Annotated in this window: 36 protein-coding genes and 5 pseudogenes (2 of these 41 running past the window's edge); 19 read left to right on the top strand and 22 right to left on the bottom strand. The window is 71.5% G+C overall.

Features of this window, described 5'->3' with window-relative positions; all coding sequences use genetic code 11:
• Positions 1 to 623: the 3' portion of an MBL fold metallo-hydrolase gene (locus DRB89_RS15435; RefSeq protein ID WP_112452838.1), read on the top strand. Its footprint begins 133 nt before the window's first position; only the last 623 of its 756 coding nucleotides appear in the window; the start codon falls outside the window, past its left edge; the stop codon is at positions 621 to 623.
• 51 nt (positions 624 to 674) lie between these two features.
• Here the strand turns inward: DRB89_RS15435 and DRB89_RS15430 are convergent, their stop codons facing one another.
• The 6 genes from DRB89_RS15430 to DRB89_RS15405 all read right to left on the bottom strand — a co-directional run bounded on the left by DRB89_RS15430 (position 675) and on the right by DRB89_RS15405 (position 6,450).
• Complete coding sequence (locus DRB89_RS15430) at positions 675 to 1,397, bottom strand: type I-E CRISPR-associated protein Cas6/Cse3/CasE (protein WP_112452839.1); 723 nt, start codon at positions 1,395 to 1,397, stop codon at positions 675 to 677.
• Complete coding sequence (gene cas5e / locus DRB89_RS15425) at positions 1,394 to 2,245, bottom strand: type I-E CRISPR-associated protein Cas5/CasD (protein WP_112452840.1); 852 nt, start codon at positions 2,243 to 2,245, stop codon at positions 1,394 to 1,396. The genes DRB89_RS15430 and cas5e overlap by 4 nt, the downstream gene beginning before the upstream one ends.
• Complete coding sequence (locus tag DRB89_RS15420) at positions 2,242 to 3,726, bottom strand: type I-E CRISPR-associated protein Cas7/Cse4/CasC (RefSeq protein WP_112463303.1); 1,485 nt, start codon at positions 3,724 to 3,726, stop codon at positions 2,242 to 2,244. Before DRB89_RS15420 ends, cas5e begins: the two co-directional genes overlap by 4 nt.
• The gene (casB, locus tag DRB89_RS15415) at positions 3,723 to 4,352 is read right to left on the bottom strand and encodes a type I-E CRISPR-associated protein Cse2/CasB (protein ID WP_112452713.1); all 630 of its coding nucleotides are present in this window, start codon (positions 4,350 to 4,352) and stop codon (positions 3,723 to 3,725) included. The genes DRB89_RS15420 and casB overlap by 4 nt, the downstream gene beginning before the upstream one ends.
• Positions 4,349 to 5,968, bottom strand: a complete 1,620-nt coding sequence (locus DRB89_RS15410; RefSeq protein ID WP_239516160.1) for a type I-E CRISPR-associated protein Cse1/CasA — start codon at positions 5,966 to 5,968, stop codon at positions 4,349 to 4,351. Before DRB89_RS15410 ends, casB begins: the two co-directional genes overlap by 4 nt.
• Positions 5,969 to 6,267: 299 nt before the next feature.
• Positions 6,268 to 6,450 (bottom strand): hypothetical protein, encoded by a 183-nt coding sequence (locus tag DRB89_RS15405; RefSeq protein WP_112452712.1) that lies wholly within the window; start codon positions 6,448 to 6,450, stop codon positions 6,268 to 6,270.
• A 197-nt stretch (positions 6,451 to 6,647) separates the two neighbouring features.
• Here DRB89_RS15405 and DRB89_RS42940 point away from each other — a divergent pair, with 197 nt between their 5' ends.
• Positions 6,648 to 10,571: a hypothetical protein gene (locus DRB89_RS42940; protein WP_162688593.1), complete on the top strand. Its 3,924-nt coding sequence runs from the start codon at positions 6,648 to 6,650 to the stop codon at positions 10,569 to 10,571.
• Between the two features lie 62 nt (positions 10,572 to 10,633).
• Here the strand turns inward: DRB89_RS42940 and DRB89_RS15395 are convergent, their stop codons facing one another.
• The 5 genes and pseudogenes from DRB89_RS15395 to DRB89_RS15380 form a co-directional block, all read right to left on the bottom strand.
• Positions 10,634 to 11,440 carry a hypothetical protein gene (locus DRB89_RS15395; RefSeq protein WP_204357859.1) on the bottom strand — a complete coding sequence of 269 codons (807 nt, stop codon included), beginning with the start codon at positions 11,438 to 11,440 and terminating at the stop codon, positions 10,634 to 10,636.
• A gap of 578 nt (positions 11,441 to 12,018) precedes the next feature.
• Positions 12,019 to 12,534: a hypothetical protein gene (locus DRB89_RS15390; protein ID WP_112451516.1), complete on the bottom strand. Its 516-nt coding sequence runs from the start codon at positions 12,532 to 12,534 to the stop codon at positions 12,019 to 12,021.
• 14 nt (positions 12,535 to 12,548) lie between these two features.
• On the bottom strand, positions 12,549 to 14,411 hold the full coding sequence (locus DRB89_RS44535) for an amidase domain-containing protein (RefSeq protein ID WP_239516796.1): 1,863 nt from the start codon (positions 14,409 to 14,411) through the stop codon (positions 12,549 to 12,551).
• A 306-nt stretch (positions 14,412 to 14,717) separates the two neighbouring features.
• Positions 14,718 to 16,505, bottom strand: a pseudogene (locus tag DRB89_RS44530) (DNRLRE domain-containing protein); the annotation flags it as partial.
• Positions 16,506 to 16,817: 312 nt separating this feature from the next.
• Positions 16,818 to 18,091: pseudogene (locus DRB89_RS15380) on the bottom strand (APC family permease).
• A 300-nt stretch (positions 18,092 to 18,391) separates the two neighbouring features.
• On the opposite strand from DRB89_RS15380, the gene DRB89_RS15375 reads away from it, so the two are divergent.
• The 3 genes from DRB89_RS15375 to DRB89_RS15370 are packed head-to-tail and all read left to right on the top strand — an operon-like array spanning position 18,392 to position 19,404.
• A complete protein-coding gene (locus tag DRB89_RS15375) occupies positions 18,392 to 18,694 on the top strand; it encodes a MarR family transcriptional regulator (protein WP_162688591.1) in 303 nt (100 codons plus the stop codon).
• 30 nt (positions 18,695 to 18,724) lie between these two features.
• A complete protein-coding gene (locus DRB89_RS46335) occupies positions 18,725 to 18,940 on the top strand; it encodes an SDR family NAD(P)-dependent oxidoreductase (RefSeq protein WP_343234625.1) in 216 nt (71 codons plus the stop codon).
• Positions 18,904 to 19,404 carry an SDR family NAD(P)-dependent oxidoreductase gene (locus DRB89_RS15370; protein WP_343234847.1) on the top strand — a complete coding sequence of 167 codons (501 nt, stop codon included), beginning with the start codon at positions 18,904 to 18,906 and terminating at the stop codon, positions 19,402 to 19,404. The genes DRB89_RS46335 and DRB89_RS15370 overlap by 37 nt, the downstream gene beginning before the upstream one ends.
• Before the next feature lie 305 nt (positions 19,405 to 19,709).
• Here DRB89_RS15370 and DRB89_RS45970 read toward each other — a convergent pair whose 3' ends face one another.
• Together DRB89_RS45970 and DRB89_RS15355 are read right to left on the bottom strand one after the other, a co-directional pair.
• Positions 19,710 to 20,075, bottom strand: a complete 366-nt coding sequence (locus DRB89_RS45970) for a hypothetical protein (protein WP_275435582.1) — start codon at positions 20,073 to 20,075, stop codon at positions 19,710 to 19,712.
• A 191-nt stretch (positions 20,076 to 20,266) separates the two neighbouring features.
• A pseudogene (locus tag DRB89_RS15355) lies at positions 20,267 to 21,154 on the bottom strand (serine/threonine-protein kinase); the annotation flags it as partial.
• A 455-nt stretch (positions 21,155 to 21,609) separates the two neighbouring features.
• On the opposite strand from DRB89_RS15355, the gene DRB89_RS15350 reads away from it, so the two are divergent.
• The 6 genes from DRB89_RS15350 (at position 21,610) to DRB89_RS15325 (ending at position 30,554) form a co-directional block, all read left to right on the top strand.
• Positions 21,610 to 22,749: a DUF11 domain-containing protein gene (locus DRB89_RS15350; protein WP_162688590.1), complete on the top strand. Its 1,140-nt coding sequence runs from the start codon at positions 21,610 to 21,612 to the stop codon at positions 22,747 to 22,749.
• An 80-nt stretch (positions 22,750 to 22,829) separates the two neighbouring features.
• Positions 22,830 to 24,962 (top strand): DUF11 domain-containing protein, encoded by a 2,133-nt coding sequence (locus DRB89_RS15345; protein ID WP_112448396.1) that lies wholly within the window; start codon positions 22,830 to 22,832, stop codon positions 24,960 to 24,962.
• Positions 24,963 to 25,051: 89 nt separating this feature from the next.
• The gene (locus tag DRB89_RS15340; RefSeq protein ID WP_112448397.1) at positions 25,052 to 27,142 is read left to right on the top strand and encodes a DUF11 domain-containing protein; all 2,091 of its coding nucleotides are present in this window, start codon (positions 25,052 to 25,054) and stop codon (positions 27,140 to 27,142) included.
• Between the two features lie 181 nt (positions 27,143 to 27,323).
• On the top strand, positions 27,324 to 27,824 hold the full coding sequence (locus DRB89_RS15335; protein ID WP_112448398.1) for a hypothetical protein: 501 nt from the start codon (positions 27,324 to 27,326) through the stop codon (positions 27,822 to 27,824).
• 122 nt (positions 27,825 to 27,946) lie between these two features.
• Complete coding sequence (locus DRB89_RS15330; RefSeq protein ID WP_112448400.1) at positions 27,947 to 28,396, top strand: hypothetical protein; 450 nt, start codon at positions 27,947 to 27,949, stop codon at positions 28,394 to 28,396.
• Positions 28,397 to 28,601: 205 nt separating this feature from the next.
• Complete coding sequence (locus DRB89_RS15325; RefSeq protein WP_239516159.1) at positions 28,602 to 30,554, top strand: NAD-binding lipoprotein; 1,953 nt, start codon at positions 28,602 to 28,604, stop codon at positions 30,552 to 30,554.
• Positions 30,555 to 30,560: 6 nt separating this feature from the next.
• On the opposite strand, the gene DRB89_RS15320 is transcribed toward DRB89_RS15325, so the two are convergent.
• Both DRB89_RS15320 and DRB89_RS15315 read right to left on the bottom strand, forming a co-directional pair.
• Complete coding sequence (locus tag DRB89_RS15320; RefSeq protein WP_204358013.1) at positions 30,561 to 32,498, bottom strand: NAD(P)/FAD-dependent oxidoreductase; 1,938 nt, start codon at positions 32,496 to 32,498, stop codon at positions 30,561 to 30,563.
• Positions 32,499 to 32,679: 181 nt separating this feature from the next.
• Positions 32,680 to 33,336 (bottom strand): annotated as a pseudogene (locus tag DRB89_RS15315) (thymidine kinase).
• A 104-nt stretch (positions 33,337 to 33,440) separates the two neighbouring features.
• Between DRB89_RS15315 and DRB89_RS15310 the strand changes: the two are divergent.
• Entirely contained in the window at positions 33,441 to 35,180 is a 1,740-nt protein-coding gene (locus DRB89_RS15310; RefSeq protein ID WP_239516158.1) for a translation initiation factor 2, read from the top strand.
• Here DRB89_RS15310 and DRB89_RS15305 read toward each other — a convergent pair.
• The gene (locus DRB89_RS15305) at positions 35,168 to 37,261 is read right to left on the bottom strand and encodes an NB-ARC domain-containing protein (RefSeq protein ID WP_112448403.1); all 2,094 of its coding nucleotides are present in this window, start codon (positions 37,259 to 37,261) and stop codon (positions 35,168 to 35,170) included. The two genes, DRB89_RS15310 and DRB89_RS15305, sit on opposite strands and share 13 nt — an antisense overlap.
• Before the next feature lie 352 nt (positions 37,262 to 37,613).
• Between DRB89_RS15305 and DRB89_RS46330 the strand changes: the two genes are divergently transcribed.
• Complete coding sequence (locus DRB89_RS46330) at positions 37,614 to 37,874, top strand: hypothetical protein (protein ID WP_343234515.1); 261 nt, start codon at positions 37,614 to 37,616, stop codon at positions 37,872 to 37,874.
• 150 nt (positions 37,875 to 38,024) lie between these two features.
• On the top strand, positions 38,025 to 41,777 hold the full coding sequence (locus DRB89_RS15295) for a hypothetical protein (protein WP_162688589.1): 3,753 nt from the start codon (positions 38,025 to 38,027) through the stop codon (positions 41,775 to 41,777).
• 385 nt (positions 41,778 to 42,162) lie between these two features.
• On the opposite strand, the gene DRB89_RS15290 is transcribed toward DRB89_RS15295, so the two are convergent.
• Positions 42,163 to 42,762, bottom strand: coding sequence for a thymidine kinase (locus tag DRB89_RS15290; protein WP_112448405.1), 600 nt, complete (start codon positions 42,760 to 42,762; stop codon positions 42,163 to 42,165).
• A gap of 45 nt (positions 42,763 to 42,807) precedes the next feature.
• Here DRB89_RS15290 and DRB89_RS15285 point away from each other — a divergent pair, with 45 nt between their 5' ends.
• On the top strand, positions 42,808 to 44,496 hold the full coding sequence (locus DRB89_RS15285) for a recombinase family protein (RefSeq protein ID WP_112448406.1): 1,689 nt from the start codon (positions 42,808 to 42,810) through the stop codon (positions 44,494 to 44,496).
• A gap of 742 nt (positions 44,497 to 45,238) precedes the next feature.
• On the opposite strand, the pseudogene DRB89_RS44520 reads toward DRB89_RS15285, so the two are convergent.
• A pseudogene (locus DRB89_RS44520) lies at positions 45,239 to 45,460 on the bottom strand (helix-turn-helix transcriptional regulator); the annotation flags it as partial.
• A gap of 605 nt (positions 45,461 to 46,065) precedes the next feature.
• Here DRB89_RS44520 and DRB89_RS15275 point away from each other — a divergent pair.
• From DRB89_RS15275 to DRB89_RS15260, 4 genes are all read left to right on the top strand, one after another.
• Positions 46,066 to 46,986 (top strand): hypothetical protein, encoded by a 921-nt coding sequence (locus tag DRB89_RS15275; RefSeq protein ID WP_112448407.1) that lies wholly within the window; start codon positions 46,066 to 46,068, stop codon positions 46,984 to 46,986.
• Complete coding sequence (locus DRB89_RS15270; RefSeq protein WP_112448408.1) at positions 46,983 to 47,681, top strand: ATP-binding protein; 699 nt, start codon at positions 46,983 to 46,985, stop codon at positions 47,679 to 47,681. Before DRB89_RS15275 ends, DRB89_RS15270 begins: the two co-directional genes overlap by 4 nt.
• 849 nt (positions 47,682 to 48,530) lie before the next feature.
• Positions 48,531 to 49,091, top strand: a complete 561-nt coding sequence (mobC, locus tag DRB89_RS15265; protein WP_112448409.1) for a plasmid mobilization relaxosome protein MobC — start codon at positions 48,531 to 48,533, stop codon at positions 49,089 to 49,091.
• Positions 49,088 to 50,740 (top strand): mobilization protein, encoded by a 1,653-nt coding sequence (locus DRB89_RS15260; RefSeq protein ID WP_112463301.1) that lies wholly within the window; start codon positions 49,088 to 49,090, stop codon positions 50,738 to 50,740. The genes mobC and DRB89_RS15260 overlap by 4 nt, the downstream gene beginning before the upstream one ends.
• A 96-nt stretch (positions 50,741 to 50,836) precedes the next feature.
• Here the strand turns inward: DRB89_RS15260 and DRB89_RS15255 are convergent, their stop codons facing one another.
• From DRB89_RS15255 to DRB89_RS15240, 4 genes are all read right to left on the bottom strand, one after another.
• On the bottom strand, positions 50,837 to 51,577 hold the full coding sequence (locus tag DRB89_RS15255; protein ID WP_112449824.1) for an NPP1 family protein: 741 nt from the start codon (positions 51,575 to 51,577) through the stop codon (positions 50,837 to 50,839).
• A gap of 176 nt (positions 51,578 to 51,753) precedes the next feature.
• Positions 51,754 to 53,049, bottom strand: coding sequence for a serine hydrolase domain-containing protein (locus DRB89_RS15250; protein ID WP_239516157.1), 1,296 nt, complete (start codon positions 53,047 to 53,049; stop codon positions 51,754 to 51,756).
• A gap of 49 nt (positions 53,050 to 53,098) precedes the next feature.
• Positions 53,099 to 53,953 (bottom strand): NlpC/P60 family protein, encoded by an 855-nt coding sequence (locus DRB89_RS15245; RefSeq protein ID WP_112449825.1) that lies wholly within the window; start codon positions 53,951 to 53,953, stop codon positions 53,099 to 53,101.
• A gap of 181 nt (positions 53,954 to 54,134) precedes the next feature.
• Positions 54,135 to 57,671: the 3' portion of a WD40 repeat domain-containing protein gene (locus DRB89_RS15240; RefSeq protein WP_112463300.1), read on the bottom strand. 537 nt of this gene lie beyond the right edge of the window; the window shows 3,537 of its 4,074 coding nt (coding positions 538–4,074); the start codon falls outside the window, past its right edge; its stop codon occupies positions 54,135 to 54,137.

Genomic DNA, 57,671 nt, shown 5'->3' with positions numbered 1-57,671 from the left:
TCACCGAGCACGGAGTGGACCCCCGCGAGGTCTCACTGATCGTCATCACCCACGGGCACATAGACCACTTCGGGTCCGCCGCCGCATTGCACCGCCTCACCGGCGCACCCGTCGCCGGCCACGTCGCGGACCTCGGGCCGTACCGCACCGGCCGGGTTCGCGAACCGTACCTGCCCACCGGCCCGATGGGCCGCATCATGGACCGGAGCAAAGACCTGCACGCGCGGGCCGAACCCCTCGAACCCGATGTGCTGATCCGCGGTGAGACTCCCCTGGAGGACTTCGGGATCGCAGCGCGCATCATGCCCACCCCCGGCCACACGGCCGGATCGGTCTCCGTCCTCACCGACGACGGAGACCTCATCGCCGGCGACCTGGTGGCCAACTCCTTCATGGGGCTCATCCCGGGCAAGCCGGCCAATCCCCCCTTCCACGACGACCCGCGGCAGAACCTCACCAGCCTTCGCGAAATGCTTGCCCTCAACCCCACCCGACTCCACGTCGGCCACGGCGCCCCGCTGGAACCCGACCGTGTCCGGCGCTGGGCCGACCGAGAGCACGGCCGCCTGTCCCGACTCGAAGCGGCCGGCCGGATCGCCACCCGCGCCGAGGACACGATGTGACCATCCGGCACGGGCACCGGAGGCCGAGGTCTCGTGCTCGGGGCCCCGATTTCAGCGGGTCAGGATGAGGCCGCAGCTGTAGGCGCGGGCGTGGCCGAGGCCTTGGGAGAGGGTTTCCACCAGGGCTTTCGGGTCGGTGACCGTGAGGGAGCCGCGGATTTCCGCGCGGGCGATGCGCAAGCCCTTGTGCGGGGCCGGGCTCGAGACCGTCGGCAGCATGCGGACGCCGAGGGCCGCCGGGTCGGCCGTGGCGCCGATGCGGACCAGGCCGCCTTCTGCCGTGGCGGGTTCGCCCTCCGCCTGGAGGCGGCGCAGGAACCAGTTCTTCACGTGCTCCGGATTGCTGTGCGGGACCCTGGCGCCGCGGGCCTTCTCCGAGACCGGCCGGCCCGACGGCTTGCTGCGGGTCGGGTTGATGACCGTACGGAAGCCGAGGACTTCGCCGGCCCGTACGGTGCGGTCGACCGTGAGGGTGTGCGGCGCCGAGGTGAGCGCGGCGCGCGGGACGCGGCTCCAGTCGCCCGGCACGCGGGACTGCACGACCAGGACGAGGGCCGCCGCCTTGAGGTCCACCGACCACGTGGACAGGACGCCCATCTGGGAGCGGGCGTCGGGGTCGCCGTCCTCGACCCAGCCGCGGAATCCGCTCATGACGGTGCGGTGCATCTCCTGCGCGTCGACGAGGGACTTGGCGACGTAGGGGTGGGTGGCGTCCAGGGTCAGGACGGAGTGGGTGGCGACGAAGCGGGCCGCCGTGACGCGTGTGGTGTTCAAGGGATGATGTCCCATTCGGTGGCGGTCGGGGCGATGGTGACGCGCGTACGGGTCTCCCAGCGCATGGAGTGGACCCGCCGCGCGGGGTCGAAGCTGACCGGCTGGTCGTTGACGGGGGAAGACCCGGGAGCTCCGGCGGGGGACTCGAGCCACGCCCAGGGGCGCCGCCGCGGTTCCGGGTCCGGGTCCGCACCCGGGCCGGGCAGGAGCCGCTTGGCGGCGAAGGCCTCGGCGAGGGTGCCCGGGAGGATGCCGGCGGCCAGGGTGCCCGAGGGCGGGCAGGACTTGCGGCCCAGCCACAGCAGTTGCTTCGGGTGCTCCAGGGCTTGGGCGAGCTCCGCGAGGAGGCTCCGGTCCTCGTGCTGGAGACCGGCGACGAAGGCGGCGTCCGACAGGTACCAGCGCTCGGTGATCAGCGCCGAACGGGCGAGCTCCGCGGAGACCAGGGCCCCGGAGACCGGATCGGCGGCGATCCTCTTGGGCGCCCCGTACCAGCCGGCCAGCTCGTGGTGGCCGAAGCCGGGGCCGGTGGCCGCCTCCATGCTCGCGGAGACGGCGGCCGCGCGCCGGTGGTCGGTGATGACGTCGCGCGGGCGCAGCGGATACCGGCCGGCGCCGACGGAGTGGTAGTCCCGTACGGGGGTCCCCGGATGGTCGGCGCGGACGCCGAAGACGAGTTCGGCCAGGTCGTCCACGGGGTCGGTGCGGTCGCGGCCGAGGGCCGCGGCGCACAGGCCGATGACGGCCGACTTGGTGGGCCGGCTGTGGGTGTCGCGGCGCGAGAAGCGGGAGACCGCTCCCCAGGACTGGAGGGGGGCGGCGAGGCGGACGAGGAGGACGTGCGTCATGTCGGAAGCCCCTCCCCCGTCAGCTCCCCTGTGTGCTCCCCCGTCAGCTCCTCCGTCGGGTCCTCCGTCGGGTCCTCCGGCGGCACGTCCTGTGTCAGACCCCCGACCGATGTCACCGGGGTCGCGCCGAGCTCCGGCAGCCCGGCGAGCAGGCCGTCGATCTGGGGGTCGTACGTGAGGAGGCGCCCGGCCCTGATGTCCTCGCGGCGGCCGCTGACGAAGACGTGGTGGGCCAGCAGCCGCCGCACCGCGGCGGGTCCGGCCGGGCCCGCGCCGCCCCTGCCCCCCGGGTTCTCGTCGACGGGCCGCTGGAAGGCGGCGGCGTAGCTGTACGGACGGTCGCCCTCGAAGGCGAGCACGAGGGCGGGCAGCGAACCGGTGGAGGCGGTGGAGTTGCGCTTCGCCTCGGGGAAGGCGTCGACGAAGGCGTTGACGAACTCCTCCTCGGCCGCGGCGGAGGCGTCCTCGGCCTCCTCTACGGTCATCCCGGCGGCCTGGAGGTTCCTGCGCAGCCGGACGCGGTCGAGCACGGCGTGCCGGTAGAAAGTGCCGGAGATCAGGGACTGGTAGCCGGTCATGCCGGCCCCGGAGTCGTCGGCCGCGTCGAGGAAGTCCAGGGCGGTCGGGGCCTTGAGGGCGTTCCTCTTGCGGTCGAGCTTGGCGTCGTCGGCGGCGGCGTAGAAGTCGTCGACCTGCTCGGCCTCGTGGACGGTGAAGGCGTGGCTGCTCTGGACGGCGCCGTCGACGTTGGGGGAATCGGCGATCTCCGCGAGGAAGCGGCCGTAGAGGGCGATGTCGATGGCGTCGCGCGGGGCGAGGGCGGTGAGGACCGCGGCGCGGGTCCCGGGCGGGAGGGAGGGGAGCGGCTTCGCGTCGGATGCCGTGCCCTCGTTGTCGGGGGCGGTTTCGGCCGGCTGTCGCGCTCCCTTCCTGGGCTTCGCGCCGGTGGCCGCCTGCGCCGCCCCGTACTCGGTGGTCCAGGCGCGGAGGTCCTCGGACCGTCCGGCGATGTGGGCGGCGATACGGGAGCCGGCGTCGGCGGGAGCGAAGAGGAGCACCTTGGTCAGGTTGGCGACGGTCTTCTTGGCGGGGTCGCCGAACTTCAGCCCCGTCGCCTCGATGACGGCGCGGGCGGTCCGGACCGCCTCCTCCCGGTCCCAGCCGTGCTCGGCGGCCAACGCGCGGGCCGTGATCAGAGCCCACTCGCGGGTACGGATGCCCGTACTGCGGCCGGCCAGTGCGCCGACGCCCGCGTTGGCGCGGTCCCGGGCGTGGACCCGCTCGGCGCGGCGGCGGGCCTGGCTCGTGATCATGTGGCGCTCGGCGCCGCCGTAGACGATCGACTTGGGCGAGCCGTTCTCGTCGCGCACGGGGAGCACGGCGACGAGGGTCTCCAGGAGGTGGAGGGAGAGGAACGGGCTGCCGGTGAAGGAGCCGGCGTCGGTATCGGTATCGGCGTCGGCGTCGGCGTTGCTGGTCATGTGGTGGTGCCCTTCGGGATGGTCTGGATCGGCTGGCTGGCGTCGCTCGTGTCGCGCGTGTCGCTCGGCTTCGGGGTGCGGGCCGCGTGCCGCGTCGCGGGCGCGTGGAAGTCCACGGCCCAGTGGTAGGAGATCCGCGCCTTGCGGTCGTGCCACCGGGTGAGGTCGTCGGCGAGCTGCGCCCACGAGGGCGGCGGCTGGTCGCAGGCCCGCAACCGGGCCACCGCGTGCTGGAGGTGGCGCCACGGGATCCGGCGGCTCGGGACGATCCGGTCGACCAGCCGGGCCGCGCCCGGGTCGTCGGGGCCGCGTCCGACGCCGCCGCCGATCCGGCGGGCGGCGTCGCCGAGGCTGCCGAACCCGTAAGCGGGCTTCGACCTGCCCTGGTGGTAGATCGCGAACAGGAAGGCCACCTGCTCGTACACCTCGCGCTGCTCGGGGTGGAACCAGCCGGCCCGGATGTGGGCGTTCGTCCGTACGCGCGGCCGCCGCAGATCGGCGAGTTGCCCGTACTCCCGGTTGCGCACGAGGGTGGCGAGCCAGGCCGTGAGCCGCTCGCCGGGGGCCTTGTCCTGCTGCTCCTGCCATGCCCGGTCGGGCTCGGCGGCTCCCGTCTCGGTGCTCATGCGGTGTTCCCTCGCAGTTCGGCCGGGGCCTCGGGGCGGGCCAGTTCGTCGTCGAAGCGCCGTAGGGCAGCCGCGTGGGCCTGGGCTCCGCGAGAGTTCCTCGGCAGGGAGTCGAGGCATTCGGTGAGGAACCTGCGGGCGGCGCCGGAGAGGGTGGAGGCGTACTCGCGGAGGGACTCGGGGACGTCCTCGCCGGCGGCGGTGTCGTCCAGCAGGAGGTTGAACGGCTCCTCCGCCGCGGCCCAGTGCTTGGCCCTGACGTCGAACCGGGCGATCTGGCCGGCCTTGTCGGCCGGCTTGGGGTTCGGGTAGGCGATCCCCCAGGCCGCGTACGCCGCCCTCCCCAGGCTCGTCGCGATGTGCTCGGCGATCAGCGAGCCGCGCTCCGAGGCCCGGTGCAGCCTCGCCCCCAGACCGGGGGCGAAGGGGAAGACCCCGGACACCCACGTGACGGCCGTGGTCTGCTTGGCGACGAGCCCCACCGCCCACAGGCTGATCGCGCGCGCGGGCGGACGGCCGGGGAACGGCGGGGAGTCGGGTCCGGGGAAGAGCGCGAGGCGTCCGTACAGGTCCATGCCCTTGTTCACGAAGCCGGGCAGGCCGGCCCTCGCGACGGCGGCGTACAGCGCGTGGGCGTCGCGCCACACCGCGCGGGACGCCGATGCCCACAGCGGCTTCTTCGTACCGACCGAGGTGAGGGCGTACACGGCGTCCTGGAGGTGCAGGGACGGCTGGAGGTCGAGCAGCTCGCCCGCGGCCATCAGCACCCGGTCGACGCAGTCGCCCTGGGGCGTCGGGCGCATCAGGACGGACCGGCCGAGGTAGCTGTGGAGGTCCGCGGGACCGCTCACCGGGCGGCCGTCCGGCTTGGTCCGGAAGCCCCGGCGTTGCTGCGTGCCCGTCGTCCAGGACCGGTTGAACTCGCCGGGGAGGCCGGCCGTCGGCACCAGGTTGAGGCGGAGGGTCTCGCCGAGGGTGGCGCCGAGGGCGACGACCCGGATGCGGCTGCTGAGGCGGCCGGCGGCGAGGTTGGTGAGGGTCGGCCCGAGCGTCTCCTTGCCGGAGATCCGGGCGCGTCCGGGGACTCCGTACACGTGCTGCGAGAGCATCGCGCGGAACGCCTCGGCCACGGGCAGCGGCGCCGGGTGTTCGAGGTGGTGGTGGTCGAAGAACTGGTTGTAGTCGCCCGCGTGCTCGATGACCAGCTGGGCGGGCCCGGCCCCGCGCTGGTCGAGGAAGGGCGCGAGGAGGGAGTTCTGGCCGAGCGGCTCGGTGGGGTGGAAGAGGTCCCAGGCCTCCCCGTCGGGGCGGTTCGCGAGCCAGACGGCGGCCTGGCCGAGCGGGTGCTTCTCCTCCACCCAATCGCGCCATTGGGCGGGGGTGGCCGGGTGGGTCTTCGACGCGTAGCAGAGGGCCAGCAGGTATTCGAGGAGAGCGACGGTCTCGCCGGGCGTGGCCCCGGTCAAGGACAGCAGGTCGTCGGCCTGTTCGAGGAGGCCGACGAGGCTCAGCTCGACCCGCTCGCCCTTCAGTGTCAGTGCCTCGGCGCATGCTTGCCACCGGGGGTCCCACTGGGGGCGTATCACCCCGCGGGGAGGGGTGCGTAATTCAGCCAAGGTGCATCGTTCGCTCTCTGCTCATAACCATTCCTTGCTGGAATGAGGCAGGAACGTAGCACGCGGGCAGGGAGGGACACGACGGGTTTCGGGAACATCAACTCCCTTGCGTGCGCCTGGTGTTGGCTCGCGGGGAGGTGGGTCGTCGGCGTCCCCGCGTGTGCGGGGAGGAGCATGCGCTCTGCTCGTAACCAGGTTCATCCCCGCAGGTGCGGGGCGGCGTACCGGCGCCGAGGGTAGCCGCCCTTCGAACGGGAACACCAGGGCACGTCAAGCACTGCCCGCCCGTAGGACCGGGCTCAGCGCGGTCCGCGCCGCCGCATGAGGATGGTCAGCGTCGCCCGGGCATCGCGGCGGCGCTCCGGGCTGCGGGAGAGGACCGAGGACGCGGCGACCGTGACCACGGCGGCGGTGTAGGCGAGGCCGGTGACGGCGGTCAGCACGGCGGCGTCGTGGAGTACGGACGGCAGGACGGACAGCATGGCGGATCCCCTCGGACGGTGTCCGGCGGTCTCTCCCGCCGGACTGCGGTGCCACAGGTATGCATCAGCCGGGGGGCTTCCGGCGATGTCCGGACGGTCGGCGGGACGGTAAGCGGCCTGGTGAACCGGGGTGCGGCGGTGTTTCCGGTGAAGTGCTCTGCAGAAGACGGAGAGCGGAGGAGGTGGAGGGGATCGGCGTGCAGGCGTTCACGCGGGAGCTCGCGCGGCTGTACGAGGCCGCGGGCGGGGGGTCGGAGCTGGTCCTCAAGAACCTCGTGAGCCTGGGCGCGGAGCACGGCTTCACGGTGGCGGACTCCAGCATCAGCGGCTGGATGAAGGGCCCGACGGTTCCCACTCGGGAACCCCACGCGCGCTACGTACTGCGGTGCTTGATCCCCTTCCTGGACGAGCGTGCCGCCGCCCGGCACTCTCCGACCCACGAGAAGATCAGCGCCGCCGGATGGAGCTCGCTGCTGCGCGCCGCGCAGCGGACCCGCAAGAGCGGGCAGGGCGGCACTGGCCCGCGTATCGACGCCACCTCGCCCGGCCGTCTCCACTCCCACCCCGAGGAGGTCGAACAGACCATCCTCCCGAGGGACTTCGTCGGCCGCGAGGAGGAGCTGGACGAGCTCTCGGCCTACGCGACCGCCCCGGCCGGCCAGGGCTCCGACTACGCGTGGTGGCAGGCCGACGCGTGGGCGGGGAAGTCCGCCCTGCTCGCCTGGTTCGTGCTGCGCTGCCTCCCGGCCGGGGTCGACGTCGTCAGCCACTTCATCGCCGAGCGGCTCGGGACCAACCACCGCGAGGACTTCCTCCGGTCGGTGACGGACCAACTCGCCGCCCTCACCGGGAAGAAACTCGCGGCCGCGGGCCCCCGGCGCCCGGAGCAGTTGCACCGGCTCTACGAGGAGGCGGCGCGGGCCGGCGCCGCCCGTCACCGGACCCTGATGCTGGTCGTGGACGGCCTGGACGAGGACGCCGAGGCCGGTCCGGGCCGCCGCAGCATCGCCGCGCTGCTGCCCAAGCGGCCGCCGCCCGGGATGCGGGTCCTCGTGTCCGGGCGGCCGAACCCGTCCGTCCCCGAGGACGTCCCCGCGGACCACCCCCTGCGCGATCCCTCGGCCGTCCGCCGCCTCGCCGCGTCACCCGCCGCCCGGGTCATCCGGGACATGGCCATGCTCGATCTGCACGCCCTCCTCGACGAACCCGCCGTCGGCTGCTCCCTCCTCGGCCTGCTCACCGTGGCCCGGGGTGCGCTCAGCGGCAGGGACATGGCCGAGCTGGCCGGGGTTCGCCCGTACGACGTGGACAAGAAGCTCCGCAGCGTGGCCGGCCGCAGCATGGCTCCCGACGACGCCGACCGCCTCGCCCCGGGCGGAGGCGGGGGCGAGGGCGAGGGCGGGGCCGGGCGCGGGGGCGCCGACCCCGGTCTGCGTACGTACGTACTCGCGCACGAGGAGCTGCGCCGCGCGGCCGTGCACGCCCTCGGGGACGCCGAACTCGCCGGCTACGAGGCCAGGCTGCACGCCTGGGCCGACGGCTACCGGGACAAGGGCTGGCCGGAGGAGACGCCGGACTACCTCCTGACCGGGTACACCCGCCTGGCCCAGCACGGGGCGGACCCCAAGCGGCCGGCGGCCCTCGTCCTCGACCCGCGGCGCCAGCTCCGGCTCGTCGACCGCTCCGGCATGGACCTCGCGCTCTCGGACCTCGACCTGGCCGCGGCCGCCGCCACGGACGACACCCCGCGCAGCCTCTCCCTACGGGCGGGCGCCGCCGTATCGCGGGAGCTCCTCCTCCGGCACTCCGGGACCCTGCCGCCCTCCATGTCCCGTGCGCTCGCCCGGCTCGGAGACGCCCGCCGGGCAAGATCGCTGGCCCTCGCGTCCCCCTTCGCCTCCGCCAAGGCGGCGGCACTGGCCGACGTGGCCCGGGTACTGGCGGGCACCGGACACGAACGGGCCCCGGAGACCGCACGGGAGGCTGCGACGTGGGCACGTGCGGCAGGCCGACAGACCCGTTCCCCGGGCGGAGACCTCGACGGGACGGAGTCGGCGGCCGCTGCCCGAGCAGCTGTCGCCCTGATCGCGACACGGCAGGTGGAAGCCGGTGTGGAACTGCTCCGCGCGACGCGGGGAGTGGGCACGGAGCAGTACGAAGCACGGGCGGAGGCGGTCCGCCTCCTGCGACCGGACCACCCGGCGCCGGCGACGGAACTCCTCGACGGCATGGAGGAACAGGCAGAGGACCTGGCGGACCTGGCGGACGGCCACGGCCACGGCACCGGCTATTGCACCCGCTTCGACTACGGCTCCCGCCTCGGTGAAGACCGGGCCGCCCCGGTCCAGTTCTGGGCGATCCTGGCGGCCGCTGCCCCGGAGCGTGCGGACCGGATCCACGACGGCATCCTCGGCCATGCCCGGGCCGTGTGGGCCGGTGCGCCGACGCTCGAGAACATCGACGTCCTGGCGCTCGCGGCTTCGGCCCTGGCGGTTGCCCGCCCGGAAGAGGCCGCGGCCCTCGCCCGGACGGGCGGCCAATACCTCCGGTCGATGGTCGGCCGGGCCGGATCGGGGTCGAAGGCGGACCTCCCTTATGCCTACCTCTCCTTCGGAAGGACATTCGAGAGGCTCATGAGGGCGCTCGCCGACACCGGAGTTCCGACGGACCAGAGGCAACGGCTTTACGACGTGCTGCCCGAGCACTTCCGTGCCTGCCTGACTTCGTCCGACGCCACCCCCTTCGGTGGTGACGCGGCGACCGCGGGCGGGACGGGTTCAGGTGACGAAGCCGTCGGCCGTGCCGGCTTCGAGGACTCCGGGTCGTCCGGGTGGTGGGTGGCGGAGAAACTGGCGCGTGACGCCTTTCGGCTGGCGGAACTGGGCCGGGTCCACGAGGCGAAGCACCGTCTGGACGAGGCCCTCACCGTGCTGCGCGGGGCTTCCGGTCCCGAGGCGAGCAGTCCGCCCGCGATCTCCTGGCTGCCCGCACTGGCGGGCGCACTCGTACGGGTCGGCCGCCACGCGGACGCCGACGAACTCGCCGCCGGACTGACGCCTCCCGCCGAAGGCGCACTGGCCCTCGCCGCCGTGTCGCTGGCGTACGGGGATTCGGGGCGCGGGACGGACGCGCGGAGGCATGCCCACGAGGCGGCTCGGGCAGCGCGGGCCGCCCTGGGCACGGCCGATGACTACGCCACGGCCTATCGGGCCTCCCGCGCGTGGGCCTCCGCTGCGCAAGCGCTGGCCTGGGCAGGGGAGGGCGACGCCGCGGTGGAGCTCTTCGAGGAGGCAGAGCCCTGGAGGCGTGGACGGAAGGGCATGGGGCGCAGCGAGGCCCGGGAGGCGCGCACCGCCGTCGCCACAGGGGTCGCCGCTCACGATCCGGCCCTTGCCGCGGGCCTGGTCGACGAGGAGCGGGAGCGCCTGCTCGCCTCATGGCGGCCGCCGCGCGGATCGGCCGGCTCCCGCCTGGCCGACCTCGCCGAGCTCCTGCCCGCCGCAGCTGCGGCCGCGGCCGTATCCGTATCGGAGGAACCCTGCCTGGAGCGCCTCCACGACGCGATCCGCGGAGCCCTCGCCTACACGACCGAGCCGCCGCAGACCTGGCGGGAGGAAACCGTCCTCGTGCACGCCCTGCTGCGGATCGGATCCGGGACGGACCCGGCCCCCCAGCTGGACTGGCTGGACCGGACCATGCGGGCCCGCCACCCGGAACGCTTTCCGGCGGCCGGGCTCGCGGTGGTCCACGCGCTGCGGGGCGACACCTCCGAGGCCTGGCGGACAGCCGACCGGCTGCGGGCTCCGGAGCACCGGTCAGCCGCGTTCGCGGCCGTCGCGGGCCACCTCGCCCGTGCACCGGCCCGGGTGCCCCCTTCCCAGTACCCCGCGGATCCCGACCGGTTCACCCACGTGGTCCGCGCCCTCGCCCTCGCCCTGGCCGCCTCGCCGCACACTCCCGCGGACAAGGAGGCGGCTTCCAGGTTCGCGCGGCAGTCACTGGAGGGCGCCGACACCGACTGGCACCACGCCCTGGCGGTACTGGCAGCGCTCGCGCCGGAAGCGGTCGTACGCGTCCGGGACATCGCCTTCGCCCACCTCCGCACCGGGACTCCGGTGTGAGCTCCACGAAGCCGGCGTGCTCGGCGATCAGCGGATGGCGGGGGGCACTGCGGGTCGCCGAGTCAGTACGGCGGGGCTTCGCTGTATTCACCTGGGGCCCATTCGCCTCCCCGGGAAGCGCGTTCGGCCCTGAGCCGGGCGTAACGCTCGCGGGCCGCAACGTCGGCTACGTTCTCCAGATCGCCGGTTTCGTGACCCCATGCCTTCAGCGCGTCCAGGACTCGGTCCCGGTTGTGGCGATCAGTGCTGGTGGCCAGCAGGCGGCGGGCGTGATCGACCAGCTCGCCCCGCTGCTCGGCGAGAAGGGGGTGCTCTGCGAGGGGGATGGCGGCGACGAGGGCTGCATCGCGTGCGTCTGCGCTCTCGTGGCCGAGGAAGGGCTGGACGGCGGAGAAGAGCGCCGGCCGCAGGTTCCGGAACGCTCGCATCTCCTCGTACTCGAGGAGGAACTGATCGCCGTAGTGACGCTCGCCGAGGGCGACGCACTCGTCGTCCGCATCGTAGGCGGTGGCGCTGAGCCAGGCCAGCAGCCTCACGAGAGTCGGGCGACGCGTCGGCACAGCGGAGTCGGGGTCGAAGTCACCCGCTGTGATGTCCGGTTGGTTGAGGATGGCCGCGACGTAGAGTGCCACGGGCACGGTGGCCTCGTAGAAGGTGTTCTGGTGGGTCACTTCTTCGAGCACGTTCTTCGCGGCGTCTTCCCTGACGGCCGGATCGGGGTCGAGGAAGCGTGCCAATGCCGCCGGCAGGGATTCGCCCGTCCCGCACGCAGTGGCCAGGGACGCCCAATCCGTACCGTCGAGGAACTCTTGATGGTGCGGTAGCCCGTCGGGGCCGGGCTTTCCCGTCTGCCCGCGGTTCTTGGTCACAGGCAGAGGATATGGCGTCGCTGAGTTGGCATGCGCATGGTTGTCACGCGTACGGGCGGCGGTCTTCGCGCAGCGACGGTCAGGTCCGGACGCGCGCCCGGCCGGGGCGGTGGTGTTCGGCCCCCGCCGTACAGGTCGGGCGGATCGGCTGACACCGTCCTACGGCGGTGACGATGATGCTCGGCATGCGCAGACAGACCCCGCCGGACGCAGATGCCTGGGCCTCCGCCCCCGACCCGCTGCCGGCCTTGGCCGAACAAGAACTGGCGTTCCATCAGCGCCGCGGTGACGCCGCGCGGCGCGCGCACCGCGCGATCGAACTCGGCGCACTGGCCAGTGCGTCCGTGACGGTGGTGGAGGCAGGCCTGCACGCCCCGGCATGGGTGACGACGATCGTTGCCGGGGGTGCCCTGTTCTGCACCGGGTTCCGCCAGGTCTTCGCCCCCGGCCCCCGCTGGGTGTTGGCGGCCCAGGCCCGTGAGTCCCTGCGCCGCGCGGTCAACGATGCCACGAAGGGGCGCCGCCCACGTGGTTTCCCACGCGGGCGACGCCCCTTGCCGGGACGCGTCCGGATCAGCTCACCGTGCGGTCTTCGAGCCGAGTTCGCCGGGCTTCTTCGGCACCCACGGGTGCACGGCGGTGGCCTCCTCGGGGGCGGGCTCACCCATGGTCACGCGCCAGACGTCCTTGCCGTCCACACTGGTGGCCCGGACCTGGATCTGCTTGATCTGGCCGGTCTCGTGCAGGTAGAGCACGACCTCCTGCCGGAGCGAGCCCTCGTCGTAGAACTCCGCGGTCACCTTGCCCCGGGCTCCCTTGCCGAATGCCGCGATCCAGTTCTCGGCGGTCTTCTCGGGGACGCCCTCGTCCTCCTTGTCGGCCACCAGCGACGCCAGCTCGCCGACCTTGCCGTCGGCGATGCGCCACACCACCTGCTGGGTGATGCCCAAGGATCCCGTGGACGGGTATCCGACCACGGCGAGCGGCGGGTGGCTGCCGTAGTCACCGGCGTACGCCACGTCTTCGGCATCGTAGGCCGAGGAGCAGGCGGTCAGCATGCCGACGGCCATCGCGGAGAGGGCCACGGCCCGCAAGGCCGGTCCTGGCCTCATCGAGACCTCGGCCGGAGCGCGCCGACCTCGACGATCGGATTGGGGCCGGTGCTGTTCCGAGCCATGATCCCCTGGAGCGTGTCGTGGGCGCTGTAGCCGTGCTGGGCAACACTGACGACGCCCTGGTTGTTGCCGGTCACGACCGCCGCGTGGTTGTACACACCGTTGTCCTTCTTCCAGGTGAAGAACAGGATGTCTCCAGGGCGAAGATTGTACGCCCGGTTGACGTAGCCGGGCTGGCGGTAGCTGAACAGGTGCTGGAACAGGTTCTGGGCCCCTGACCAGGTGTGGCTGTTCTTCTTCCACGACGTCCAGGAGGTGTTCCGCCACCAGGCGCGGTCCTGCCAGTAGGCATAGTGGCGCATCTTCATGCCGCCACCGTTGTAGAGGGCCTTCGACACGAAGTTGGTGCAGTCGTTTCTGCCGTAGTCCCTCGGGATCTTGCCGGCGTTGTTCCAGGCCCAGCTTCCGGTACCCGAACCGTTGACGTAGGCGGCCGTGAGGGCGCCGGCCGGGGAGGAGCCCGGCACGGGGAACCCGTCCGCGCCCAAGAGGATGGTCTCCGCGTCACCGGTCGGCATGCCCGTGGTGTCGGCCGGTGTGGCGGCCACCTGGGTTCCCGCCGCAGCCGTGGGGGACAGCTTCTGCCCCGCCTCGCTGTCGTCGGATTCGCTCTCGAGCCTCACGGTCCCGCCCGAGACGTTGAACACGAACCGCTTGGCCCGCCGGTCCTCCGACACCTCGTCGACGCCGTTGACCCGCAGGGTCATCGTCTGGATCACAGTGCTTCGAACCAGCACGCGGTCGGTTCCGCCCGGGGCGACCATGGTGTCCGTCAGAGCTGAACTGGCACCCACGTACGACTGGCTTTGCGTTCCCAGCGCCACGAGCCCCCCGATGAGGGAGGCTTCCTGCACGTCGAGGACCGCTCCGAAGACCGCGCCGTGCGCGGACTCGGCCGCCGCCTCGGCCGTGGTGGCACTGACCCCCGTGGTGACCTTGTTGCGGGCGGTCAAGTAGGCCTGGACGTAGTCCTTGTACGGCGTGGTCCCACCGGCCACGGAGACGCCCTGAGCCAGTGCGGAACGGGACACCGGGCCGCTGCCGACGGCATTCTTCGCCGTCACCGAGACCCGGTGGGAGGTCGCGTTGTTCAGCCCGGAGAAGACGGCGCGCAGCGCCGTGCCCTCCCAGCTGCCCACCACCGTGCCGTCGCTCTTCTCGGCCTTGGCCACGTACGTGACGTCACCGGTCGCCCCGCTGTCGAGCGGGGGGTTCCAGGTGGCGAGCAGGCCGGTGTCACCCGGGGTGGTGGCGATGTCGCCGACCACGCCGGGAGCGGTCGGCGGCAGGTACTCGACCGTCAGCTGGGGACGCAGGGCGGTGTCCGCCGCCGTACCCGAGTGGTACGAGGCTCCGGCCACCGTGCCGGGGGCGGTGAGGGCCAGTCCCTCGTTGCCGCCGCGGTCGAGCCAGGACTGCACCAGCATGCCGAAGTCGACCTCGGACAGCGCGAGGTCCGAGACGTAGCTTTCGGTGCCCGCGGCCGTGAGGAGGTCCTTGCCGCTCTGCGCCGCGGTCCACGGCGTGGACAGCTCGAACGCCTCCGGCTTCTGCGCCTCACACGGCGCGGTGCAGTTGGCGCGGATCAGCGACAGCTTGGCGGAGGTGACGCGCGCCCCCTTCGGCAGCGCGGTGAGGTCCGCCTTCAGATGGGTGGCCCACAGGTGGCCGTCAGCGGCGCCGACCCGGAGCTGACCGTTCGGCGGCGTGGCGCAGCCGGGCGCGTCACAGTCGGTGGCCGTCGTCACGCCCGTGAGCGCGGTGCCCTTGATGACCAGGGACTGCGTGGCAGGCATGGGCGGCATCGGCTGGAGGCGGACGGTCAGGCTCTGCTCCGCCGACCAGGGCGAGCACCCGACGCTGTCACAGGCCCGTACGGACCAGCGGTAGCTCGCGCCGTCCGCCAGTTTGCCGTCCGGGATCTCCAGGGCGGCCCGGTTGCCGCTCTCCACCCACACGGGAGGCAGCGGAAGACCGGGGATCGGATTCCCGGCCGCGGCCTTGAGCGAGAACTCCGCGCTCACGCGGGTCTGTGCCGGGGTCGTGACGACCGCGGACAGGATCGGCGTCAGGGTCTGCTGCGCACCGGCTTGCACGTCCTGCGGGGCGTCGGGCAGCGGGCTGACGGTGAAGGTCGTCCAGTTGGACCACGGGGACCAGCTGTTGCTGTAGTGCGTTCCGTCGTACGGGGAGGTGCGGAACCGGTACGTGTGCCCGTGCTGGAGCACGCCCGCCGGTACGACGATCGAGGCGGGAGTGCCGGCCGGGACGTACGGCGACACCATCGTGTTTCCGACCTGCGCGTTCGTGGCGGCGTCGAAGATCTGGAAGGTGCCGTTGACCGTGTCGCCGTCCTTGTCCGCGAACGTGTCGCGCAGGGTCGGCGTCGTCGTGTCGACGCGCCATGCCGGGGTCTTGTCCTGGACGAACGGAGGTCCGGCCTCCTGCTTCGTCCCGGTCTGCGGACGGTAGTTGTAGGTCACCGTCAGCTTGGGCGGGTTGGAGGTGGCGTTCGCGGAGTTGACGCGCTTCCACTGCCCGACGACCGCCTCCGACGAGGCCTGCAGACCCATGCTGGACAGCGGCGCCTTCGCGGACGCCCACGTCTGCACGAGGGTGGTCACGTCGGCGTTGATCCAGCCGTCGGGTGCCGCGGCACAGCCGGGGTTGCCGCGGGTCTGGGTGGACGTGGCGTACTTGGTGGTCATGGCCGGCTGGTTCGTCCAGCGCGACGCGGTGCTCGGGGTGCCGGAGCTCCAGACCTCCCACGGCTGCGCGCTGCAGTCGACGTTGGCGGAGTGGAAGTTCCACAGGCTCAGGCTCGCGCTGGACACGAGCGCGTCCGCGATGGGCGCGGTGTTCCAGGTGATGAAGGAACGTGCGGTGCGGAACGTGCCGTTCGCGTTCTTCGTACCCGGGTTGCCGAGGTCGAGTTCGGTGTCGTTGGACCAGTCGATCGTCTCCCCCTGCTGGACGTAGGTGTCGAAGACGCTGCCCAGCGAGGAGGTGGAGGGGTCCACCGTCACGGGGTACTTGGTGGCCGGGTCCGCGAGGAACTTGGCGTCGGGCGTGACGACGAGGTCGACCGTGCCCTTGCCCTGGACCACCTTCATCGCGACGGGGACCTTGCGGGTGTGCTCACCGGAGACGGGGTCGACGGTGGAGTCCCACATCACCGGCGTCGGCATGACCGCGGTCTTGCGCGTCTTGCGGTCGGTGAACTGGACGCTGCCGTCGGCCTGCTGTTCCACCTTCAGGCCCTTGGCCGTCAGCGGCAGCGTGTACGAGTAGGTGTCGGAGGCCGGCCGCTGCTTCAGCTCGACGAACTGCTCGAAGCCGCTGCGGGTTGCCTCGACGACCACGTCACCGCCGTTCACGGCGTTGGTGTACACGGCGCGGGCCCCGTCGAGGTCGGGGGACGGCAGCGCGCCCTTCCACTTGAGGGTGATCTGCTGGTCCCCCTCGCCCAGGGTGGCCAGATCGGTGCTGGTGTAGTTCACCGCGGGCGCTGCCGCCGGGGCGGCCTTGGCCATGCGCGGGATGCTGCCCGCGGCCAGCTTCAGGCCCTGCGGATGGGCCTTGGACGCCACCGAACCGTCCGAGCCGCGCCCCAGGGTCACATCGACGCCGCGCCAGCCGCGCACCTGCTGGTCGTAGAACCGGATCGGCCCGGCGGCCACTTCGGTCGTGAGCGTGCCGTTCGGGTTCACCCACGTCGTGGCGGTCTCGGACCGCTCCGACACCGCCTCCACACGGTGGCCGGCGGTACGGGCGGCCACCCGGGCGCGCGCGATGTCGACGGCTTCGGTCACCTTGCCGGGCTTCGTCGCGGGCGTCGGCGCCGGCGCCGCACCTGCCACGTTGGAGCTCTGGATCAGTGTGGCGGTCACGATGAGTGCCGCCCCGCCCGCTATCCAGTGCGAGGTCCCCCAGGGGCCTCTCCCACGGCGGCGTGCCGTGGAGAAACGAGTAGCCATACTTCCTCGGTCTTGTCGATGGAGTATCAAAACTTGATACGAAAGGAGCAACATAGCCCCCTGACCAGGCAGTTCTGACTCGCAATCGGACAAGAGGGACACAATGCGCGCCGCAGTGACCCACTCGTGATGTGTCACTTAGCTGTCACTGGACGAGGGCCGTCTCCGCACCACCGAGACGAGGCCCGCCTCCTCGCCATCGAACAACGCGGTGACGCTCCGCGTTCAGCGGCCGGCTCGGTCGTTCCTGGTCTTGCGCAGGCCGAAGACGGCGGCGCCGAGGATGAGGCCCGCGCTGCCGGAGATGACCGTGCTCGCGGGCAGGGCGAAGGCGAGGGCCGCACAGCCGGCCAGGCCGATCACGGGGACGAGGCGGCCGGGCCGGCCTTCCTCTTCGGTGAGGGTCCAGGCGGAGGCGTTGGCGATGGCGTAGTAGGCCAGGACGCCGCAGGAGGAGAAGCCGATCGCGCCGCGTACGTCGGTGGTCGCGGCGAGCAGGGCGACGACGGCGCCGACGGCCAGTTCGGCGTGGTGGGGAACACCGAAGCGCGGGTGTACGGCGGCCAGGGTGTGCGGAAGGTGGCGGTCGCGGGCCATGGCCAGGGTGGTGCGGGAGACCCCGAGGATCAGCGCGAGCAGTGAGCCGAGTGCGGCGACGGCGCCGCCCGCGCGGACGATCGGCACCAGCCAGTCGGCGCCCGCGGCGCGTGCGGCGTCCGGCAGCAGGGCGGTGGCGTTCGCCAACCCGCCGGGGCCCAGGACGGTCAGGGCGGCGACGGCGACGAGGGCGTAGACGCCGAGGGTGACGCCGAGGGCGATCGGGATGGCGCGCGGGATGGTGCGGGCGGGGTTGCGGACTTCCTCGCCGAGGGTGGCGATGCGGGCGTAGCCGGCGAAGGCGAAGAACGACAGGCCCGCGGCTTGGAGTACCCCGCCGACGGTGGCGTCCGCGCCGATGTCCAACCGGGCGGTGTCCGAGCCGACCGAGGCCAGGGCGGTGACGACCACGGCGGCGAGCACGGCCAGGACGACCGCGACGATGACGCGGGTCAGGAGGGCGGATTCTGCACCCCGGCGTAGTTCACGGCGGTGAGCGCCACCACGGCGGCCACGGCCACCGCGTGGGCCTGCCCGGGCCAGAGATACGTGCCGACGGTGAGGGCCATCGCCGCGCAGGAGGCGGTCTTGCCGACCACGAATGCCCAGCCGGCCAGGTGGCCCCAGAAGTCGCCCAGGCGTTCGCGGCCGTAGACGTAGGTGCCGCCGGACTGCGGGTAACGGGCGGCCAGTCGCGCCGAGGACGTCGCGTTGCAGTAGGCCACGACCGCGGCCAGGGCCAGGGCGAGCAGCAGCCCGGAACCGGCGGCGTCGGCCGCCGGGCCGAGCGCCGCGAAGATCCCGGCCCCGATCATGGAGCCCAGGCCGATCACCACGGCGTCGGACACCCCCAGCCGGCGCTCCATCCCACCCGCGCCCGGCAGGGCTCTCCCCGCGCTCATCACTTGCTCGCCCTCGGACCGGCCTTCGAACCAGGCGCACCGTAGCCGACGGAGATGTCCCGCCGGGCTGCCCCGGAGCGTCGGTCGTGCTTCGATGTAATGACCTCCCGGGGGCCCGGGTCACCGGCGCTGCCCGGCGGGGGCTGCGGCCACCGGTCCCGGTATGACGGGCGGTCGTGAGATCGCGGCTGCGAACGGGCCGGTCGGTTACGCGCTCAGCAAGGCCGCCAAGCCCACCGCGCGCAACTGCAGGTCAGGGTGGGTCCGCTCGGCCTGTACCTGGGACGGGATCTCCTACTGGTGGACGTTCACCGGCATCCCGGGACCACCCGGGCGGAGCTGGTCAAGCGCCTGGGTTTCGAGCAGCCCACCATTGCCAAAGCGATCACCCGCATGGAACGGACCGGGTTCGTGGAACGCGCCGCGGACCCTGGCGACCGACGCGTGACCCGGCTGCGGCTGACCGCACAAGGCGAAGCCGTGGTCCAAGACGTCATCGACGCCTGGGCGGACGCCGACAGGGCCTCCACCACCGGACTCACCGACGCGGAGACCCGTGAGCTCACCCGGCTCCTGCACAAGATCCGCGACAAGCGTCCGTGAACGCGGTCAACGACACCACAGGGGGAACAGATGGACCTGGGATCGGCAGGCAGGGCCGTACTCGTCACCGGCGCCAGTTCGGGCCTCGGCAGAGCCACCGCGCTGGCGTTCGCGGACGAGAAGGCCCACATCGCCGTCGGCTATCACACCAACCGCCGCGCTGCCGAGGAGGTCGCCGCCCTGGCGGAAGAGCGCGGTGCCCGCGCGATCTGCGGCAACTCGACCTCGGCCGGCCCGACTCGCTGAAGGATGCGGTCGAGCACGCCCGCCGGGAGCTCGGCCCGATCAACGCCCTGGTCAACTGTGCGTTGCAGTGGCCGGGATGGCCCGACCCCGGTGAACTCTTCGAGACCGCGCCACCCGAACGGTTCACCTCATCGCTGGCCGCCAACCTGACCGGCCCCTACCTCCTCGCCCGTGCTGTCGTGGCTGACAGGCGTGCACTGCACTGGGGCCGCATCGTCAACGTCTCCACCGGCCTGGTCGAGGACGGCTTCCCCCACAGCGCCCCCTACATCGCCGCCAAGTCGGGGCCGCACGGACTGACCCGCGCCATGTCCCGCGAACCGGCCGCCGAAGGCATCCTCACCAACGTGGTCATGCCCGGCTTCACACCCGCCGACAACAGCTCCCGGCCCAGCTCCTCGAGAAGGCCGGCGGCGGCGCCGCAACCCAGAGCGTCACCCACCCCGACGATGTCGCCCGCATGATCGTCTTCCCCTGCTCCGCCGCCAACACCAACACCACCGGCGAAGCCATCAGGACCGACGGACACTTCCTCAGCCCGACCTGACAGGTGTCGTGCGCACAGTAGATGTCAGTGGCGCGCAGAGTTGTGTCAGCGGGACGGTCCGCAGCCCATGGAAGGGGCTGCGGTGCGTATGCCGGGTGCCTGAACTCCGCGGTCCGTCAGGTTGGACGGCACCGTGGCGAAACGACCCAAGACGAAGAAGAAGCGACCTTCCTTCGGCATACCGAGGGAGATCATCCTGCTGACGGGGCAAGATGTGTGGCCCTACACGTTCAGCGCTGATGACTCGGGTGGCGGATGCGGCAAGGTCCCGATGCCCGCCGACGCGGCCCTTGAGGACGTACAGACGGCGATCTTCACGCACCTTGCGGACCACACCCGCACACTCCACGGCGTTGAGATCGACGTGGAATGGTCCTCCCTGACGCCGGATGATCCGGGTGGAGCTCCGACGCCGAGGTGCGACGCGATGGTGGTGACGGACTCCTTCGCGTCGCGGCGCCGCAGGGCGACGGCGAGCACGTCGCCGTCGGCAGCCGGCGGGCGGCCGCCGTGCTTGCCGTTCGCGGCGGCGGTGTCCAGGCCGACGAGGGTCCGTTCGTGGATGAACTCCCGCTCGACCTCGGCCATCGCGGCGAACACCACGAAGAGGACCTTGCCCGCGCTGTGCGGGTCGTAGGTGCCGGCGAGGTGTGCGCGCTGTCCTTCACGTAGACCGACGGCAGCGTAAGATGGGTATAAGGGCCAGGCCGCCGCCCCCGCGATGCCCGCCGAAACCCCGGCCGCGCGGCCGGGGTTTCGGCGGGCATCGCGGGGGCGTAGTCCAGCAACAGCGCCGCGTGGCGTCCGAGTTGTGCCAGGACGGCGCCCGGCAGCCATTCCGCGGCCCGGTCCGTCGCCGTGCGCTCGGCCACCTGCCGGGGCGTGGGGCGCCTGGCCGGGTCCTTGTGCAGGCAGGCGCGCACGAGGTCGAGGAGCTCCTCCGGCACGCCGGTCAGGTCCGCCTCCTCCTCGGCCACGCGGAAGAGGTGGGCGTTGAGGCCGGTGTCCGCGGCGCCGAACAGCAGGCGTCCGGTGGCGGCGTAGACGAGGACGGCGCCGAGGCAGAAGACGTCGCTGGCGGGTGTGAGTTCGAGGCCGCGGACCTGTTCCGGCGACATGAAGCCGGGAGAGCCGATCAGCATGCCGGTGTTGGTGAGCAGGCTGTCCCCGGCGAGGCTGTCCATCGCCCGGGCGATGCCGAAGTCGATGACGCGGGGTCCGTCGACGGTGACGAGCACGTTGGACGGCTTGAGGTCACGGTGGATCAGACCCGCCTCGTGCACGGCCTGCAGGGCGAGGGCGAGGCGGTTGGCGAGGGTGTGGACCGAGTACTCGGGCAGCGGCCCGAAGTCCTTGGCGACCACGGCGTGCAGGTCGGGCCCCGGGATGTACTGGGTCGCCACCCAGGGCACGGCGGCCTCGGGGTCGGCGTCGAGCACGGCCGCCGTCCAACTCCCGCCCACCCGCCGGGCGGCGGCCACTTCACGGGCGAACCGCTTGCGGAAGTCCGGGTTGCCGGCGTACTCGGCTTGCACCACCTTCACGGCCACGGTGCGCCCACCCTCGGAGCGGCCGAGGTAGACCAGGCCCATTCCGCCGGCGCCCAGCCGGGCGATCAGGCGGTACGGGCCGATACGGGTCGGGTCTTCGGTGATCAGCTGGTCCACGACAGCAAGATAGTTCAACTATCCAAGGCTGGTGGGTCCATCACTCGAATCCGACCCCTTCGACCCCTGGCGCGATCGGCCCAGCGTACGGCCGACGGGCTGAATTCCATCACTCATTAGTCATACATGATCAACCAGACTGCACCCTTTCTCCCGATTTGTGTGAATAGCTGACCGCGCTGGTCCTCCTTGGGCGAGCCGACTTCCCCGGAGGGCAACCGATGCGACGCGTCCCGAGAAACCGGCCCGGTGCTTCGTACCGGCGCACGCCGGCCGCGCTCTGCGCGGTGGCCGCATGCGGCCTCCTCTCCCTCGCACCCTCCGCCGCGGCCGCGCCGGACCCCGGATCCACCATGTCCACCGGATCCACCGTGTCCGAGCCTGGCGGTCCCTCCGCGGCCGGCCAGCCGGCCGGGGATGCGGCCGGGGGTGCGGCCGGTAGTGCGGATCTGGCGGTGTCCGGCACGGTGCGGCCCACCGCGACCGGCGCCCGGGACAACCGGGAGAGCGCGGCCCCGGCGGTGCGGGAGACCTTCGACTACCTCGTGACGGTGACCAACCGGGGCCCGTCCTCCGCCCGGCAGGTCCGCGTCACCGACCGCCTGCCGCCCTCCTTGGAGTTCGTCTCGTCCCGGGACGGCTGCGCCCCGAGCGGCAGCACCGCGGTGTGCGGGCCGTTGGCCACCCTCGCGGCGGGCGCCTCGCACACGTGGGTGATCACCGTGCGGCTCGCGGCCGGCTACCACGGGGACGGCGCGGACATCGTCAACGAGGCGGTCGTCGACGCGGCCACCTCGGATCCGGACTCCCGGAACAACACCTCCTCCCTGACCGGCCTGAAGGTCCCGCCCAGTGCGCGGACGGCCGATCTGTCGCTGCGCAAGACGGCGCTGCTCGCGAAGGGGCGGGAGCACGTCAAGCCGGGCGAGAAGTTCACGTACCTGATCACGGTGCTCAACCAGGGCCCGGCGACGGCGCGGCGGCTCCAGGTCACCGACCGGCTGCCGGCCTCGCTGGCCCTGCTCTCCTCACCCGACGACTGCGAGATCCCGAAGGGCGGGGACCGACTGGTGGTGTGTCCGCCGCTGGAGCGGCTGGCGGCCGGGGAGAAGGCGGAGTTCCGGATCACCGTACGGGCCGCCGGCGGGGACCGGGCGGCCCAGCCACCGGCCGGCAGGTGCACGCCCATCGAGAACGTCGCACGCGTCACCTCGGCGAGTTTCGACCCCGACCTCTCGGACAACGCCAACGAGCCCGGTACGACGGGGCCGAAAGGCGGCCGCCTGTGCCTGGTGTCCGACAGGAACGAGGACCAGCACGGCCGTGAGGACGGCCACGAGGACCAGGACGACCGGGAAGACCAGGACGGACAGCACGGCCAGGACGGACAGCACGGCCAGGACGGCCAGGACGGCCACCGAGGCCAGGAGGACCACCACGGCCGCGAGGACCACCACGGCGGTCCGGACCACCACGCCGCCAAGGGCGACCTGGCCGACTCCGGCGCCGGTGTCCCGCGGTGGCTCATGTGGGCCTCGGCCGCCCTGATGGCCGGCGGAGCGATGCTGCGGACGGTCTTCCGGGCACGGGCTTGACCCCGGTCCGCCGCGCGAGCCGTGGCGGACCGGCACCGGGGGGTGCGACCGCTGAGCGAGGAGATGAGGATCGTGCCCGTATGACCCTGCCCTGGAGCACCTGGTGGCGGAGGGCCGCCGTACCGCTGCTGTGCACGGCCGCGCTGCTGCCGGCGACGACATCGGCGGCGGCCGCGGACGGCGACCGGACCGGCGACCGGACCGGCCGGCGGGCCGAAGGGCACGGCGGACCCCGTGCGCTCGCCTTCCCCCTCAACGAGACCTTCGACAGCTCCACCAACCTGGGCACCACGAGCGGCGGCGCGAGCTACCCGGGAGAGGGCTGGCTGCGCCTGACGTCCGCCGGCACCAACCAGGCCGGCACGTGGAGGATGAAGGACTCCTTCCCCTCCAGCCTCGGCATCCTGGCCGAGTTCAGCTACGCCACGTACGGCGGAACCGCCATCGAGGGCAAGCGGGGTGACGGGCTGTCGTTCTACCTGACCGACGGCGCGGCGGCCGCCGGCGCCGGCCCGTCCGGCGGCAGCCTCGGCTACGCCTGCACGGGCCCGGTGCCGTCCCGCTGCACGACCTCGGGCGTACCGGGCGCCTACCTCGGCATCGGACTGGACGAGTTCGGCAACTTTTCCTCGACCGTGGTCGGCAACGGCGGGCCGGGGGGCCAGCCCAACAAGATCGTGGTGCGCGGCGGAGGCAGCGCCTCGACGGGGTACCGCTACGCCACGGCCGCCGACGGACCGGGCAATACCGTGGAGACCGGCAGCCGCGCCAAGCAGCGCACGGCGCGCGTGTCCCTGCTGCCCAGCGGTACGAAGATGCTGCTGTCGGTGTGGTCCGACAGCGGCCCCGGCACGGCCATGGACCAGCTGATCACCGACTTCGACGTCACGGGCATCACCGGCCAGCCGGCGCTGCCCGCCACCCTCAAGGTCGGTTTCTCCGCGAGCACCGGCGGCGCGACGAACATCCACGAGATCGACGACCTCCAGATCAACGTGCCGGCCGACCTGACCATCGCGAAGACGGGCTCCCCGGCGAGCGTGCCCGCCGGCGGCGGACCGGTGACCTACACGCTGGCCGTCTCCAACAGCCAGGCCAACGAGGTCACCGGAGCCGTCGTGCGCGACACCGTGCCCGGTCTGACCAACGTGACCTGGACCTGCCGCGCCGGCACCGGCGGGACCTGCGGACGGGCGTCGGGCAGCGGGAACACCCTGGACACGACGGCCGACTTCCAGCGCGGCGGCTCCGTCACCTACACGGTCACCGGTACGGCCCCGGCGCAGCCGGCCACCCTGACGAACACGGCCACCGTGACCGCCCCGGAGGACCGCAAGGACACCAACCCGGCCGACAACAGCGCGACCGCCGCCGCCACGGTCGTGACGGCGCGCGCCGACGTGGCGGCGGAGAAGGAGGGGCTCGGCTCCGGGCCCGTGGCCCCGGGCCAGGAGTTCGAGTACCGGATCACGGCACGCAACCTGGGGCCCTCCCACACGACCGCCGTCCAGCTCTCCGACACCCTTCCCGGGCCGCTGCGGTTCGTCTCCTCCGGCGACGGGTGCACGGCCTCGGGCCAGGTGCTGTCCTGCCCGGTCCGCGATCAGCTGAACGCCGGTACCAGCACCTCGTGGACGGTGCGCGTACGGCTGGACCCGGCCTATCAGGGCGACGGCTCGGACCTCGGGAACGTCGCGTCGCTCCGGCACGCCGTCGCCGATCCGCAGCCCGCGAACAACACCAGCGCGGCCGCCGCTCCGCCCGGCGGGGTGGCGGCCGCCCGGGCCGACCTCTCGCTGACCAAGGCCGCCGAGACCCGCTCCCCCGTGGCCCCCGGGGAGACCTTCACCTACACGGTGACCGTGCGCAACGGCGGCCCGTCCGTGGCCCGGAAGGTCACGGTCGCCGACCCGCTGCCCGCGGCGCTCGCCTTCGTCTCCTCGCCCGGGGGCTGCAGCGCCGCCGGCCGGGACGTCACCTGCGGCACCGAGGCGACCCTGGACCCGGGCGGGGTCCGGTCGTGGACCTTCACCGTGCGCCTCGACCCGGCGTACACCGGTGACGGGACGGGCCTGCGCAACACGGCGACCGCCCGCGCGGACACCGCCGACGCGAACCCGCTCGACAACAGCGGCTCGGCCGGCGTGCCCGGCGGGCGCGTCCGCCCGCCGAGCTCCGACATCGAGCTCACCAAGCACGCCACCGCGGGCTGACGGGGCGCCCGCCCATCCGCCCCCTTCCCCCGAACTCCCGTACAGCGCTCTGTACGGTCCTCTCCCGCACGAAACGGAAACGATGCGCGATGACGACGACACCAGGCCGGCGCCCGGCGGTGTGGGCCCTGGCTCCGCTGCTCTGCGCCGCGGCCCTGTGGGCCGGACCGGTCCCCGCGGCCGCCGCCCTGCCCGGCGGAGGGCATACGGTCGAGGTGACGGCACAGCGTGCCAAGGCCCCCGGTGACCTGATCACCTACACCCTGACCGCGCGGAACAAGGGCCCGTCGGTGGCCCGGAAGGTCATCGCGACGGACCGGCTCCCCAACGGGATGTCCTTCGTGGGCTCCTCCGACGGCTGCACCGCCACCGGCCAGACCGTCACGTGCGGGCCCGAACCGCAGCTGGCCGCCGGGGAGACCAAGAGCTGGTCCTTCCAGGCCCGGCTGAGCCCCTCGTACCAGGGCGACGGCTCCGACCTCGGCAACAGCGCCACGGGCACGTCGGAAGCCACCGATCCCGACCCCGCCAACAACAAGCCGGATCCGGTGCTGCCTCCGGGGCCGTTCGATCCCGTCTCGGACCTGGCCACCGTCAAGACCCCGCTGGGCGCGGGGCCGACGGTCCCGGGCCAGGAGTACGAGTACGAGGTCCGCACGACCAACAAGGGGCCCTCGGACGCGCGCAACGTCGTGGTGACCGACGCCCTGCCCGACGGGCTGACGTTCGTATCCTCGGCCGGTCCGTGCGCTGCTTCCGGACGGACCGTCACCTGTGGTCCGCTGGCCCGCCTCGTGCCGGGCGCGGAGGTGAAGTGGACGTTCAAGGTGAAGCTGGACGCCGCCTACGCCGGTGACGGCAGCGACCTGCGCAACACCGCGACCTCCGCCTCCGCGTCCAAGGACCCGGAGCCCACCGACAACACCTCGCACGCCGTACTGCCCCCGGGCGGGGTGACCGCCCCGCAGGCCGACGTGTGGACGACCAAGCGGCCCGCGAACGACACCCCGATCGCACCCGGGCAGACCTTCGAGTACGTGGTGACCGCGACCAACGACGGCCCGTCCCGGGCCGTCGGCACGGCGATCACCGACAAGCTGCCCGCGCAGCTCGCCTTCGTCTCCTCCCCCGACGGCTGCTCGGACACCGACGGTACGGTCAGCTGCGGCCCGGTGGCCGTACTGGAGCCGGCGGCGTCCCGCACCTGGCGGTTCACCGTCCGCCTCGACAGCGGCTACACCGGCAACGGCTCCGACATCCGCAACACGGCGACCGCCGCCTCGCGGACCAAGGACCCCAAACCGGAGAACAACACGAGCAGCCCGGCGGGCCTGCCCGGCAGCACCGTCAACAAGCCGACCGCGGACCTGGCGGTGACCAAGGAGGCAGTCGGCACCAAGCCGCCGGTGCCGGGCGAGACCTTCGACTACCGGATCCGGGTCACCAACAACGGCCCGTCCGCCGACGCCTTCAACGTCAAGCTCTCCGACAACCTCCCCGAGGGCCTCTCGTACGTGGCGTCCTCCCCCGCCGGATGCACCGTCGCCGGACACCTGGTGTCGTGCAAGCGCACCAGCCCGCTCAAGGTCGGCGAGACGGTCGAGTACCTGCTCACCGTCAAGGTCGATCCCGCGTACGGCGGCGACGGCAGCGACCTGAAGAACACCGCCCGGGTGACGGCGGACAACATCGACCCGGCGAGCCAGAACGACAGCAGCACCGCGACCGTGCCCGGCGGGCACGTCACGGACCCCGCCGCGGACCTCGCCATCACCAAGAAGCCCGTCCAGACGGCCCCCGTGGCCCCGGGCGAGACCTTCGACTACGCCCTGACCGTCACCAACAACGGCCCCTCGCAGGCCGAGCAGATCACGGTCTCCGACACGCTGCCGACCGCGCTGAGCTTCGTCTCCGGCGACGCCACGTGCACCTCCGGACGGACCGTCACCTGCGGCCCGCTGCCGCGCCTGGCGCCCGGGGCCTCGATGACCTGGGTCATCAAGGTGAAGCTGGACCCGGAGTACACCGGCAACGGCTCCGACATCCGCAACACCGCCACCGTCGACTCGCTGACCGCCGACCCCAGGCCCGCGAACAACACGAGCGCGGCCGCCGGCCCGCCCGGCGGCACGGTCAAGGACCCGACGGCCGACTTGGAGGTGGGCAAGACGACCCCCTGACCACACGGCGCGTACGGCGCGTACGGAAGGCCGGCAGGGCACCGCGCCCCGCCGGCCTTCCGGCGTGCCGGGGAGGGACTCCGGGACGCACCTCGCGCGGACGATCACTCGGATGACGGACCGGGCGGGCGGGGCGGGCCCGGCGGCCCTTGACTGGACGGAGTCGAATCAAGGAGGCGTGATGGCAGGCGTACGCGGGCACGGGCTGGCAGGTGTGGTGATGGTGGCCCTGGCGTTGGGCGCCACGGGCTGTTCGGACGGCGACGGAGCCTCCGCCGCGGCCTCGAAGGCGGCGTCCGCCGCGGCGTCGGCGGGGGCGGTGGTGTCCTCGGCCGCCTCCGCGGCGTCGGAGGCGGTCGAGTCGGCGGCGGCCGTCGCGAAGGACAAGCTCTCCGAGGTCAAGGACGGCGTCGACGCGAAGGACGAGGTCACGCTGGGCGCGCCCGCGAAGGACGCGGACGGGCGCTCCACCGTGTCGGTCTCCGCCAGGAACTCGGACGGTTCGAAGAAGTCCTTCGCCGTGCAGGTGGACTTCAAGGACGAGAGCGGAAAGCTCCTGGACACCGTGGTGGTCACGATCTCGGACGTGGCCGCGAACGCCACCGGCGAGGGCACGGCGCGCAGCACCCACACGCTGTCGGGCACGGTCACGGCGGAGACGGGGAAGGCCCTGCGCTACTGAGCCGCGCGACGGGGAGTCGAATTCACCCGAACGGCGGCGCTCCGGTGTCCGTCCGCGCCCCCGCCGCGGACGCTGGCCCAGACGCCGGACCCTCGGCGTCCCGCCCGACGAAGGAGCTTCTCGTGGCACAGACAACGCCCCCCAGCAGGGCCCCCCGAAGTCAGGACCCCACCGCCGGGCAGAGCGCGTGGGCGGCGGGCGGCACGGTGTTCGCCGGTGTCCTGATGCTCGTCGAAGGCGTCCTCGGCATCCTCAAGGGGATCGTCGGCATCGCGGAGGACGACGTCTACACGCGCGTCGGCGACTACACCTTCAAGTTCGACGTCACGGCGTGGGGCTGGATCCACCTCATCGTGGGCATCGTGCTCGCCGTCGTCGGCGTGGGCATCCTCAAGGGCGCCGCGTGGGCCAGGGTCACGGGCGTGGTGATCGCCTCGCTGGACATCATCCTGAACTTCCTGTGGCTGCCCTACACGCCGCTCTGGGCGCTCATCTCGATCGCCATCGGCGTCTTCGTCATCTGGGCCCTGTGCACGGACAGGAGCGACACCCGCCGGACCACCGCGACCTGACCGGAGGCGGCCCCCGCCGCCTCCTCCGTCCACGCGCCGAGCGCCGGGGCACTGCTCCGGCGCTCGGCGCACCCTTGGCGCGTTCACACCTCTGGGTGAGCCCGGCGGGGTTCTCGGCGGGCCGGAGCGGCGATCTGCCTAGGCTGGCTCCCGGAGTGGCGGGCAGCCGCTCCACCGGCGCGTCGACTCACGTACGGGAGCTTGTGTGGCGCAGCAACACACGACGTCACTGCGGCTCCGCCTCCGGTACCGCTTCGACCATCTGGTCTCGGGGGGAACGGCCGCGCTCATCGGCTGGCTCGCCCTGGCCTGCCTCGCCGTCGTCGTTCCGGCGAGCACGGTCCTCGTATGGTCCGACCGGGCCGCTCCGGCCACGCTCTCCGGCCGGCTCGCCGCCGTGTGGGTCAGCGTCGGCCAGACCCTGAAGATCGGGGGTGCGCTCGGCTCCCCGCTCTACGTGCTGGCCTCCGTGTCCCTCGCGCTCGTGGCGCTGCTCTTCGTGTCGACCCTGGTCAGCCTGATCACCACGGGCATCAACGGGCGCATCATGTCGCTGCGCCTCGGCCACTCCACCGTGGTGGAGACGCGGGACACCGTCGTACTGGGGTGGTCGGACCAGGTGTTCCCCGTGATCGCGGAGCTGGTGGCCGCGAACGCGAACCAGCGCCTCTCCGCCATCGCCGTGCTCGCCCCGCAGGACAAGGTGCGGATGGAGGACGAGATCTCCACCCGCGTCAGCGACAGGGCCAGGGGCCGGACGCGGATCGTCTGCCGCAGCGGGAGCACCACCGACCCCACCGAGCTGTGCCGGGTGAGTCCGCACACCGCGAAGGCGGTGCTGGTGCTGCCTCCCGCCGGGGACTCGGGTGACGCCCACGTGGTGAAGACGCTGCTCGCCCTCGACGCGGCCGTCCCCGGGGCGGGAGGTGGCGGAGCCGTGGTGGTCGCCGCCGTCCGCGACTCCCGCAACCACATGACCGCCAAGCTGGCCGCCGGACCCTTGGGACACGTCCTGTGCGTCGACGACATCGTCGCCCGGCTCCTCGTCCAGACCGCCCTGCAGCCCGGCCTCTCGCTCGTCTACTCGGAGCTGCTGGCCTTCGAGGGCGACGAGTTGTACCCGGTCGCCGCCGAGGACCTCGTGGGGCGTACGTTCGGAGAGGCGCTGCTGTCCTTCGCCACGTCCTCGGCGGTCGGCCTGCTGCACCCCGACGGGAGCGTCACCCTCAATCCCGGTCCGGGGTCGGTGATCGGCCCGGCCGACCGGATCATCGTCATCTCCCGGGACGACGACACGGCCGTGCGGGAGGACGTCGCCTCCCATGTCGAGGAGGCCGCGATCGTGACGGCCGGGGGCTGGACCGCCCGGCCCGAGCGCCTCCTCATGCTCGGCTGGAACCGCCGCGCCCGGCTCGTCATCGAGCAGCTCGACCAGTACGTGAGCCCGGGAACCACCCTCGACGTCGTGGCGCTCGGCGAGTACGCGGCCACGCCCGGCGGCCGGGCCGTCCCCGCCTCGTGGTCCCGCCTCGAAGTCTCCTTCCACGACGGCGACATCACCGATCCGCTCACCCTGGCCAAGCTGGACGTGCCCTCGTACGACAGCGTGATCGTGCTCGGTGAGGCGGATCCCGTGCCCCCGGCTCCGGACTCGCCCATCGCCCCCCTCGCCACGGCGACGGATCCGCAGGCCCGGGCCGACGACAGGACACTGGTCGCCCTGCTGCACCTGCGGGCCATCGGGGAGTGCGCACAGGTGGAACTCGCGCTCACCACCGAGATGTCCGACGACGGCAACCGGCTCCTCGCGCCCGCCCGGGACGGCGCCGACTTCATCGTGAGCGGCAGGCTGATCAGCCTGCTGATGACCCAGATCTCGGAGAGTCCGTATCTCGCGGAGGTCTTCGAGGAGTTGTTCAAAGCGGAGGGCCACGAGTTCCACCTCAGGCCGGCCGCGGACTACGTCCGGGCCGGCGCCGAGGTCTCCTTCGCCACCGTCGTCGAATCGGCGCGGCGGCGCCGCGAGTGCGCGGTCGGCTACCGGCTGCGCGCTCGTGGCTCCACGGGCCCCGACTTCGGGGTGCGGATCAATCCCGACAAGCGGCAGCGGGTCCGGTTCTGCGAGGAGGACTGGCTGATCGTGCTCGCCGAGAGCTGACGGCCGCTACGCCGTGTGGACTTCCAGGGCGGTCCGCACCGCGGATTCCAGGGCTCCCTCGATCCAGGCGGGCTTGATGGAGGTGTGGCACCCGGCGAAGTGCAGAGCCCCCTCGGCGCTTCGGACATGGGGGAAGAGCTCGGTGTGCTGGCCCGGCAGCAGCACGGACGCCTCACCGTAGGCGTACGGGTCGCGCATCCAGGACTGGGTGCGGCCGACGCCCGTGTAGAACACCTCGATGCGCTGCCCGAACACCTCCTGGACGCCGGCGAGGGCGCGCGGGTAGCGCTCCTCGTCGTCCAGGGAGTCCCACTTCAGGGCGTCGTCCGACCAGCTGTAGGAGGCGAGGATGACGCCGCCCGCGCTGCCTTCGACGGGGTAGGAGGGCTGGAACATGAACCGGTTGGGGTTGTCGGTGGCCGACCCGCCGCCGATGACGCCGGCCGCCTCGGGCTGGTCTCGGGTGACCACCCGGCTGGCGGCGTAGTGGGAGCGCTGGCCCGCGGAGATGTGGCCCCCGGGTACGGAGGAGTGGGCGCCCAGCAGGGTCCCGTTCGCCGGGCTCTGCCCGGTCTGGTACTTCCGGTACAGCCCGGGCTGTACGGCCTCCAGCTCGCGCTTCCAGTCGGCCTCGTCGAACTCCCACCAGCGGCGGCTGAATTCGAGCAGCACCTTCGTGGCGGCGTCGTAGTGCAGCTCGGTGACCGCGCGCCGCTTGCCGTACGAGAGCGCCGGGCTGACGGGGATGTGGCGCAGCCCGGAGAAGGGGACGGTGATGATGGCGGTGTCGGCGGTGAAGGTCTCGCGCCGCACGGGGCTGCCGCCGCGGCCCTCGGAGACGGTTTCGACGCTGACCGTGCCCTCGCCGTGGGTGATGCGGGTGGCACGGCGGTCGAGCCGTACGAGGTCCTTGACCCGGGCGTACATCGCGTCGGCCAGGGTGGCGGTGCCGTCGGGCAGTTCGTAGAAGGCGGTGTCGGGGCTGATCAGCGAGGCGCCGATGAAGCTGTGTACGAAGGCGAGGTGCAGGCGGGAGGTGAGGTTCTCGACGGTGCCGATCAGGTCGATGGTCCGCTCGTCGAGCTTGGCCTCCTCCGTCAGGAAGCGGTACATCGACATGTGGCCGTAGCGCTGGATGACGCGCGCCCAGCCCTCGACGAGTTCCTTGTCCTTCTTGCCCTCGATCTCCCCCCGCACGGGGGCGAAGGCGTCGCGGACGATCTGCGAGGAGGATACGGACTCGTACGCCTTCGACACTCCGAAGGAACGGTTGAGCGCCTGCGGGGCGCGCGCGTAGTCGGCGCGGCGGACCCGGATGCCGTTGACGTGGATCCACGTGCGGTACGCGGGGCGGCCGGCCCCGTCCACGTCGACCAGGTGGAAGCGGCGGCGCTTGAGGCCGAGGCCGTCCATCAGCCCGGTGACCAGCGGGTGGCTGTCGGGGATGCGCATCGCGCCGGCCTCGGCGTACTGCTTCGGGTCGGCGAAGGGCTGGGCGGCGTTCTCGTGGCCGCCGGTGCGGAAGGTCTTGATCCGGCCGCCCACCCGGTTGGCGTTGGCCTCGATGACGGTGACCTGGTGGCCGGCCTCGCGCAGGAGATGGGCGGCGGTCAGGCCGGCCGGCCCGGCGCCGACGATCAGCACCTTCTTGCCGGGACGGCGCGAGCGGGGCAGGCCGTTCTTCAGCAGGATGTCGGCGTAGCGCGGGACCAGCGGCTGGTCCTCGCCGTCCCGTACGAGGATGGCCCGGGCGATCGTCAGGCAGGCGTCCCAGTCGGCGACCGCGGCGCCGGGGACGGCCTGCGAGGTCTCGGCGGAGGTGACGGCGCCCGCCAGCCCGCCGGCTCCGGCGACGGCGGCGGCGCCGACGATGACGGTACGGCGGGAGGGCCGGCGGGAGGGCGCCGGAGCTTCGGGGGATGCGGAGTTGGCGTCGGGATCCATGATCATGGCCCAACTCTTGCGGCCCTCCCCGGCCCGGACCGCCAGAATGCGCCCGCGCGGGCAAGTACCACCCGGACGTGCGTCTCGGTCCGCCCCGCGCTGACGAACAGCCTTTCGCACGACCGCCCTTCGCCCCCCGCCCCAGGGCCGCCACAGGCCCGCAGGCCCGCAGGGAAGGCCGTCAGGCGTGGTTGACCGGGAGGACGTCCGGGGAGAGGGCTCCGGCGTGAGCCGCGGCCGAGGTCATGCGCTTGCGGTGGTGGCGGCGGCAGAGGACCTCGTAGCCGATCTCCTCCGCCGGACGGTTCACGTCGCCGACCACCACCTGGGCGCCCTCGACCACCATCTCGCCGTCTATCGTGCGGGCGTTGTGCGTGGCACGGGCGCCGCACCAGCACAGGGCCTCCACCTGGAGCTGCTCCAGGCGGTCCGCCAGCTCGATCAGGCGCTGCGAGCCGGGGAACAGCTTCGTACGGAAGTCCGTGGTGATGCCGAAGGCGAAGACGTCCATGTCCAGGTCGTCCACGATCCGGGCCAGCTGGTCGATCTGCTCGGGGGCCAGGAACTGGGCCTCGTCCACGATCACATAGTCCGCCTTGCCGCCCTTGGAGAGCTGGGCGACCACGTACGCGTACAGGTCCATGCCCTCCGGCGCCTCCACCGCCTCCGTCACCAGGCCCAGACGGGAGGACAGCTTGCCCTCCCCCGCACGGTCGTCACGAGTGAAGATCACGCCCTGCAGGCCCCGCGCATCACGGTTGTGGGCGATCTAGAGCGCCAGTGTCTTCTTTCTTGACCATCCACCAACTCGCGCGAAGGCATTGTGGCCGCCTGGCACCGCGCCCCCAGTCTGTTGGGCCGGCCGCGGGACACAGCACACCTAATCAGGCAGGCCACAGCGAAGCCGGATCCTGGCGTTGCGCCGCCGGTACGATCAACGGTATGCCGCCAGAGGCCCTTGACGATTTCGCCCCGTCCTCCAGGAACAACGTTCCCCTTAGTGGCTTTTCAGCTAGAATTGATGATCAGCGGGCAGCGGGCAGCGGGCAGCGGGCAGTCCTCGTCGCCGTTCGGTCCGCGGGGGCCTTGCACCGACTTCTCGACGTACTGCCCGTCTTCGATGGTGACGAACGCATCGCCGTCAGGTTCACCCTGGTACCGGGATCTGCGTTCGACGTGGGCGCCCTCGCGGCATTGGAACTCTCCGGCGCCCGAACCCTCACCTGGGACGAAGCTCATGGCCGCGAGCACGACCTGATCCTGACCGCCAGCCCGAAGGGACCGCTGCGGGCGCTGTCCGGGCCCCGGGTAGTACTGCCGCACGGCGCCGGCTTCAATAAAGCGGTCAGTGGCGACGGTTCACCGCAGCTCCCGTCCGGCCTCGATCCGCATTACCTGCTCGCCCACGGGGAACCCTGGGCCGACCTCCATGCGCTGGCGCACGGCGACCAACTCGCCCGCCTCACCGAGTACTGCCCTCCCGCCGCCGCTCAGGCGACGGTGGTAGGCGACCCCACCCTGGATCGGCTGCTCGGCTCGCTCGCCCACCGGGAGAGCTACCGTTCCGCCCTCGGCACGGGCAGGCGACGCCTCATCGCCCTCACATCCACGTGGGGGCCTGAATCCCTGCTCGCCCAGCGGCCGGAGTTGCCGGGCGAACTCATCGGCCTGCTCCCCCACGACGCGTACCAGATCGCGTTGATCCTCCATCCCAACGAGTACAGCCGGACGGGCTCGTTCGACCTCTCCCGCCAGCTCTCTCCCGCCCTGGCAGCGGGCCTGGTGTTGGCCGGTCCGTACGAGGAATGGGCCGCCCTTCTGGTCGCGGCCGATGCCGTGGTGACCGACCACGGCTCCACCGCCCTCTACGCGGCCGCTCTGGGCCTCGCGATCATCGGCGCGTACGACGGCGGGAGCGAGCTGATCCCAGGCAGCCCCATGGCGGAGGTACTCGCGCGGGCGCCCAGGCTTTCCGAAGCCGCCGAGCTGCCGGGTGCTCTCCTGGCTGCCGCGACCCACGACGCCGGCGGCCTCGCAAGCGCTGCTTTCGCCCACCAGGGTCAAGCCCTGCCGCGGCTCCGCCGCGAGCTCTATCGACTGCTGGGACTGCGGCCGCCCTCCATTCCGGTGGCGCCGCACCCCCTCCCCCGGCCAGTAGTCGTGCCGCCACGACCTGCCGCCTTCTCGGTACGGGCCGACGTATCCGGGAACCAGATCACCATCTCGCGGTTCCCCCCGTCCACCTCCGAGGCTGTGCACCATCTGGCGGCCGAGCATCCGGAGGCCGATCAGCGCCACTTGCAAAGCGCGTCGGTGCTGTGGTGCCGAGCCCGATCCGTCTCCCCCGCTCCACACACCAGCGCCTGGACAGCGGCAGGCTGGACCTCTCGTGCTCTGGACGACGCTCCCGGCTGCCGGACCGCAGCCGCAATCCTCACCCCCGAGCGGTGCCTGATCAGGCACCGCTCGGCGGGACTGCTCAGTGTCCGGATCGAGCCGTGCAGGGCCTCCGGACGTGTCCTGCGCTGCGATCCGGCGGCCGTGGTCTCAGCGGTCCACTCATGGCTGGGCGCCAACGAGCGGTGGACACCTCCAGTGTCGCTCGTCTGCGACACAGGCCCATTCAGTGTCCGTATCCGCCTGGGCCCGGCTGACGAGGCAGACCTCGGTTACGAGCTCTGATCGTCGCTCGGTACTGCGCCGGAGCGCGCAGCCAGCAGCCGCGCCGCGGTCCGGTGCTGCTCCGCGTCCGTGACCTCACCCAGCTCGTCCGCAAGGGCGGCCAGTTCCTCCAGGACGCGCACCTCATCGGCCGTGGATCCTCGCTGACGGGCGCTGTCCAGTGCGGCCTGCACCAGACCGGCCGCTTCTGCCGCCCGGCCTGCGCGCCTCAGCGCACAGCCGAGTTCGAATCCGGTCCGCGCCGTCATCCGCTCCCGTTCTTGCTCCCGCGCCATGCTGTGGGCCTCGCTCAGGAGGGCGACCGCCTGTCCCTGCTCGCCCTGGCGCAGCGCCGTGCGGCCCAGCAAGTAGGTCTGGAGCAGGACTCCGTACGCGTTGCCGATCTCCACGTGCACTCCTCTGGCCGCCTCGAAGTCCGAGGCGGCTCCCGCCCAATCTCCTCTAGCGGACTTCAACAGGCCCCGAAACTCAACGGCCGACGCCTTCAGCTTCCGGTCCCGAGTGGATTCACCCAGTGCCTCGGAGGCACTCAGCGCCTGCCGCAGGTGTGCCTCGGCCTCGCCGTAACGCTCTTGCTCCCACAGCGGCCTGGCCAGCTGGCACCGCATCCGGACCATCGCCGGCAGGCATTCCAGGCGATCGGCAGCGGCCACTCCGATGCGGAAGGCATCTGTCACGTCCGCATAGTGCGGGTGGTCGAGGAAGTGGGTCCACAGGGGTTCGCACAAGGCCCAGGCATCCTCATACAGCTCTGCCTCGAAGGCGAGCCGGACACAGGCAAACAGAGCGAGCCGCTGCGACTCCAGCCACCTCAGAGCCGCCGTCTTGCCGGCGAACTCGATGTCGGGTACGTCCCCGCCCAGTGGACCGGGCAGGTCGGCGAAGGTCATGCGGGGGCCGGCGCTCAGCAGGTCTGCCCGCGCCGACTGGCGCCGATACCAACGAATGAGTCTGTGGAGTGCCTCGGTACGGTCCGCTCCTTCGGGGTCGGCCTGGCGTGCACGGCGGTCGGCATGCCCGCGCAGCAGGTCGTGCATCCGGTATCCCTCGGCCCGGTTCTCCAGGAGGCCGGCCGACTCCAACTCCTCCAGCGCGTCCTCGGCCGACGCCAGTCCACCACTGAGGATCGCCGCGGCAGCCGGAGCGGTGACGGCCGGGGCGGGAAACTGCGACAGCAGGCAGTAGAGCCGTGCGGCCTCCGGTCCGAGCCCTGTGTACGCGGCGTCCCACACCGCCTCCACCATGGGGATGCCCCTCTCGTACAGCTCCGCGGTCAGCTCGGCGACCAGCCGGGACAGGCTGCGTCGGCGGTACTTGCGGACCCACTGGCCTGCCACGTGGAGCGCGGCCGGCAGCCCCCCGCAGCCGCGGGCCAACTCCGCAACAGCCTCCGGCTCCGCCGATAGCCGGGGATCGTCCACGACGCGCCCGAGCAGCCGGACAGCATCGTCCACCGCCAGGAAGTCGACGGGCACCTCGACCGCCGCAACACCGTGGAGGTCATACAGCGAACCTTGGCTGTTCACGATGACGAGACTCCCGGCGGACGCCGGAAGGAGCGGGACGGCTTCCGCTCCGTACCGCGCGTTGTCGACGACCACGATGAGCCGCTTGTCCCGGGTACGTGTCCAGTACTGCTTCGAGCGGCCCGCGAAGGACCGCTCCAACCACTCCGGCGCGACCCCAAGCCCGCTCAGCAACTCCGCGACGGCGTCCGCCACCTCCACCGCTCCATCCCGGCGCAGGTCGTCCAGATCTACGTACAGGATCCCGTCCGGATACCTCTCGCTGAGTTGACGGGCCACGTGGAACCCCAGGGCGGTCTTGCCAATCCCGCCGATCCCGGTCAACCCGACGACCAACGGACCGGCATGGCCTGAGTGGCTCTCGGCGGCCAGAGCAATCCGTTCCTGTTCGGCCTGCCGGTTCTCGAAGTGCACGATTGCGGGCGGCAGCTGAAAGGGCACTGGCTGAGCCGGAGGCATCGCCCCGTGCAGGTGCTGATGCAATTCACCGATACGGCCGGCCTGAACGACCACCTCGGCACGCCCGTCCAGCCTGTTGTACGTCTCCTCAGCCATCCCCCAACGGTACGTTCCGCAAGGCGGGATGGGTGGGAGGACCACTGAATCACGACACCTGCTGCAGGCCTCCTTGGCCGGAAATGAGACCGCCGGGATGAGGCCTTCCCACCGGCATACCCAAGCACGCCGTGGGCCTCGTTCGAAATCGCTACGCCTGGACCTCGACGCTCCTATGGTGGGCACAGACGACGACTCAGGGAGCGTAACCATGGATCCGATTACGGCGGCCGCCCTTGCAGCACTGGCTGGAGGGGTCGGCGGGGAAGCCGGCCGTCATGCGTGGCAAGGACTCACTGCACTCGTCCGGCGCCCCTTCCGGCGCGGGGAGTCCGAAGAGACGCTCCCTGGCGTGAGTTCAAGCCAGCTGGAGCTCGCCTCGCTGGAAGCGGATCCCGCCGATCCGATGCGAGCGCAGGCGCTGGCAACTGCCTTGGGCGTGCGGGCGGCGCTGGACGCCGAGTTCCGAGGCCTTCTCGAAGAATGGTGGCAGCGGACGCAGGCCGTGAACTCAGGCGGCGAGGTCCACAACCACATCAGTGGGGGAACCCAGGGCAAGGTGTTCCAGGGACGGGACTTTTCCAACATCACGTTCAACGTTCGTACTGAGTAGGGCTACTCATCTCCCTGTTGGGCTTCCGCCGTTGGTACGCCGGCGGAAGGTTCGAGGACGTCATGGGACTGGAACGCTGACCGGTTGACTGCCCACCTCTCTTGCCGGAAGGACGCCTCTGGGCCACTGGCCTCCGGCAGAATCGGGTGGGTGTCGAATCGCATCGAAGGCGGGGAGTTCCACCATCCGGTCGTGCAGGCCGGAAACGTGGGCGAGTTGCACATTCACACCGACGGTGCACGTGTCGTCGGACAACTGCTTGCCGAGTCCGAACCACCCTCCGCCGGGGATCAGATTGCTCACCGCGTCGACCTCGATCGCAAGGCGCTGGCTACGGCGCGCAGCATCCGCCCGGGCACCGACGCCGATGGGCTGCAGACTCCGTGGCTGCACACTCCGCTCAGCGATGTCCTCGACGAGTTAACCTCCCCCGGGACAGTTGCGGCTCGCACCCGGTCGGCGGCCGAAGCCCTGCAGCCCTGGGTCGGCTGGGATCCGCCTGCCGAAGGATTTCGACAGCCAACGGCCAAGCGGGTCGAATCAGCCCTCGCGGTGTGGCGTAGCCAGGAGCGTGACCGCGCGGCGTGCCTTCTGGGGGTCGAGGAGCTGGCCACCATGCTCGAAGACGTGCCGCCCGAGTCCGCGAGGGACTATGGCAGCACCATCACGCCGGTTCTGCATCAGGCGGCCTCAGTGGCGGAGGCCATGGGAGTCGTAATCCGTGAGCTGTGTGCAGCGTTCGAAGCATCAGGGCCGCGTGACGATTTGCCTGTCGACCACGTCTCTGCTGAGCGGAGGCTGTTCTCCGCATTGCAGGAACTGCACGCATGCCAGCGCCAGCTGGCTGGTATCGGTATCGACGCTTCCCTGCTCACCCGAGCGACTGGTGCTCTGCTGATTGCCGGAGGGTGGGGCACCGGCAAGTCCTACGGCCTCGGGGCCTGGGCGGAGGCCCGGGTCGAAGCCGGGGCCCCGGTGGCGTTCGTCAGCGGTCGGGAACTCGGCGGCGAGCAGTGGGAGGAGGAAATCGCCGGCGCGGCTACGCCGGGTGGTCGGAGTGGTCCCGTTCGGAACCTGCTCGCGGCGCTTCAAGGGCATGCCCGTGCCAGCGGGAAGAATGCCACGCTGGTGATCGATGCCCTCAACGATGTTGCCACTCTGCGCGGTCATGAGCTGGACGGGTTCGCGTCCCTGACGGTATTGCTGAGGGAGTTCCCCAAGGTCTTGCTCGTGGCATCCACCCGCCTGGACCGGCGCATGTCACAGGACGAAGGTGCGGTCGGGCGCTACGGGATCCACTGGGCGAGCGGTGTGGCGGACCCGGAGAAGGCCTGGGAGGTCCTGCGGGATGTCTACCAGGTGCCCGCGCTGGTTCTTCCACCCGATGTCGCCGAACTGCGCCGACCGTTGATGCTCACCGTGCTCGCCTGGTGCCTGGATCACGAGCGTGACGGAGTGGATGGCGATGCACCCGTGCCAGTGCCAGTGCCCAGCATCGGCGACCTCTTCGAGCGATGGCTGAAGAACCTCGACAAGGACTACTTCCGGTACCTCCATGGTCGGCCGTCCGCCGCCGGCCAACCGTTGGTGAGCCGGGCCTGTGCACTCCTCGGCGAGCGTCTGGGTCTGCAAGATTCCCTCGACCACGGCTCGGCATGTGCGGCTCTGCGCAGCGCGCCTGAATTGGGAGAGCCCGTACAGCTCCTGGAATGGCTCTTCCAGGCGGGTGTATTGGCGTCGGATCCACAGAATCAGCGGATCGGGTTCGCTGTACAGAGGTTCGCCGAGCACGTGTGGGCCCGCAACCTGATGGTCGGACCCGAGCGCCGGCGTCACCTGGCTTCCCTGGTGAGAGATCTGTCCGGCCCTGATGAAACCGCCAATCGGGCCCACCGATTGCTGTCGGCTCTGGCTGGCGTGGTGCCCTACACCCACCCGAAGAAGGAGCTCCCGCACTTCCTGCCGAAGCGATTGCCATCGGCAGCCGTCATGGCTGTTCTGGATTCTCTCGAAGGCAGGCATCGTGATCAGGTCACGCGCCAATCACTCCGTTTCCTGAGGCGTCATACGTCTGACCCCAAGCTGGCACCGTGGGTCTGGTACACAGTGCTGGTGAACTCGGCCTGCCGGAAACATCAAGCTGGTGCCGGCTTCCTGCACCATGAGCTTCGCGGGCTGAAGAAACACCAGTTGGCAAGCCGTTTCATCGTTCCGATGCTGCACCTCTTGGAAGATCGCGACGGAATGGCGATGGTCCAGCAGTTCATCAGATGGGCGGGCTGCGGGGCCGACGAGGTTCGGAAGAACGCCACGGATGTGACCAGAGTGTTGCTGTGGCTTGCTGCAGTTCCCAGCCCTCCACTGCGCGCTCAGTGCGTGCGCACAGTGGCGCAGATCTGGCGGGAAGTTCCCGGGGCGGCGATCGAACAGGTGGAAATCTTCGGGAAGCACCACGACTCGTATATTGCCGAAGCGAGTTGGCTGGCCGCTTACGGTGCCCTCTTGCTGGGCTGTGAGGCAGTTCCAGTGGAGCAGTGGAACGCCGTCGTAATGCGTGACCAGTTCAGGGCACACAGAGGCATCCAACAGACGATCTCCAGCTTGCGGACGTTGCTCTGGCCGTCGTCTGCCCTGCCGTGCGAGGAGCCCAGGGTCGGACTGCCATGGGCTCCTCCGCTGCCGGTCTCCCGGCGAAAGCTGGAGCGGTGCGAGAGCTACTTCGGGTCGATGGTCGAGAAGACCGACAGCCATCCAAGGCGCTATCGGTGGCTGGTCCAGCGGTCTCGGATTCTCAAGCCGAGGCGGCTTGAGGTGAAGATGCGCCGCCGGACGGGCTATCGGCTTGAGGAGTGGCCTGCCTACGCCCAGCAGCAGAAGGTCCTCGAGACCGTCCTGGAGGAATGGCACGGCACGACCAAGTCCGGCCTGGGCGGGCTGCGCGCTTGGTCCGAGCTCTCCGTGCTCGACCGGCGGCACGGGATCGACCCGACCGTCCCACCCGGGTGGCCGACGTCCTCGGCCCACCTGAGTCGGCGGTCCGACTCCTGGTGGTGTGCCCCAGTGGGCGAGGGTGACATCGCCGATGTGCTGAGAGGCTTGCAGCCACCCCGGTTTGCGATGGTGCAAGACCCCGAGGGGGCGGCCTGGTATGTGCTGCGCGCCGAATACAACCTTGACCGGCCTGACGACGCGGAGAGAGGAGGCCAACTGCCGGTTCTCGTCACCGACCCGTACACCGTTCTGCGACTGGACGGGGGCTCGTCGGCGCCCGCCAGACCGGGTACCGGCCAGGGGCATGTCCATGTGGAGGTGGAGACAGTCCTTGTGCGGAGCGACATGCGGGCGGGCGCCATCGCGACCGTGCTGGGTACCGGGGAGTCACCGCATCTGAGCGAGCGATTGCCACTGCAGATGTACCTCGCGGAGTACTTCCGGCGACCAGGAGCTACCACAGGATCCTCATCTGGCGGTGAAGCCACGTCCCCCAGCACGGCGGAATACGAGGATGCCTACCTCGTACGCCTGCCGGACGGTGCCAAGGGCAAGCCGGAGAACCGGGCGGTTCCATCACGGGCGCTGGCCGACCTATTGGACCTCCGTTGGAGCGGCCGGCACCTCGACTTTCATCTTCCCGGGGAACTCCAGCCAGTCCTCCACGACCCGGGCATCGACCGCCACGGACCTCCGGCCTTGCTGCTGGCGGCGGCTGCCATGGACACCCTTGCCACCAAAGGCTGGAACCTGGCTTGGAGAATCAGGGTGACAGAAAGCCGTCGCTTCGGCCGGACGACCTGGACTGGTGTCTGCGGATTCAATGGCGAAGACCTCTGCGGTCAGGAGGGCTTCGGTGAACGGAGCGGTGGTTGGCAGGTCGAACGTCGCAACTACTGGCGCCAGTACTGACGGTCCCGGATGGGCGCAGGCATTCTCAAGGCAGATCGGCCGGAGTGCGCTGCTGAGACGTGAGGCTTTTCGGCACCGGGGGGACCTTCCCGTCCGGGGACCGGCCGCGCCGCGCGGACCGTGGTGTTCGTGCAGGGGTGCTGCCGGCACGCCTGCCCAGAGCACTTGCACATGCCAAAGCACAACGCGGAGTGGTGGCGAAGGCACCCGCGCACCAGGGGCACCAGCGGGCAGGGGGGAACCGGGCACGGAGCAGTAGGTCGGCCACGGAGGATGAGCAGGTGACGGAAGGAACGCATGCCTTCCAAGCGCGTGACCGCTGGTCCGAGGTGTGCCAGGAGTGTACCTTCCCGGAAAACGGCCACACCGGGCACAGGGATCCCGGTCAGGCGTGGTTGACCGGGAGGACGTCCGGGGAGAGGGCGCCCGCGTGGGCCGTGGCGCTCGTCATCAGCTTGCGGTGGTGGCGGCGGCAGAGGACCTCATAACCGATCTCCTCCGCGGGGCGGTTCACGTCACCGACGACGACCTGGGCGCCCTCGACGACCATTTCGCCGCCCACCGTGCGGGCGTTGTGGGTGGCGCGGGCTCCGCACCAGCACAGGGCCTCGACCTGGAGCTGTTCGAGGCGGTCCGCCAGCTCGATCAGGCGCTGGGAGCCGGGGAAGAGCTTGGTGCGGAAGTCCGTGGTGATGCCGAAGGCGAACACGTCGAGGCCGAGGTCGTCGACGATCCTGGCCAGCTGGTCGATCTGGTCCGGGGCGAGGAACTGCGCCTCGTCCACGATCACGTAGTCCGCCTTGCCGCCCTTCGACAACTGAGCCACCAGGTACGCGTACAGGTCCATGCCCTCCGGCGCCTCCACCGCCTCCGTCACCAAACCGAGGCGGGACGAGAGCTTCCCCTCCCCCGCCCGGTCGTCGCGCGTGAAGATCACGCCCTGCAGGCCCCGCGCATCACGGTTGTGGGCGATCTGGAGCGCCAGTGTCTTCTTTCTTGACCATCCACCAACTCACGCTAGGGTCATCCCATGACACTGCGCGTCCTGGGTTCCCTGCGGCTCTCCGTCGACACCGACGATTCCACGGCGATACCCCGCCAGAAGGAGCACGTACAGCATTGGGTGGAGGCGCCGGGGCGGGACGCTCGAATCGTCGCCTGGGCAACGGACACCGACGTGTCCGGCGGACTCCACCCCTTCAAGCGCCCCGACCTCGGCAAGTGGTTCGACGATGAACACAAGGGCCTCTGGGATGCGCTCTGCGTCATGAAGATCGACCGGCTGAGTCGCCGGGTCGCCCACTTCAGCGAGATCGTCCAGTGGTGCCAGGAGAACGGCAAGATCATCGTGTCGACCCAGGAGGGGATCGACATGTCCACCCCCATGGGCAAGATGTTCGCCCAGATCCTCGCCGTCTTCGCCGAGGGAGAGTTGGACACGATCCGATCCCGGGCACTCGACGCCGTGCAGACCCGCCTCGCCTCCGGCATGTGGGTGGCTGGCCTCCCGCCCTTCGGCTACGAGATCGTCCAGGTGGGCAAGGGCAAGGGGAAGCGACTCGAAGCACTCCCCCACTACATGGAGCTCGCCCAAGAGATCGCGAAGAAGATCCTGGACGGCGAGAGCCTGCGCTCCATCTCTAAGGACCTCGCCACCCGGGGCGAGCCCACGTGGCTCTCGCGGATCCAGCCCAACAGCAAGCGGGCGCAGGAGAGCCAATGGTCGAACTCCTCGATCCGGGGCATGATGCTCAACCCCAAGATCGCCGGGCTCTACACCTACAAGGGTGAGATCGTCGAGGACGACGCCGGCAATCCGCGCATGATCGCGGACACTCCCCTTCTTGACCTTGCCACATGGAACAAGGTGGTCCTGAAACTGGCGGACAACCGCGCCTTCGGGCCCAAGGTGACCAAGAGCCAGGCCATGCTGGTCGGAGTGGCCTCGTGCGGCTCCTGTGGCGGCCCGCTGACGAAGGCCGTCTTCACCAACCGAAAGCCCGCCAAGGGGGACCGCCCGGCGAAGGAGTGGCACTACTCCCGGTACAAGTGCAGCCGGCACAAGGTCCAGGGGACCTGTGAGAGCGCCGCGGCCGTGGACTCGGCGGAGCTCGAAGGCGAACTCACCAAGGTGTTCCTGGAGCACATGGGACATCTCCCCGAGGCACGGGAGGTGGCAGCCGATCTGTACGACCCGTCCAGCGACATCACGGCCACGCAGGCGCGCCTGGACCGGCTGAAGGCCGACTTCGGGGCGGGAAAGTACGACGCCCCGGAGAAGGAAGAGGTCTACTGGTCGCTGCTCAACTCGCAGTCCGCGAAGCTGTCGCGGCTTCGCACCCAGCTCGCCGAGTACGAAGAGCAGCGCGGGAAGTTCGCTCTGACAGGCCGCACCTTCGCGGACATCTGGAACTCGCGGGACGACGAGGGCAAGCAGCTCTTCCTCCGAGAACATCGGGTGGCCGTCAAGGTCTACCGCGATCCGATCCCCGGCAAGCCGTTCGGGTTCATGGTTCAGCTGGGCGACGTCCGGCGGATGGCCAAGGCCGTGCACGTCGAGCTGACCGACGATGTCGCCCACGGGGTCGTCACCCACAATCTGCCGACGCAGCAGCACGTGGCGAGCCAGCAACTGGATGAGCGGCAGCTCCAGATCGGGCTGGACGTCATCGATGCCATCGAAGCATCGCTGCGACTCGCCGGGGAGTCGCCGGCGTAGAGAAGCGTGGCGCACGAACGAACAGCAGCCCCCGCGAGTGCGGGGGCTCCTGTTCGTTTTCGAGTGGCGGCGACAGACCACGGCTAGGCTCCGGCTGGGTGGCTGTCCTCCCGCTCCAGCCGCAGACGGTTGATCTCACGGTTGAGGTACCGGCGCGCCCTGCTCAGATCACGCATTGCGTCCCCGGTCCCTTGGCCTTTCGAAGCGACGTACTTCACGACGGTGTTGCGACGGCAGTCGGTCTCCTCGATCACTTCAAACCCGCTCGGCCGCCACGGGGATCCACCGGTGGGATGCGTAGCCCTCGGGGCGTCGGGTCCGTCGTGCGTAGTCCACGAGGAAGAGTCGCGTCCTACATCACCCTCCAGTCGCGCAAGCACTCGCTCTCGGGGCGCCCGTCCCTTCTGGCCCCGGGCGTGGAAGGTGAGACGTGAGGCGAGCAGGTCGGTGCAGGGCTTCGCGACGGTGGGTCTGATGGCAGTACCGCGGGAGGGGGACGTCAAACTTTCTCCTTCGGCAGGGGCATGGAGGCGCCGGGCAAGCGGCTGGCGGACCGCGAGACACCAGGCGGAACAGGTGAGGACCTTCGGCAGGCAGAGCCAGCGGCCAACTGGCTTCGCGGGCGCCGTAGGAGCGGGGAAGCGAGTGGGAGAACCCCCGGGGAGGGCGCCGAGGCGGAGGAAGCCGCGCGGCACCGCCCGAGGGGTGCTGCTACAAGACCGCAGCGGGGATCGGGGCGAACGGAGACCCAGAGAGCGACGGCGACGGCAACGAGGTCGTCGACGTCGCAGCGGCGCCGGACGCATTCGATGCGGGACAGCGTCGTGGTCGACATGGGGCGGCCGAGCACGGTGACACGGCCAGCGAGCTCGCGCTGGGCGAGGCCGCGAGCGGTACGCGTGCGCTCGATGGCGCCGACAGTCCGTACTCGCGCAGGAGCGGATTCCGTGGGGTGTTTGGGCATGCGTCTGTTGTAACTCTGAATCCCCGGTTTGGGTGACCGGGGATCGTGGGGTATAAAGCCCCGCTGTCGCCTTTCGCGCAGGACTGAATAGGAGTCCAAAACTTTGCAGAGGAAGTTGCCAGTCGACAGCTTCCAGGCAATTTCGGACATCCGACACCATGCACCCAGACGGGTCGGCTGGATGGGCTGCCATGCGCCTGACGTGGGAAGCGGCGGAAACATAGACGGCGCTAGAGCCAGAGGTCAAGGCCTTCGCGGTGCGATCTTTCCCGCTCCGTATTCGACACCGGCTTTTTGGTCAACCGGGGATCCGGCCCTACCGTTATGACATTCCCCGTGCACCATTTCAACTGGTGCTGCTTCGTAACCGGAATCGCTGGACTTGCCCGAATCTGGTGTGGCTATGTTGGTCACGGCCCGGTTCGGGAATTGATGGCCCGATGCAAATGCACTGCGGACCTCCAAGCCCCCACCGAACTGCTGCTCCCTGCTGGACGATCGAGAGGAACATCTGTGCCCCACCGCACGGCCCAAGTGGCCGTCCGCGCCCCCCTGCCAGTCCGCAGGACCTCGCCCACCTACAGCGCGAAGGCGGGGCGATAGGCATGGCGCGCATCCGCACCATCAAGCCGGAGGCGTTCATCTCGGAGTCGCTCGCCGCGGTCAGCATCGCCGCCGAGCGGACCTTCTTCGGCCTGCTCACCCAGGCCGACGACCACGGGCACTTCCGCGACCAGGCCGCCGTCATCGCCGGCGCCTTGTGGTCCCTGCGGCCCGAGCACGGCGCACTGGAGGTCGAGGACGACCTCAACCAGCTCGACATGGCAGGGCTCGTCTGCCGGTACGAGGGCCCCGATGGCAAGCGGTACCTGCACATCGTCACCTTCTCCAAGCACCAGAAGGTGAACCGGCCCAGCGGTGTCCGCCACCCGGCGTGCCCGCACCACGACGGCGGCCAGGCCCCGGCGGTTTCACTGCCGCCACACGGAGGGCTCCGTGAGGAGGCCGTGCGGGCTCACGCACCCCTCGCCGAGCCCTCGCCGCAACGGCGCGAGCCCTCACCGAGTCACGTATCCGCAGGTCAGACCGGGTTCAGTGACCCCTCCCGGAGCATGCTGGGAGGACTCCTGGAGGCTGCCGTGAGTCCTCATGGTCCGGATCTAGGACCTAGGAACGTGGATCTAGGATCAACTCCGTTGGGGGGCGCGAGCGCCCCACCACCCGACACTGTCTCCCCCGCCCAACTCGTCGCCGAGTACGCCGCCGCGTGCACCAACCGGCCGCCCGCCGCCGTACTGGGCCAACTCGGCAAGGCCGTCGGCAAGCTCCTCGCCGAGCCCATCGACCCCGCCCACATCCGCGCCGGGCTGGTCCGGCTTCGGGAGAAGGCCCTGCACCCGAGTGTGCTGCCCAGCCTGGTCAACGAGGCGATGAACCCGCCACAGCGGCGTCCCAATGGCCACCAGGCCCACCGGCCTTACGCCAACCCCGCCGACGCCGAAGCCGCCTACGGAGGTGCCCTGTGACGACAGCGACCCGTGAACCCCAGCGTGCCGGGCTCCTGGCGGCCCGCCTGAACGCGATCCTCGCCGCAAAGGGCATCGATCCCGACGCGGCCCCCGCCCAGCCCGTAGCGGATCCGGTGACTGCGCTGGAGCTGGCCGACCGGCGGATCCCTCCCCGCTACCGGGAGGCCACCGCCACGGACCCCGCCGTGCGCGCCTGGGCCGAGAGGGTCGCAGGCATGGGCAGTGTGGGCCCCGGCGGCACACGGGGCATCTCGTACGGGCCTTCTCTGCTGATCGCCGGCCCCACCGGCAGCGGCAAGACCCACCAGGCCTACGGAGCCGTCCGCTCGCTCCTCGGCGCAGGCGTCCGGCTCCGCTGGCAGGCGGTGACCTCCGCCGACCTGCACGCCCAGTTCCGCCCGCGCCCCAACCACGACCCCGAGCGGGAGATCCAGGAACTCGGCCGATGCCCGCTGCTGATCCTGGACGACCTCGGCGCGGCCAAGCAGTCCGAGTGGACCGAGGAGCTGACGTACCGGCTGATCAACCGCCGCTACACCGAGATGCTTCCGACGCTGATCACCACCAACCTCCCCACCGCGGAGCTGCGCAGCGCGGTCGGGGACCGCGTCGCCTCCCGCCTCGCCGAGATGACCACCCGCGTCATCCTGACCGGCCCTGACCGCCGCCGCACACCCCCGCCGGCCGCCTGACGACTACGGTCCCCCATCCGCCACGGTCCCGGTGACCCTTGGGGACCGTCCTATCGCGACGTTTCGGTCCCACCGGAGCGGGACCGTCCCCAAATCCACACCTCGGTCCCGCCGAGGGGACCGTCCCCAGACGATCGGGGACGGTCCCGGACCGCCCGGCGACGGGGACCATCCCCGAACGGCGAAGGACATGGGGACGGTCCCCATATCGGGGTGGGGACCGTCCCCACATTGGGACCGTCCCGGAACGCTTTCCGCAGGTCAGATGGCCTATGGGTGACTCGGACCCAATTGCCCGCCCGACATCCCCAGATGGTGGGGACCGTCGGGATGGTCCCCACCATCTGGGGACCGTCCCATGTCCGATCGGGGACCGTGAGGTCATCGGATTCCGGGACCGGAGGGGACCGGTCCCCCACCGCGTCCACGGGGACGGTCCCCGGTCCGGTCCCCGAGCCTTCTCCCGCGGTCCCCCATTTCCTTCCGGTCCCAGTTCGGGACGGTCCCCGATTCCCCTGGTCCCGGTGGTCCGCGGCGGCCCGGTCCCCGAAGGGCTGCGGGGACCGGGCCCCGCACGCCTCGCCCGGGGGACCAGCCAGCCGCTCACGCCACGCCCCGGTACGCGCCTGCCCCGAGACCGCGAGGCGACCACCCCACTCACCTCACCCCGCAGGAGAACGACCCATGACACCGGCCCCGCAGCACAACGACGACACACCCTCACCGCCTTCGAAGTCATCTACGCTGATGGACCATTGGCGGCGCGCGTTCGGAATGACGGCCCCTGGCGGAGCCAGTAGTACCCCGAGTCCGACTCAAGGCCGGTCTTCGGGGATCTCCGCCCCGGGGGTGGCGGAGACGGCCCAGCGCCAGGGGGCGCCGGACCGTGAAGTCGGGTCCGAGGGCGGACCCGACCAGGACACGCTCCACGCCGTCCAGCGCGAGATCCTCCACGCCGAACGCAGCGCCGAGCCCACCGCTGGCGAGCCGACGGTGAAGAGCGTCCAGCCCACGATCCGCCGCTTCACCGGCAACAAGCGCGGCGACCGCGTCGGCCCCCTGCGCTTCACCGACAACGAACGCCCCCGCCTCCAGGAGGCCGCCGCCGAGCACGGCTACAAAGGCGAATCCGGCTTCGCCGCCGACATCGTCCTGGCCTTCATCAACGGCCGGTTCACCGCCAACCTGCCCCTATCCGAGGACCGGCGCCGCACGCACGTCTTCCGTGCCCAGGTCCTGCGCCAGTGCAACCGCATCGGCGTCAACATCAACCAGATCGCCCGCGCCCTGAACAGCGATCTCACCCCGCCCGACATACGCCAGCGTCTCGACGAGCTCCACGACCTGCTCACGGTGATCGCCGAAACCTTGCGGGAGCCCGCCAACCCGCAGGAGGTCCGACAGTCGTGATCGCGGCCATCAAGCCCTCCGGCGCCAACACCCGCGGACTGCTCGCCTACCTCTATGGCCCCGGCCGGCACGACGAGCACACCGACCCGCACATCGTGGCCGGCTTCGCCATGCTCGCCATGCCCGACCCCGGCCGCGACGAGAAAGCCACCCTCACCCAGCTCGCCCGCTACCTCGACGAACCCGTCCGGCTCCGCAACAGCGAGTTCGGCAAGAAGATCACCGACCACGTCTGGCACTGCCCCGTCCGCGCAGCCCCCGAAGACCGCCACCTCTCCGACGCCGAGTGGGGCGAGATCGCCCAGCGCATCGTCGCCGCGGCCGGCATCGCCCCCGAAGGCGACGACCTGGCCTGCCGCTGGATTGCCGTACGCCACGCCGACGACCACATCCACATCCTCACCACCACCGTCCGCGAGGACGGCCGCCGCCCCAAGCTTCACGACAGCGGCATTCGCGTCGGCGACGCCTGCCGGCAGATCGAGGAGGACTACGGCCTGCGCCGCCTGAAGAAGGGCGACCGCACCGGCACCCGCGCCCCCACCCAGGCCGAGATGCACAAGGCCCAGCGCCTCGGCTGGGAGCAGACGAGCCGCGAATGGCTCCAGGCCCGTATCCGCGCCGCCATCCCCCACGCCCGCACGGCCGAGGAGCTCCTCGCCTACCTCGAAGCCGACGGCATCGCGGTCAAGGCCCGGCGCGGCCCCTCCGGAGACCTCCTCGGCTACGCCACCGGGCGTCCCGGCGACCTCAACAAGGACGGCGAACAGGTCTTCCACCCCGGCGGGAAGATCGCCCCCGACCTCACCCTCCCCAAACTCCGTGACCGCCTCGAAGCCGGCCAGCCGGAAGAACACCCCACCGCCCGCCGCGACCAGCCCACCACCGCCTGGCACCAGGCCACCGAAGCCCTCGACACCTTCCGCACCGACCTCACCGACGACCGCCACGCCCAGGCACACATCACCGCCCTCGGTGAACTCCTCGAAGCCACCGCCCAGAACGCCCCGACCCCTCTCCGCACCGAACTCCAGGCTGCTTCAAGGGCGTTCGCACGCGCCCAACGCTCTCAGATCCGGGCGGAAGACCGCGCCGCCCACGCCATCCGCTACGCGGCCCGCGACATCGTCCACACCGCCACCGGCCCCGACGGCAGCGCCCTCGCCGCCCTCATCGCAGCCCTCCTATGGGCCGGGATCATCGCCGGCCGCTGGCACGAGGCCAAGGGCCACGCCCACCAGGCCGACGCCGCCCGCCAAGCCCTCCACCACCTGCAGGCAGCCGCCGAGCAAGCCCTAACCCCCACGCTCGTCGTACTCGAACAGCGTCAGCCGAGGGAGGAAACCCGCCGCGCCCTCGCCCACGACGTACGCGCCGCCGTCCCCGACCAAGCCGACCGGATCCTCACCGACCCCAGCTGGCCCGCACTCGCCGCCCTCCTCGCCGACGCGGAGGCCCGAGGCCACCAACCCCATCAGCTCCTGAAGGAGGCCGCAGCCCAGCGCGAACTCGGCACAGCCCGCCAACCCGCCCGCGTCCTGATCACCCGCCTCCAACACACCAGCCGCAACCCCCACCCCCACCCCCGCCCCCCACCCCGTCTCCTACTCCCATCCCCCAGGCCCCGCAGCAGGCAGAAACATCGTTAGCCTTCCTTAGCGTGACAGAAAAAAAAAACTACCGTCGGAAGCGTCAGATGTGTATAAGGGCCAGGCCCCCCGGGGCCGGCGGCCGGCCGCCCGCCGTCACGCGTGCGGATCGAACGGGATCCCGGCGGGCTTGGCCTTGGCGAGGTGGCCGTTGAACTGCCCGTCCTTGATCCCGAGGAGGGCACTGCCGAAATCGGCCTGGCTGAGCTTGTCGCGCAGCCCGGCGGGGTAGCCGTTCCAGCCGACCAGCGTCGGGTACTGCCAGGTCCCCTTGTGGTTCTCCGGCGGCTCGTCGTTGGAGTTCGCGGCACGGAAGCAGTGCGTGCTGATTCCGTCCTTGTGGTAGACGATCTTCGGGTGGGTCCCGTCGAAACGGATCTGCGAGGCGGCGTGCACCTTGAAGTTGCCGTGCTCCGAGGTGGAGACGTAGGCGACCTGGTTGTTCTGGATCCACACCACCACGTGCTCCCAGTCGTGCCGGTGCCCGGCGCTGCCGGGGCCGAGCGAGACCTGGTCCTTCTCGAAGTAGAGCGCGTACATGACGGCGCACCAGCCGTTGTTGCACTTCGCTCGGGAGTAGCCGTTGGTGTTGTTCAGGTCGGAGAGGTCGCGGCAGCTGCCGTTGACGTCGCCGCCCATCTTCAGGCCCCCGTTGATGGTCCCGTCCGGCCCGATGGCGGGGCTGGAGTAGCAGCCGTCGCGGTCGTAGTCGTAGGCGGGCTGGAAGGTCTGTTCCAGCCCGTCCGCGTTGGCGGGCAGGGCCGGGGGCGGCGCCGCGTACGCGGTCGCCGGGACGGCGAGGACCAGCGCCGCGGCCCCCGCCGTGACGGCGAGCATCCTGCGGGCCCGCCGGCCCGGCCCCCTTCGGGAACGCTTCACGGGCGGTGCGTCGGCCATCGTGTCCTCCTCATCGGTCACACGGGACAACACCCGTGTGGGAATGCGGAGTTCAGCTTTCCCGTCTCCCGCCCCCACGCCAAGGGGCGGGAGACGCCCGTGTCCGGGAACAGCCGTCAGCCGCGCTCCGGGAGGTCCGCCTCCGCCGCGGCCGGGGCGAACGCGAAGCCGCGTGCCGAGGCCGCGCCGGCGGCCGGGCCGGCGGCGGGCGCCTTGCCGCAGAAGGCCGCTTCCAGGGTTCCGCCGAGGGCGGTGTTGGCCTGGCCCCGGTTGGAGGTGTTCGCCATCGAGGAGAGGGCGCGGCTGCCGTCGCGGGTGGTGAAGGCGTAGGTGTAGAAGCCCTGCACGGTGCCGGTGTGGCCGTACACCTGCGTTCCGCAGGAGAGGTCGTACCGGCGCAGGCCCAGCCCGTAGAACCGGGTGTTCGTGGCGTCGGTCGGGGTCATGGTGAGCATGGCGTCCAGGGTGTCGGGGCGCAGCAGCTTCCCGCGGAGCAGGGAGGACATGAAGGTGCTGAGGTCGGCCGCGTTCGAGATCATCGCACCCGCGGACTGGGCCCAGGACACGGTCTGTTCGGTCGAGTCGACCAGCGGGGCGCCGGCCTCGTCCGGGTGGAGGTAGCCGTTGGCGTGCAGGCCCTTGATGGCCGTGGACGGGTGGACGTACGAGGTGTTCTTCAGCTTGAGGGGCTTGATGATGCGCCGTTCGTACTCCTTGGCCACCGGCTTCCCCGTGGCCTTCTCGATCAGCATCCCCACCACGACGAAGTTGGTGTTCGAGTACTTGTACGCGACGCCGGGCTCGGTGGTCCTCGGCTCGGCGAGGGAGAGGCCGACGAGCTCCCGGTAGGTGAACACCTTGTTCCGGACGGACTCGAAGCCGGGCACGGTGTGCTCGAACATGACGTTCGTGTAGTCCGCCAGGCCGCTGCGGTGGGTGAGCAGGTGGCGCACGGTGATGCGGTCGTCGGGCAGCAGGCCCGGCAGGTAGCTGTTGACCGGCTGGTCGAGCTTGATCTTCCCCTCGTCGACGAGCTGGAGCAGGACGACGGTGGAGAAGGTCTTGGTGACGCTGCCGATCCGGAAGCGGGCCTGCGGGTCCATCGCCGCGCCCGTGGCGCGGTCGCGGACGCCTTCCACCCTGCTCTGGACGCCGCCCGGGCCGGTGAAGCGGGCCATCGCGCCCGGCGCCCCGGCCGCCGTGGTGTTGCGCAACGCCTGCGTCAGCGCGTCCAGATCGGGCGTGACGGGCGCCACCTGGCCGGCGGACAGCGGCCCGGACAGCGGCCCGGACTGCGTGACGGGCGCCGCCTGCGCGGCGGTGGCCGGCAGCAGGCCGCCGGCCACGACGGCGAGCAGGGCGGCGCTGACGGCCAGGCGACGCTGGAGGGAAGGGGAGGGGGACGGACGCACGTTGCTCCTCGGATCGGGCTTGCGGGGTTTCCTCAGACCTTACGGATGATCATGGGCAGGTGGGGACACTTTCCAGCCAAGCCGGTCCCTGGACGTAAATGTTCGTCATCCAGGCCTTGTAGTCGGGAAGATAGGACCAGGCGTCATTGGTGTGGCCGTCCGAGGTCACCTGTTCGGCGTGCTTCTGGCACTCGACGCGGACCGTCGTCGGCCCGGGCAGGGCGTAGACCCGCGCGGCCGCCGAGGCGGGCTCGGACTTGGTCCAGACGCCGCTGCCCCAGGTGCGGAAGACGTGCCCGCTCACCGGCCCCGTGTCCACGCGCACCGCGCCGTGGTAGCCGGCCGTCAGCCGTACGTCACTGACCATCAGCTTGGTGCCCGACTGCTTGGCCTCCACCATCTTGCCCGCACCCAGGTACAGGGCGATGTGGTGCAGGTGCCGGGAGGTCCCCCACACCAGCAGGTCGCCGGGGAGCAGCGGCGCCAGGCCCTGGGCGGCGGTGAAGCGCCCGGCCGCGCGGTGCGTGTAGTACTGCGCGCTGGCCACCCCGTCGAGCGGGTCCGAGCCGGTGGCCTGGGCGTAGGCATGGCGGACGAGTCCCGAGCAGTCGAAGCCCAGCCGTTCGGGATCGTGTTCGCTGGCCGGATCGGTGGGGTCCACCTGCCCGTACGTGGCACCGGGCTGCGGGCCGTGCCCGCCGCCCCACGTGTACCAGACCCCCTTTCCCACCTGCTCGCAGGCGGCGCCGACGGCCCGCTCGGCAGCGGCCGAGGCGCCCGGCGCCAGGACCCGGCACGCCCCTTCGGCGGTCGCCGGGGTGGCGGGGGTGCACAGGAGAACGGCGAGGAGCGCGAGGAGCGTTCCGACGAGCAGGGTCCGGCTGTGGCCGGTTCGGTGGAGCATGGGGAGACCTCGATTTCTCATGGCACGGCGAAGCGCCGCCGTCCGCGCGGGACTTGGCACGTGCCGGCGCCCCGTCCGGAGAACAGCCTGGCGGCCGCCGCCGCGCCGCGTCGAGAGCCGGGCGAAGCACCACCCGGACGGGCAACGGGAAACCCCCGGGAAACCCTCTCCGACCAGCGGCCTAAGCCGCGCAGTCGCGGGCCGCGCGCACCGGCAGACCCGGTGCCAGGGCCTGCCGCTCCCGTGGTCCTATGCCGCCCCGCACACGGCAGATGTCCGCGAGCCGCGCCCCCGGGTCCGGATTCCACAGCCGTACGGTGCCGTCGTTGCTGCTGCTCGCGACCGTCCGCCCGTCCGGGGAGAAGGCGACGCCCCAGACCGCGTTCGTATGGCCGGAGAGGGCGGCCCGGAGCCGGTGTCCGGGCACGTCCCACAGCCGCACCGTACGGTCGTTGCCGCTACTGGCCAGGGTCCGCCCGTCGGGGGAGAAGGCGATGCCCCGCGCGGAGCCGGTGTGGCCGGTGAGCACGGCGGTGACCCGGCGCCGGCCCGTGTCCCAGAGCCGGACCGTCCCGTCGTTGCCACTGCTCGCCAGCGTGTGCCCGTCCGGGCCGAACGCGACGGCCCGTACCGCGCCCGCGTGTCCGGTGAGCACGCCGAGCGGACGGCGCCCGGCCACGTCCCACAGCCGCACGGTCAGATCGTCCCCGGCGCTGGCCAGGGTCCGCCCGTCCGGGCTGAAGTCCACGTCGTTGGCGAAGTCCGTGTGTCCGGTGAGGGTGGTGAGCGGGGTGCGGGTGGCGGTGTCCCAGAGGCGTACGGTGCCGTCGGCGCCGGCCGAGGCGAGGGTGCGCCCGTCCGGGGCGAAGGCCACCGAGAACACGGTCCCGGCGTGTCCGGTGAGGGTGGTGAGCGGGGTGCGGGTGGCGGTGTCCCAGAGGCGTACGGTGCCGTCGGCGCCCGCTGAGGCGAGGGTGCGCCCGTCCGGGGCGAAGGCCACCGAGAACACGGTCTCGGCGTGTCCGGTGAGGGTGGCCCGGACCCGTCGCGCGGCCACGTCCCACACCAGCACGGTGTGATCGGCGTCGGCCGTGGCCAGCGTCTTGCCGTCCGGGCTGTAGGCGGCGTGCCAGACCTCGGTGAACGGACGGGCCGTCAGCACCGGCCCCCGCAGGTCCCACAGCACGACGGACTGGTCGAAGGCGGCGGTGGCCAGCACCGACCCGGCGGGGTCCACCGCGACGGCGAGCACGTAGTCCGTGTGCCCGGCGAGGGTCGCGGTGAGCCGCCCGCCCCGCACGTCCCACAACCGGGTGGTGCCGTCGCCGCCCGCGCTGATGACCGTCGTGCCGTCCGGCGTGTAGGCGACGGCGTTGACGTCGTCGCTGTGCCCGGTGAGGGTGGCGAGCACGGTGTGCGCGGCGACGTCCCACACCCGCACCGTGCGGTCGACCCCGCCGGTGGCGACCGTCCGCCCGTCCGGGGCGAAGGCCGCGCCCAGCACCTCTCCGGTGTGGCCCTCCAGCACGGTGAGCGGGCGGGCCCGCGCCGTGTCCCACATCCGTACGGTGCCGTCGGCGCCGGCCGACACGAGCGAACGGCCGTCCGGCGCGTACGCGAGGGAGTTGACCCGCCCGGTGTGCCCGGTCAGGGCCGCGATCTCGCGGTGTCCGCCGACCGGGTCCAGCAGTTGGACGCTCCCGTCGGCGCGGCCGACGGCCAGCGTGCGCCCGTCGGGGGCGAAGGCCAGCGCCCTGGCCCCCGCCGTGGGCGCGGGCAGCACCACCGCCGCACCGGGGGCGGCGCCCGGCCCGGCGACGGGCCAGAGCCGGACCGGACCGGTCGTGGAACCGGCCGCCAGGGTCCGCCCGTCGGGGCTGAAGGCCACCGTGCGCACCCGGCCGGGCACGGTGAAGGACGCGACCGTGCGGCGGTCGGCGACCCGGCGCAGCAGGACCCGCCCGTCGGATCCGGCCGTCGCCATGAGCGCGCCGCCCGGGGCGAAGGCCACCGAGTTGACCGGCCCGTCGTGCCCGCCCAACCGGGCCAGGAACGGCTGGGACTGGGTGCTGAGCAGGGCTCCGCGCGCCTCGGGGGTCGCCTCGGCGCGGTACGCCTCCTCGGCGAGCAGCATCGAGGCCTCGGGCTGGCCGGCGGCCAGCGACAGCGAGCGCGCGGCCAGGGCCTGCGAGCGGGCGGTCCGCTCCTGGCCGAGCGCCCCGGAGCGCTGCTGGTACGCCACCGCGCCGGCGCCCAGCGCCAGGACGAGCAGGACGACGAGCGTGGCCAGCATCCGCTGGCGCAGCCGGACTTGCAGCCTCGCCTGGCACAGGCGGCTCTCCTGCGCGGCCCGGCTCGCCCGCAGGAACTCCGCTTCCAGGGGGCCGAGCCTGCCGCCGTCGACCTCGTCCGCCCAGGCCCGGGCGGTCGCCAGGCGGGCGCCGCGGTAGAGGACGGAGGGGTCGCGGCCCTCGCGCACCCATTCGTCTGCGGCCTGGGCCAGCTGCTGGTGGACGAGCAGTCCGGCCCGGTCGGCGTGGATCCAGCCGCGCAGCCGCGGCCAGGCGTGCAGCAGGGCCTCGTGGGTGATCTCCACGGTCGCGCTGTCGGTGGTGACCAGCCGGGCCCGTACGAAGGCGTCGAGGGCGGCAGAGGTCCGCTCGGCGTCGGGCCGCCCCTCCAGCAGGGCGGCCCGGCTGACCCGGCGCCGGGTGGGCACCGCGCCGTCGGCGATGTGGACCAGCCGCACCAGCAGCCGCCGGATCGTGCGCTGTTCGGCCGGGTAGAGGCCGGCGAAGACCCGCTCGGCGCTCCGCGCCACGGCGCCCTGGATCCCCCCGGCGTACTCGTAGCCCGCGACGGTGAGCGTGGAGCCCTCGCGCCGCTGCCAGGTGGCCATCAGCGCGTGGGACATCAGGGGCAGCGCGGCGGAGGGCGTCTCGCCCGGCCAGGCGTCCGGTCCGGGGCGCGGGGCGCCGGGCGGTGCGGCCCGCTCCGCCGCCTCGCGCACACCCGCGTCCCGCAGGAGGAGCGGGACCAGCCCGGGTTCCAGTGCGAGCCCGGCGAGCTCCGCCGGACGCGTGATCGATTCCCGCAGTTCGGCCACGGACATCGGGGGCAGGACGAACAGCCCGTCGGTGAAGACGGTGGCCAGCCCGGGCAGGTCCAGGCAGTCCCCGGAGAAGTCGGCCCGCACCCCGAGCACGACGGCGGCCGGTTCGTACCCGGTCCGCGCGGGCCGGGACACGGCCACGGCGCGGAGCACCCGGACGAAGGCGCGGCGCTCCTCCTCATCGGAGCAGAGGGTGAACAGCTCCTCGAACTGGTCGACCAGCAGCACCGGCCGCACGGTCGGCGGCCGCCGACCGCCCGGACCGGCCCCCGGGAGCGGCGGGCCGCCCTCCGACCGCCGGTGCACGGCTTCGAGCAGCCGCTCCGGACGGGCGCGCAACTCCCGCGGACTGATGCCGAGATCGTCCCCCAGCACCTTGGCGGCGGCGTCGAGCAGTTCCTGCAGCGGGTGCGCGGTGGGCGTGAACCGGATGACCGGCCAGCCGTCGGCGCCCGCCACGGGGAAGTCCCCGCGCCGAAGGGCCGGTACCAGACCGGCGCTGAGCAGCGAGGACTTGCCGGCGCCCGACCTGGCGACGAGCAGCAGCGGGCCGTGGCCCAGGCGTTCGAAGAGCCGCTCGACGAGGGCGGACGTGGCGCGCTCCCG

The sequence above is a fragment of the Streptomyces sp. ICC4 genome, from assembly GCF_003287915.1.
GTDB lineage: Bacteria > Actinomycetota > Actinomycetes > Streptomycetales > Streptomycetaceae > Streptomyces > Streptomyces tritrimontium.
The sequence above is the reverse complement of the archived record's forward strand: the minus strand, read 5'-3'. Positions and strand labels throughout refer to the sequence as shown.

What these genes read in the sequence shown, in the direction of transcription:
- DRB89_RS15245 (WP_112449825.1), bottom strand. Translation starts at nt 53,953, where the DNA reads ATGCTCCACCGAACCGGCCACAGCCGGACCCTGCTCGTCGGAACGCTC.
- DRB89_RS15345 (WP_112448396.1), top strand. Translation starts at nt 22,830, where the DNA reads ATGACCCTGCCCTGGAGCACCTGGTGGCGGAGGGCCGCCGTACCGCTG.
- DRB89_RS15335 (WP_112448398.1), top strand. Translation starts at nt 27,324, where the DNA reads ATGGCAGGCGTACGCGGGCACGGGCTGGCAGGTGTGGTGATGGTGGCC.
- DRB89_RS44535 (WP_239516796.1), bottom strand. Translation starts at nt 14,411, where the DNA reads ATGCCTGCCACGCAGTCCCTGGTCATCAAGGGCACCGCGCTCACGGGC.
- DRB89_RS15420 (WP_112463303.1), bottom strand. Translation starts at nt 3,726, where the DNA reads ATGACCAGCAACGCCGACGCCGACGCCGATACCGATACCGACGCCGGC.
- DRB89_RS15320 (WP_204358013.1), bottom strand. Translation starts at nt 32,498, where the DNA reads ATGGATCCCGACGCCAACTCCGCATCCCCCGAAGCTCCGGCGCCCTCC.
- DRB89_RS15285 (WP_112448406.1), top strand. Translation starts at nt 42,808, where the DNA reads ATGACACTGCGCGTCCTGGGTTCCCTGCGGCTCTCCGTCGACACCGAC.
- DRB89_RS15405 (WP_112452712.1), bottom strand. Translation starts at nt 6,450, where the DNA reads ATGCTGTCCGTCCTGCCGTCCGTACTCCACGACGCCGCCGTGCTGACC.
- DRB89_RS15340 (WP_112448397.1), top strand. Translation starts at nt 25,052, where the DNA reads ATGACGACGACACCAGGCCGGCGCCCGGCGGTGTGGGCCCTGGCTCCG.
- cas5e (WP_112452840.1), bottom strand. Translation starts at nt 2,245, where the DNA reads ATGACGCACGTCCTCCTCGTCCGCCTCGCCGCCCCCCTCCAGTCCTGG.
- DRB89_RS45970 (WP_275435582.1), bottom strand. Translation starts at nt 20,075, where the DNA reads ATGGCCGAGGTCGAGCGGGAGTTCATCCACGAACGGACCCTCGTCGGC.
- casB (WP_112452713.1), bottom strand. Translation starts at nt 4,352, where the DNA reads ATGAGCACCGAGACGGGAGCCGCCGAGCCCGACCGGGCATGGCAGGAG.
- DRB89_RS15310 (WP_239516158.1), top strand. Translation starts at nt 33,441, where the DNA reads ATGCCGCCAGAGGCCCTTGACGATTTCGCCCCGTCCTCCAGGAACAAC.
- DRB89_RS15255 (WP_112449824.1), bottom strand. Translation starts at nt 51,577, where the DNA reads ATGCTCGCCGTCACGGCGGGGGCCGCGGCGCTGGTCCTCGCCGTCCCG.
- DRB89_RS15275 (WP_112448407.1), top strand. Translation starts at nt 46,066, where the DNA reads ATGGCGCGCATCCGCACCATCAAGCCGGAGGCGTTCATCTCGGAGTCG.
- DRB89_RS15305 (WP_112448403.1), bottom strand. Translation starts at nt 37,261, where the DNA reads ATGGCTGAGGAGACGTACAACAGGCTGGACGGGCGTGCCGAGGTGGTC.
- DRB89_RS46335 (WP_343234625.1), top strand. Translation starts at nt 18,725, where the DNA reads ATGGACCTGGGATCGGCAGGCAGGGCCGTACTCGTCACCGGCGCCAGT.